Source organism: Phenylobacterium sp. P4_E10, assembly GCF_056401675.1.
In genome coordinates, this window is record NZ_JBFUIW010000011.1 from 54,204 (window position 1) to 107,561 (window position 53,358).

63 protein-coding genes (2 of these 63 running past the window's edge) are annotated in these 53,358 nt (G+C 68.5%); 35 read left to right on the forward strand and 28 right to left on the reverse strand.

The annotated features are described in order from the left end of the window. The 3 genes in view from AC1DQJ_RS13870 to AC1DQJ_RS13880 are tightly spaced (at most 50 nt apart) and all read right to left on the reverse strand, a layout consistent with a single transcriptional unit that may run on beyond the window. Positions 1-407, reverse strand: partial view of a DUF2332 domain-containing protein gene (locus AC1DQJ_RS13870; protein WP_477604231.1) — the beginning only. Its footprint begins 646 nt before the window's first position; 407 of the gene's 1,053 nt are visible here — the first part of the coding sequence; it begins with the start codon at positions 405-407; its stop codon lies beyond the left edge, outside the window. Between the two features lie 50 nt (positions 408-457). Next, a complete protein-coding gene (locus AC1DQJ_RS13875; RefSeq protein WP_477604233.1) occupies positions 458-1,084 on the reverse strand; it encodes a ribonuclease HII in 627 nt (208 codons plus the stop codon). Beyond that, positions 1,084-1,674, reverse strand: a complete 591-nt coding sequence (locus AC1DQJ_RS13880) for a DNA-3-methyladenine glycosylase I (RefSeq protein WP_477604235.1) — start codon at positions 1,672-1,674, stop codon at positions 1,084-1,086. Before AC1DQJ_RS13880 ends, AC1DQJ_RS13875 begins: the two co-directional genes overlap by 1 nt. Positions 1,675-2,009: 335 nt before the next feature. On the opposite strand from AC1DQJ_RS13880, the gene AC1DQJ_RS13885 reads away from it, so the two are divergent. Together AC1DQJ_RS13885 and AC1DQJ_RS13890 are read left to right on the forward strand one after the other, a co-directional pair. Further along, positions 2,010-4,472 (forward strand): TonB-dependent receptor, encoded by a 2,463-nt coding sequence (locus tag AC1DQJ_RS13885; RefSeq protein ID WP_477604237.1) that lies wholly within the window; start codon positions 2,010-2,012, stop codon positions 4,470-4,472. Between the two features lie 179 nt (positions 4,473-4,651). After that, a complete protein-coding gene (locus AC1DQJ_RS13890; protein WP_477604239.1) occupies positions 4,652-5,521 on the forward strand; it encodes an alpha/beta fold hydrolase in 870 nt (289 codons plus the stop codon). A gap of 123 nt (positions 5,522-5,644) precedes the next feature. Here AC1DQJ_RS13890 and ygfZ read toward each other — a convergent pair whose 3' ends face one another. Further along, positions 5,645-6,439, reverse strand: coding sequence for a CAF17-like 4Fe-4S cluster assembly/insertion protein YgfZ (gene ygfZ, locus AC1DQJ_RS13895; RefSeq protein WP_477604241.1), 795 nt, complete (start codon positions 6,437-6,439; stop codon positions 5,645-5,647). Between the two features lie 61 nt (positions 6,440-6,500). Between ygfZ and AC1DQJ_RS13900 the strand changes: the two genes are divergently transcribed. The 13 genes from AC1DQJ_RS13900 (at position 6,501) to AC1DQJ_RS13960 (ending at position 17,248) form a co-directional block, all read left to right on the forward strand. After that, complete coding sequence (locus AC1DQJ_RS13900) at positions 6,501-7,475, forward strand: glycosyltransferase family 9 protein (protein ID WP_477604243.1); 975 nt, start codon at positions 6,501-6,503, stop codon at positions 7,473-7,475. Positions 7,476-7,490: 15 nt separating this feature from the next. Then, positions 7,491-8,825 (forward strand): dihydroorotase, encoded by a 1,335-nt coding sequence (locus tag AC1DQJ_RS13905; RefSeq protein ID WP_477604245.1) that lies wholly within the window; start codon positions 7,491-7,493, stop codon positions 8,823-8,825. A gap of 92 nt (positions 8,826-8,917) precedes the next feature. Further along, entirely contained in the window at positions 8,918-9,943 is a 1,026-nt protein-coding gene (locus tag AC1DQJ_RS13910; RefSeq protein WP_477604247.1) for a DUF898 family protein, read from the forward strand. 42 nt (positions 9,944-9,985) lie between these two features. Further along, a complete protein-coding gene (locus AC1DQJ_RS13915; RefSeq protein WP_477604248.1) occupies positions 9,986-11,755 on the forward strand; it encodes a feruloyl-CoA synthase in 1,770 nt (589 codons plus the stop codon). Positions 11,756-11,757: 2 nt separating this feature from the next. Beyond that, positions 11,758-13,299, forward strand: a complete 1,542-nt coding sequence (locus AC1DQJ_RS13920) for an acetolactate synthase large subunit (protein WP_477604250.1) — start codon at positions 11,758-11,760, stop codon at positions 13,297-13,299. Between the two features lie 14 nt (positions 13,300-13,313). Then, positions 13,314-14,009 (forward strand): DUF4336 domain-containing protein, encoded by a 696-nt coding sequence (locus AC1DQJ_RS13925; protein ID WP_477604252.1) that lies wholly within the window; start codon positions 13,314-13,316, stop codon positions 14,007-14,009. 118 nt (positions 14,010-14,127) lie between these two features. Beyond that, entirely contained in the window at positions 14,128-14,256 is a 129-nt protein-coding gene (locus AC1DQJ_RS13930; protein ID WP_477604254.1) for a hypothetical protein, read from the forward strand. Positions 14,257-14,347: 91 nt separating this feature from the next. Further along, positions 14,348-15,733 carry an RNB domain-containing ribonuclease gene (locus AC1DQJ_RS13935; RefSeq protein ID WP_477604256.1) on the forward strand — a complete coding sequence of 462 codons (1,386 nt, stop codon included), beginning with the start codon at positions 14,348-14,350 and terminating at the stop codon, positions 15,731-15,733. A gap of 262 nt (positions 15,734-15,995) precedes the next feature. Beyond that, a complete protein-coding gene (locus tag AC1DQJ_RS13940) occupies positions 15,996-16,205 on the forward strand; it encodes a cold-shock protein (protein ID WP_477604258.1) in 210 nt (69 codons plus the stop codon). A 52-nt stretch (positions 16,206-16,257) separates the two neighbouring features. Next, positions 16,258-16,449: a hypothetical protein gene (locus tag AC1DQJ_RS13945; RefSeq protein WP_477604260.1), complete on the forward strand. Its 192-nt coding sequence runs from the start codon at positions 16,258-16,260 to the stop codon at positions 16,447-16,449. 15 nt (positions 16,450-16,464) lie between these two features. Then, entirely contained in the window at positions 16,465-16,824 is a 360-nt protein-coding gene (locus AC1DQJ_RS13950; protein WP_477604262.1) for a DUF6481 family protein, read from the forward strand. Between the two features lie 12 nt (positions 16,825-16,836). Beyond that, the gene (locus AC1DQJ_RS13955) at positions 16,837-16,980 is read left to right on the forward strand and encodes a hypothetical protein (protein ID WP_477604264.1); all 144 of its coding nucleotides are present in this window, start codon (positions 16,837-16,839) and stop codon (positions 16,978-16,980) included. A 7-nt stretch (positions 16,981-16,987) separates the two neighbouring features. Then, positions 16,988-17,248, forward strand: a complete 261-nt coding sequence (locus tag AC1DQJ_RS13960; protein ID WP_477604266.1) for a hypothetical protein — start codon at positions 16,988-16,990, stop codon at positions 17,246-17,248. A gap of 565 nt (positions 17,249-17,813) precedes the next feature. On the opposite strand, the gene AC1DQJ_RS13965 is transcribed toward AC1DQJ_RS13960, so the two are convergent. After that, positions 17,814-19,136 (reverse strand): hypothetical protein, encoded by a 1,323-nt coding sequence (locus AC1DQJ_RS13965; RefSeq protein WP_477604268.1) that lies wholly within the window; start codon positions 19,134-19,136, stop codon positions 17,814-17,816. A 171-nt stretch (positions 19,137-19,307) separates the two neighbouring features. Between AC1DQJ_RS13965 and AC1DQJ_RS13970 the strand changes: the two genes are divergently transcribed. The 4 genes from AC1DQJ_RS13970 (at position 19,308) to AC1DQJ_RS13985 (ending at position 23,170) form a co-directional block, all read left to right on the forward strand. Next, complete coding sequence (locus AC1DQJ_RS13970) at positions 19,308-20,372, forward strand: MBL fold metallo-hydrolase (protein ID WP_477604270.1); 1,065 nt, start codon at positions 19,308-19,310, stop codon at positions 20,370-20,372. Positions 20,373-20,573: 201 nt separating this feature from the next. After that, positions 20,574-21,353, forward strand: coding sequence for an enoyl-CoA hydratase-related protein (locus tag AC1DQJ_RS13975; protein WP_477604272.1), 780 nt, complete (start codon positions 20,574-20,576; stop codon positions 21,351-21,353). A gap of 3 nt (positions 21,354-21,356) precedes the next feature. Next, positions 21,357-22,316 carry an oxidoreductase gene (locus tag AC1DQJ_RS13980; protein WP_477604274.1) on the forward strand — a complete coding sequence of 320 codons (960 nt, stop codon included), beginning with the start codon at positions 21,357-21,359 and terminating at the stop codon, positions 22,314-22,316. Next, positions 22,313-23,170: an SDR family oxidoreductase gene (locus tag AC1DQJ_RS13985; RefSeq protein ID WP_477604276.1), complete on the forward strand. Its 858-nt coding sequence runs from the start codon at positions 22,313-22,315 to the stop codon at positions 23,168-23,170. The genes AC1DQJ_RS13980 and AC1DQJ_RS13985 overlap by 4 nt, the downstream gene beginning before the upstream one ends. Before the next feature lie 132 nt (positions 23,171-23,302). Here the strand turns inward: AC1DQJ_RS13985 and AC1DQJ_RS13990 are convergent, their stop codons facing one another. Further along, positions 23,303-23,641: a TfoX/Sxy family protein gene (locus AC1DQJ_RS13990; RefSeq protein WP_477604278.1), complete on the reverse strand. Its 339-nt coding sequence runs from the start codon at positions 23,639-23,641 to the stop codon at positions 23,303-23,305. On the opposite strand from AC1DQJ_RS13990, the gene AC1DQJ_RS13995 reads away from it, so the two are divergent. Beyond that, positions 23,640-24,146 carry an N-acetyltransferase family protein gene (locus tag AC1DQJ_RS13995; protein ID WP_477604280.1) on the forward strand — a complete coding sequence of 169 codons (507 nt, stop codon included), beginning with the start codon at positions 23,640-23,642 and terminating at the stop codon, positions 24,144-24,146. The two genes, AC1DQJ_RS13990 and AC1DQJ_RS13995, sit on opposite strands and share 2 nt — an antisense overlap. Position 24,147: 1 nt before the next feature. Here the strand turns inward: AC1DQJ_RS13995 and AC1DQJ_RS14000 are convergent, their stop codons facing one another. Both AC1DQJ_RS14000 and AC1DQJ_RS14005 read right to left on the reverse strand, forming a co-directional pair. Beyond that, the gene (locus AC1DQJ_RS14000; RefSeq protein WP_477604282.1) at positions 24,148-24,498 is read right to left on the reverse strand and encodes a DUF3147 family protein; all 351 of its coding nucleotides are present in this window, start codon (positions 24,496-24,498) and stop codon (positions 24,148-24,150) included. Between the two features lie 16 nt (positions 24,499-24,514). Next, entirely contained in the window at positions 24,515-25,201 is a 687-nt protein-coding gene (locus tag AC1DQJ_RS14005) for a cation efflux transmembrane domain-containing protein (protein WP_477604284.1), read from the reverse strand. A 43-nt stretch (positions 25,202-25,244) separates the two neighbouring features. Here AC1DQJ_RS14005 and AC1DQJ_RS14010 point away from each other — a divergent pair, with 43 nt between their 5' ends. Next, entirely contained in the window at positions 25,245-25,667 is a 423-nt protein-coding gene (locus AC1DQJ_RS14010) for a MerR family transcriptional regulator (RefSeq protein ID WP_477604285.1), read from the forward strand. A 38-nt stretch (positions 25,668-25,705) separates the two neighbouring features. Here AC1DQJ_RS14010 and AC1DQJ_RS14015 read toward each other — a convergent pair whose 3' ends face one another. Beyond that, positions 25,706-26,257, reverse strand: a complete 552-nt coding sequence (locus tag AC1DQJ_RS14015) for a TetR/AcrR family transcriptional regulator (protein WP_477604287.1) — start codon at positions 26,255-26,257, stop codon at positions 25,706-25,708. Between the two features lie 94 nt (positions 26,258-26,351). Between AC1DQJ_RS14015 and AC1DQJ_RS14020 the strand changes: the two genes are divergently transcribed. Next, positions 26,352-26,783, forward strand: coding sequence for a tautomerase family protein (locus tag AC1DQJ_RS14020; RefSeq protein WP_477604289.1), 432 nt, complete (start codon positions 26,352-26,354; stop codon positions 26,781-26,783). Here the strand turns inward: AC1DQJ_RS14020 and AC1DQJ_RS14025 are convergent. Beyond that, positions 26,780-27,199: a hypothetical protein gene (locus tag AC1DQJ_RS14025; protein ID WP_477604291.1), complete on the reverse strand. Its 420-nt coding sequence runs from the start codon at positions 27,197-27,199 to the stop codon at positions 26,780-26,782. The genes AC1DQJ_RS14020 and AC1DQJ_RS14025 overlap by 4 nt on opposite strands. A 70-nt stretch (positions 27,200-27,269) precedes the next feature. Between AC1DQJ_RS14025 and AC1DQJ_RS14030 the strand changes: the two genes are divergently transcribed. Then, positions 27,270-27,875: a GNAT family N-acetyltransferase gene (locus tag AC1DQJ_RS14030; RefSeq protein WP_477604293.1), complete on the forward strand. Its 606-nt coding sequence runs from the start codon at positions 27,270-27,272 to the stop codon at positions 27,873-27,875. A gap of 1 nt (position 27,876) precedes the next feature. Here AC1DQJ_RS14030 and AC1DQJ_RS14035 read toward each other — a convergent pair whose 3' ends face one another. From AC1DQJ_RS14035 to AC1DQJ_RS14045, 3 genes are all read right to left on the reverse strand, one after another. After that, a complete protein-coding gene (locus tag AC1DQJ_RS14035) occupies positions 27,877-28,170 on the reverse strand; it encodes a hypothetical protein (protein WP_477604295.1) in 294 nt (97 codons plus the stop codon). Positions 28,171-28,317: 147 nt separating this feature from the next. Beyond that, positions 28,318-29,250, reverse strand: coding sequence for an SDR family NAD(P)-dependent oxidoreductase (locus AC1DQJ_RS14040; RefSeq protein WP_477604297.1), 933 nt, complete (start codon positions 29,248-29,250; stop codon positions 28,318-28,320). Positions 29,251-29,282: 32 nt separating this feature from the next. Next, a complete protein-coding gene (locus AC1DQJ_RS14045; protein ID WP_477604299.1) occupies positions 29,283-30,551 on the reverse strand; it encodes an MFS transporter in 1,269 nt (422 codons plus the stop codon). 240 nt (positions 30,552-30,791) lie between these two features. On the opposite strand from AC1DQJ_RS14045, the gene AC1DQJ_RS14050 reads away from it, so the two are divergent. From AC1DQJ_RS14050 to AC1DQJ_RS14080, 7 genes are all read left to right on the forward strand, one after another. Next, positions 30,792-31,277, forward strand: a complete 486-nt coding sequence (locus AC1DQJ_RS14050) for a GNAT family N-acetyltransferase (RefSeq protein ID WP_477604301.1) — start codon at positions 30,792-30,794, stop codon at positions 31,275-31,277. 189 nt (positions 31,278-31,466) lie between these two features. Beyond that, positions 31,467-32,039, forward strand: a complete 573-nt coding sequence (locus AC1DQJ_RS14055) for a DUF1285 domain-containing protein (protein WP_477604303.1) — start codon at positions 31,467-31,469, stop codon at positions 32,037-32,039. Next, positions 32,036-32,677: a CoA pyrophosphatase gene (locus tag AC1DQJ_RS14060; RefSeq protein WP_477604305.1), complete on the forward strand. Its 642-nt coding sequence runs from the start codon at positions 32,036-32,038 to the stop codon at positions 32,675-32,677. Before AC1DQJ_RS14055 ends, AC1DQJ_RS14060 begins: the two co-directional genes overlap by 4 nt. Positions 32,678-32,699: 22 nt before the next feature. Further along, on the forward strand, positions 32,700-32,945 hold the full coding sequence (locus tag AC1DQJ_RS14065; protein WP_477604307.1) for a hypothetical protein: 246 nt from the start codon (positions 32,700-32,702) through the stop codon (positions 32,943-32,945). Positions 32,946-32,971: 26 nt separating this feature from the next. Continuing rightward, on the forward strand, positions 32,972-34,180 hold the full coding sequence (locus AC1DQJ_RS14070; RefSeq protein WP_477604477.1) for a CCA tRNA nucleotidyltransferase: 1,209 nt from the start codon (positions 32,972-32,974) through the stop codon (positions 34,178-34,180). A gap of 153 nt (positions 34,181-34,333) precedes the next feature. Further along, complete coding sequence (locus AC1DQJ_RS14075; RefSeq protein ID WP_477604309.1) at positions 34,334-35,032, forward strand: glutamine amidotransferase-related protein; 699 nt, start codon at positions 34,334-34,336, stop codon at positions 35,030-35,032. A 60-nt stretch (positions 35,033-35,092) separates the two neighbouring features. Then, on the forward strand, positions 35,093-35,890 hold the full coding sequence (locus AC1DQJ_RS14080; RefSeq protein ID WP_477604311.1) for a hypothetical protein: 798 nt from the start codon (positions 35,093-35,095) through the stop codon (positions 35,888-35,890). Between the two features lie 159 nt (positions 35,891-36,049). On the opposite strand, the gene hemF is transcribed toward AC1DQJ_RS14080, so the two are convergent. Together hemF and AC1DQJ_RS14090 are read right to left on the reverse strand one after the other, a co-directional pair. Then, positions 36,050-36,928, reverse strand: a complete 879-nt coding sequence (gene hemF / locus AC1DQJ_RS14085) for an oxygen-dependent coproporphyrinogen oxidase (RefSeq protein WP_477604313.1) — start codon at positions 36,926-36,928, stop codon at positions 36,050-36,052. Further along, positions 36,925-37,386, reverse strand: coding sequence for a tRNA (cytidine(34)-2'-O)-methyltransferase (locus tag AC1DQJ_RS14090; protein WP_477604315.1), 462 nt, complete (start codon positions 37,384-37,386; stop codon positions 36,925-36,927). Before AC1DQJ_RS14090 ends, hemF begins: the two co-directional genes overlap by 4 nt. Before the next feature lie 229 nt (positions 37,387-37,615). On the opposite strand from AC1DQJ_RS14090, the gene petA reads away from it, so the two are divergent. Genes petA through AC1DQJ_RS14105 form a run of 3 tightly spaced genes read left to right on the forward strand, consistent with a single transcriptional unit; the run spans position 37,616 to position 40,354 of the window. After that, positions 37,616-38,173, forward strand: a complete 558-nt coding sequence (petA, locus tag AC1DQJ_RS14095) for a ubiquinol-cytochrome c reductase iron-sulfur subunit (protein ID WP_477604317.1) — start codon at positions 37,616-37,618, stop codon at positions 38,171-38,173. A gap of 5 nt (positions 38,174-38,178) precedes the next feature. Next, entirely contained in the window at positions 38,179-39,498 is a 1,320-nt protein-coding gene (locus AC1DQJ_RS14100; RefSeq protein ID WP_477604319.1) for a cytochrome b, read from the forward strand. 7 nt (positions 39,499-39,505) lie between these two features. Further along, positions 39,506-40,354, forward strand: a complete 849-nt coding sequence (locus AC1DQJ_RS14105) for a cytochrome c1 (RefSeq protein WP_477604321.1) — start codon at positions 39,506-39,508, stop codon at positions 40,352-40,354. 59 nt (positions 40,355-40,413) lie between these two features. Here the strand turns inward: AC1DQJ_RS14105 and AC1DQJ_RS14110 are convergent, their stop codons facing one another. After that, entirely contained in the window at positions 40,414-41,193 is a 780-nt protein-coding gene (locus tag AC1DQJ_RS14110; protein WP_477604323.1) for a pepsin/retropepsin-like aspartic protease family protein, read from the reverse strand. 152 nt (positions 41,194-41,345) lie between these two features. On the opposite strand from AC1DQJ_RS14110, the gene AC1DQJ_RS14115 reads away from it, so the two are divergent. After that, a complete protein-coding gene (locus AC1DQJ_RS14115) occupies positions 41,346-41,819 on the forward strand; it encodes a hypothetical protein (protein WP_477604325.1) in 474 nt (157 codons plus the stop codon). Here the strand turns inward: AC1DQJ_RS14115 and AC1DQJ_RS14120 are convergent. The 9 genes from AC1DQJ_RS14120 to AC1DQJ_RS14160 form a co-directional block, all read right to left on the reverse strand. Next, complete coding sequence (locus tag AC1DQJ_RS14120) at positions 41,816-42,322, reverse strand: GNAT family N-acetyltransferase (protein WP_477604327.1); 507 nt, start codon at positions 42,320-42,322, stop codon at positions 41,816-41,818. The two genes, AC1DQJ_RS14115 and AC1DQJ_RS14120, sit on opposite strands and share 4 nt — an antisense overlap. Next, on the reverse strand, positions 42,319-42,999 hold the full coding sequence (locus AC1DQJ_RS14125; protein ID WP_477604329.1) for a dienelactone hydrolase family protein: 681 nt from the start codon (positions 42,997-42,999) through the stop codon (positions 42,319-42,321). Before AC1DQJ_RS14125 ends, AC1DQJ_RS14120 begins: the two co-directional genes overlap by 4 nt. Before the next feature lie 3 nt (positions 43,000-43,002). Next, entirely contained in the window at positions 43,003-43,671 is a 669-nt protein-coding gene (locus AC1DQJ_RS14130) for a dienelactone hydrolase family protein (protein ID WP_477604330.1), read from the reverse strand. Between the two features lie 120 nt (positions 43,672-43,791). Then, complete coding sequence (gene ychF / locus AC1DQJ_RS14135) at positions 43,792-44,889, reverse strand: redox-regulated ATPase YchF (protein ID WP_477604332.1); 1,098 nt, start codon at positions 44,887-44,889, stop codon at positions 43,792-43,794. Between the two features lie 150 nt (positions 44,890-45,039). Next, entirely contained in the window at positions 45,040-45,654 is a 615-nt protein-coding gene (gene pth / locus AC1DQJ_RS14140) for an aminoacyl-tRNA hydrolase (protein ID WP_477604334.1), read from the reverse strand. A 27-nt stretch (positions 45,655-45,681) separates the two neighbouring features. Further along, complete coding sequence (locus tag AC1DQJ_RS14145; protein ID WP_477604336.1) at positions 45,682-46,290, reverse strand: 50S ribosomal protein L25/general stress protein Ctc; 609 nt, start codon at positions 46,288-46,290, stop codon at positions 45,682-45,684. A 126-nt stretch (positions 46,291-46,416) separates the two neighbouring features. Continuing rightward, entirely contained in the window at positions 46,417-47,412 is a 996-nt protein-coding gene (locus tag AC1DQJ_RS14150; RefSeq protein WP_477604338.1) for a hypothetical protein, read from the reverse strand. A gap of 243 nt (positions 47,413-47,655) precedes the next feature. Continuing rightward, a complete protein-coding gene (locus AC1DQJ_RS14155; protein WP_477604340.1) occupies positions 47,656-49,158 on the reverse strand; it encodes an arylsulfatase in 1,503 nt (500 codons plus the stop codon). Positions 49,159-49,345: 187 nt separating this feature from the next. Continuing rightward, positions 49,346-50,281, reverse strand: a complete 936-nt coding sequence (locus tag AC1DQJ_RS14160) for a ribose-phosphate pyrophosphokinase (protein ID WP_477604342.1) — start codon at positions 50,279-50,281, stop codon at positions 49,346-49,348. 138 nt (positions 50,282-50,419) lie between these two features. Here AC1DQJ_RS14160 and AC1DQJ_RS14165 point away from each other — a divergent pair, with 138 nt between their 5' ends. After that, positions 50,420-51,499, forward strand: a complete 1,080-nt coding sequence (locus AC1DQJ_RS14165; protein ID WP_477604344.1) for a calcium:cation antiporter — start codon at positions 50,420-50,422, stop codon at positions 51,497-51,499. Here the strand turns inward: AC1DQJ_RS14165 and pgeF are convergent. The 3 genes in view from pgeF to lgt are tightly spaced (each overlapping or abutting the next) and all read right to left on the reverse strand, a layout consistent with a single transcriptional unit that may run on beyond the window. Beyond that, positions 51,496-52,269: a peptidoglycan editing factor PgeF gene (pgeF, locus tag AC1DQJ_RS14170; protein WP_477604346.1), complete on the reverse strand. Its 774-nt coding sequence runs from the start codon at positions 52,267-52,269 to the stop codon at positions 51,496-51,498. The genes AC1DQJ_RS14165 and pgeF overlap by 4 nt on opposite strands. Beyond that, positions 52,266-53,321 carry a class I SAM-dependent methyltransferase gene (locus AC1DQJ_RS14175; RefSeq protein WP_477604347.1) on the reverse strand — a complete coding sequence of 352 codons (1,056 nt, stop codon included), beginning with the start codon at positions 53,319-53,321 and terminating at the stop codon, positions 52,266-52,268. The genes pgeF and AC1DQJ_RS14175 overlap by 4 nt, the downstream gene beginning before the upstream one ends. Next, positions 53,318-53,358, reverse strand: the 3' portion of a protein-coding gene (gene lgt, locus AC1DQJ_RS14180) for a prolipoprotein diacylglyceryl transferase (protein WP_477604349.1). Its footprint extends 814 nt past the window's final position; the window shows 41 of its 855 coding nt (coding positions 815-855); its start codon lies off the right edge, out of view — the gene reads right to left on this strand; the stop codon is at positions 53,318-53,320. The genes AC1DQJ_RS14175 and lgt overlap by 4 nt, the downstream gene beginning before the upstream one ends.

Genomic DNA, 53,358 nt, shown 5'->3' on the forward strand with positions numbered 1-53,358 from the left:
AGGAAGCCGCCCAGCAGGCAGACCGAGCGGCGGACCTCGTTGGTCTGCGGTTCGTGGTCCATGAAGGCGGCGAGGCGGTCGGCCTGCTCGACCATCGCGCGGCGGGCCGGGGCCCAGGCGGCCGCGGGGTCGAAATCCTTGCCGGGCTTCGGATAGGCGGCGGCCAGAACCGGGTCATCGCCGCTCAGCACCAAGTCGTGCAAGGCCCCGAGCAGGCGAAGGGGGACCGCCGCGGCCATCTGGGCGCGCAGGTCGGCGTCGGCCCAGGGGGCCATCAGGGCCGCGGTTGGGCCACCGGCCTCCAGGTCGTCGGCGGCCAACTCCAGAAGCCTGGCGTGAAACGGCGAACCGAGGGCGGTGCAGGCCTTGGCCTGCAGGCGAAGGGATTGAGACGACGCGTTGTCCATGACCCCGCGATCAGGCCGCGGCGGTCAACGGTCAATCTTGATTCAATTGATCAATCCGCCAGCGCCGGCAACTGGCCGCGCTCGGCAAGGGCCAGGCGGATCGGCTCCCAGCCGCGGCGGTGGATCGGGCAAGGGCCAAGGCTGCGGAGGGCCTCGACGTGGACCTGGGCGTGGTAGCCCTTGTGACCGGCGAAGCCGTAGCCGGGATAGAGGGCGTCCATTTCGACCATCAGCCGGTCGCGGGCGGTCTTGGCCAGGATCGAGGCCGCGGCGATCGAGGCGCTGATGCTGTCGCCCTTGACCACGGTATTGATTTCGCAGGGTAATTTGAACTTGTAGTTGCCGTCGACGAGAGCGAAGGCGGGTGCGACCGCCAGAGCCTCGACGGCCCGGCGCATGGCCAGGCCGGTGGCGTGCAGGATGTTCAGCTCGTCGATCTCGTCGACGCTGGCGAAGCCGACACCCCAGGCGACCGCGACCGCCTTGATCTCCACCTCCAAGGCGTCGCGAGCCTTGGCGCTGAGCTTCTTTGAATCGTTGAGGCCTTCGGGGACGCGCTTGGGATCGAGGATCACGGCGCCGGCGCTGACCGGGCCGGCCCAGGGGCCGCGCCCAGCCTCGTCCACCCCGCAGACGGGGCCGGTCGGGCAGGCGAATTCGAGCATCATGTCCGGCATTAACGCACCAGCCGTTTGACTTGTTCGTGGCGGTGGCAGCAGGTCAGGTGGTCGTTGACGAAGCCGGTGGCCTGCATGAATGCGTAGACGATCACCGGGCCGACGAACTTGAAGCCCTTGGATTTCAAGGCTTTCGACATTTCCTCGGCGACCCGCGTCTGGGTCGGGACCTGGCCGATCTCGGTCCAGCTGTTCTGGATCACCCGGCCGTTGGTGAAGCTCCAGAGGAACTGGCTGAAGTCCTCGCCCGCCTCGCGCATGTCCAGATAGATCCGTGCGCCGGAGATGGCGGCGTCGATCTTGCCGTTCGAACGGACGATGCCGGCGTTGGCCATCAGGGCCTCGCGCTCGGCCTCGCCGAACCGGGCGACGACGTCCGGATCGAAGCCGGCGAAGGCCTCGCGGAAGGCGTCGCGCTTGCGCAGGATGGTGATCCAGGAAAGCCCGGCCTGGAAACCATCGAGCACCAGCTTCTCCCAGAGGGCGCGGGAATCGTACTCCGGCACCCCCCATTCGGTGTCGTGATAGGTCTCGTAGAGTGCGTCGCCGGCCATACCGCGCCAGCCGCATCGAATCAGGTCGCCGGTCATGAGGCGCAGTCTTGGCTTTCGGCAGGGAGGGCTTCAAGGGCGCCGATAGGCGGCGTTTCTTGAGGCTATCGGCAGGTTTTCGTCGGCGACCTTCCACCAACTGTCACGGTAGAGCGCCAGAACGCCGGATGTCGCAGGGGCGAGGCGGCCGGGCGCCCGGTCAAACCGGGAAGCGGCAAGGTGGCGCGCCCCTATCGGCATGTGGCAGCTTGGCCGCGTAGGGCGACAATCGTAAGGGGCCGCGACGGATTTGCGGTCATCGACCGTTCAGACGCCATGGGGCCTATGCTCCCGCTTAACCCGCCTGTCCTCCCCACAGTCCCGGATCGTATCACGTGAGTTCTTTCTTCCGCGCCGCCCGCTCCCCCGGGTTCGCCCTGCGTCTGCTGGCCGGCGCCGCCCTCGCCACAGTCATGGCGGCCCCCGCCCTCGCCCAGGACCATGAAGACACCGAAGTCGAGGAACTGGTCGTGGTGGCCGGGGTGCGGACCCTGCCGGGCGCGGTGATCGGGGACATCACGCCGGAGCTGTCGATCTCGCCGCGCGAGATCCGGGCCTATGGCGCGGCCAATGTCTCCGAACTGCTCGAGGCGCTGGCGCCGCAGACCACCAGCGGCCAGGGCTCCGGCCGGCCCGTGGTGCTGATCAACGGCGGCCGGGTCACCGGCTGGGCCGAGATCCGCGACCTGCCGACCGAGGCGATCGTGCGGGTCGACATCCTGCCCGAAGAGGTCTCGCTGAAATACGGCTATCCGGCCGAGCAGAAGGTCGTGAACTTCGTCCTGCGCCAGCGCTTCCGCGCCACCCTGGCCGAGGCGGCCGCATCGACCCCGACCGAGGACGGCGGCGGCCAGAGCGTGATGGGCCACGGCTCGGTGCTGCACATCCTGCGCGGCCAGCGGCTAATGCTCGACGCCCGGGTCACCGACACCAGCCCGATCCTCGAGAGCGACCGCGACATCGAGGGCGGCGAGGGCGACCTGCGCAGCTTGACCTCGGACACCACCAGCCTGTCGCTGAACGGCGTCTATGCGCGGCCGCTGGGCGAGGGCGTCAACGGCACGATCAACGCCGGGCTCGATTTCACCGACAGCCAGGGCAGGCTCGGCCTCTCACCATTCTCGACCGAAGCGCTGCTGCGGCGCTCCGAAACCATCGACGGGCGGCTGGCCGCGGCGGCGGCCGGCGCCTATGCCGGCTGGCAGTGGTCGTACACCGGCGAGCTGACCCAGAACGTCGCCAAGACCTCGACCGACCGCGACTTCGCCGGCGTGCCCTATACCGATCGCACCAAGGGCACGACCACCACGGCCCAGTCCGACATCGTGCTGAACCGCTCGTTCTGGGAGCTGCCGGCCGGTCAGATCAGCTCGACCTTGACCGCGCGGGTCTCGGCCACCGAATTCGAGAGCGAGGCCGACCGCCTGGCCGTGCAGACCTCGAACACGCTGGATCGCAGCATCGGCCAACTGCAGGCCAATTTCGACGTGCCGCTGACCCGCTCCGGCGAAGGCGTCGGCGAGCACGTCGGCAAGCTGTCGGCCAATGTGAATCTCGGCTACCAGCACCTGTCGGACTTCGGCGACCTGGAGACGCTGGGCGGCGGGCTGAACTGGACGCCGATCAAGCCGCTGCGGGTGCTGGCCTCGTTCACCCGCACCGACCAGGCCCCGACCATGAACCAGCTCGGCGACCCGCTGACCTCGACGCCCGGCGTGCGGGTGTTCGACTTCAGCACCGGCCAGAGCGTCGAGGTCACCCGCCTCAGCGGCGGGCTGTCGACGCTGGACGCCAGCCAGCGCGACACCTTCAAGCTGGGGGTCAGCTACAAGCCCTGGGACAAGATCAACCTGAACCTCCAGGCCAACTACGTCTCGACCCGGACGGACGATGCGATCGCGGCCTTCCCCTCGGCCTCGACCCAGGTCGAGGACGCCTTCCCCGAACGCTTCATCCGCAATGGCGCCGGCGAGCTGACCCTGATCGACGCCCGGCCTGTGAACTTCGCCCGGCAGTCGCGTGACGAGCTGCGCTACGGCTTCACCTATTCGCGGCCGGTCGGCCCGCAGCCGACTCCCGAACAGATCGCCGCCATGCGTGAGCGGGCGCGGGCCGCGCAGGCCGGCCAGCAGCAAGGGCAGCAACAGGGCCAGCAGGCTCAGCAAGGCCAGCGACCGGGCGAGGGCGAGCGGCCGCCGGAAGGCCCGCCGCCTGGCGAGGGTCCGCCGCCTCCGGGCATGGGCGGTCCCGGCGGTGGTTTTGGCGGACCGGGCGGCGGCGGTCCGAGAATGGGCGGCTTCGGCGGCGGCGGTCCGCGCGGCGGGGTGTTCCAGGTCGGCGTCTATCACACGGTGGCGTTCCGCGACGACGTGTTGATCCGGCCTGGCGTACCCGAGCTGGACCTGCTGGACGGCGGGGCGTTGGGCTCGGGCGGCGGCTCGCCGCGGCACCAGGTCGACGTGCAGGGCAACTACACCCGCGGCGGCCTCGGCGTGGCGGTGAACGCTAAGTGGCAGAGCTCGACGCGGGTGGCCGGATTGACGGCGGCCGACGACCTGGAGTTCTCCGACCTGACGACCTTGAACCTGCGGTTGTTCGCCGACCTCGGCATGCAGCCGATCGCCCGCGAGCAGAAGTGGCTGCGCGGCCTGCGCGCGACCCTGTCGGTCGACAACCTGTTCGACGAGCGCCAGGACGTGACCACCCCGCAGGGGACCACGCCGATCAGCTACCAACCGGACCTGCTGGACCCGGTCGGCCGCACGGTGAAGTTCACGGTGCGCAAGCTGTTCTTCTGAGGGAACTAGTTGCTCCCGCTGGGGGAGCTGTCAGCCGTCAGGCTGACGGAGGGGGCCCTGACTCAGCAGGCCCCCTCCGTCTCGGCGCTCCGCGCCGAGCGACCTTCGCCAAGGGGGGAGGAACTCGTTCTTTGGTGATGTTCGTGGTTCTCTAGCGCTCCGCTACCACGGAGCACGCCATGACCTTCGACGGCTTCACGCTGGAACAGATCGATGTCGGCGAGGCGAGCCTGCGGGTGCGCCGTGGCGGCTCGGGGCCGCCGCTGCTGCTGCTGCACGGCTATCCGCAGACCCACATGATGTGGAGCAAGATCGCCGGCGAGCTGGCTCGCGACTTCACGGTGGTGGCGCCCGACCTGCGCGGCTACGGCGGCTCATCGAAGCCGGCCACCACCGATGACCACGAGCCCTATTCGAAGCGGGCGATGGCGCGCGATGCGGTGGCGCTGATGGCGAGGCTGGGCTTTGCGCAGTTCGACGTCGCCGGTCATGACCGTGGCGGGCGCACGGCCTATCGGCTGGCGCTGGATCATCCGCAGGCGGTGCGGCGCCTGAGCGTCCTCGACATCATCCCGACCGCCGACGCCTGGCGGCTCGCCGACCGGCGCTTTGCGCTGGGCTACTGGCACTGGAGCTTCCTGGCCCAGGCCCATCCGTTCCCCGAGCACTTCATCGCCGCCGACCCGGTGCACTTCGCCTTCCGTATCGCCCAGGGCGCGACCTATTTCGACCCCGCCGCCTATGCCGACTACGTGCAGGCGCTGGGCGATCCGGCGACCGTGCACGCGATGTGTGAGGACTACCGGGCCGGCGCGACCTACGACGTGAAGGCCGACGAGGCCGATCGGGGGGTGCGCAAGATCACGGCCCCGACCCAGGTGCTGTGGGGGGCGAACGGGGCGGTCGGCCGCTGGTACGACGTGCTGGAGATCTGGCGGCCCTGGTGCGAGGACCTGCGCGGCCAGGCGATCGAAGGCGCGGGGCATTTCCTGGCGGAGGAGAAGCCGACCGAGACCTTGGCGGCGCTGCGGGGGTTTTTTGGAAGTTAGTTGCCCCCCACTGGGGAGCTGTCAGCCGGAAGGCTGACTGACGGGGATTGCTGAGTCCGCGTGCCCCCTCCGTCTCGTCGCCGCGCGCCGATCCACCTCCCCAGTGGGGGAGGATCTAAGCGCCTAGTTTTCCAACCACGCCGGCGTTTCCGCGCGGACGGCCGTTCCGTCGGCGGTGAGGTCGCCTTCGAGGCGGTCGAGGCGAACGAGGGCGATGGCGCGGCCAGGCTGGCCGGAGAGGACCTCGCCGGCGCGGCGGTCGCCGTTCAGCAGTTCGGCGCCGGCGGCGGGGGGCGGACCGTCGAAGGCGATGGGCAGCATGCGGTTCTTGATCTGGCCGCGGCGCTTCATGCGCGAGGTGGTCTCCTGGCCGACGAAGCAGCCCTTCTTGAAGTCGATGCCGCACAGCAGGTCGAAATTGGCTTCAATCGGATAGGTCTTCTCCACGCCCCAGTCGGCCGGGCCGGGCACGCCGAGCGCCAGGCGGTGGGCGTCATAGGCGATCTCGTCGGCGTCGGCGGTGGCGGCGATGTCGTAGCCGCGCCAGCCCAGCGCCGGCAGGCGCGGGTCGGCGAGCCACTCGGGGCCGGGTTCGTCGCCCCAGGCGGCCATGACGGGAGCCTCTTCGGCGGCGATCGTCACCTTGGCGCGCAGGCGGTACATGGTCAGGCGCATGGCCAGGGCGTCGCGGTGGGCGCGCTCGACGTCCAGCCAGGCCCCGTCTTCCCGTCCGATGACGAACAGGTCGAACAAAAGCCGGCCCTGAGGGTTCAGCAGAGCGCCGAACCGGACTTCCCCCGGGGTGAGGGTGTCGACGTCCTGGGTGATGAGGCCCTGCAGGAAACTGCGCCAATCCTCGCCCGAGACCGCGATCAGGGCTCGGTTGGTGAGGGCGGCGGTGCGGAGCGAAGTGGTCATGGGGGAGGAGTTAAGGGCTCGGCGGGTGGAGCGCCAGCGTGAGGAGCCCTATAGATGGACGATGGCGCACGGGTCCTTCCCGATTCTGTTCATCACCGCGACCCGGATCGGCGATGCGGTGCTCTCTTCCGGCCTGATCAAAAGGCTGCTGGACGAGATCCCGAACGCACGATTCACGATCGTCGCCGGCAAGGCGGCCGCGCCGCTGTTCACCGAGGTCCCGAACCTTGAGCGGCTCATCGTGCTGGAGAAGGCCAAGAACGGCGGCCACTGGTTCAAGCTGTGGCGCGAGGTGCGCCATCGTAAGTGGGGACTGATCGTCGACCTGCGCGGCTCGGCGATCTCGCAGTTCCTGCGCCGCGAGCGCCGCGCGGTGTTCAAGCGCGGTTCGGTGAGCGGCCAGCACAAGGTGGTCGAGGCCGCCCGGCTGCTGAAGATCGAGGACGCGCCGCCGGCGCCCTATCTGTTCACCTCGCCGGCGACCGAGGCCTATGCCGACGAACTGACCGCCGGCAAGGGTCCGATCCTGGCCCTGGCTCCGGCCGCCAACTGGGTCGGCAAGACCTGGCCGGCCGAACGCTTCGCGCAGGTGGCGATCCAGCTGATGGGCGGGCCGCTGGCCGGAGGACGGCTGATGCTGGTCGGCGGGCCCGACGACGGACGGGCGATCGCCGCGCTGCGCAATGTGGTCCCGCGCGAGCGGACCATCGACCTGGCCGGCAAGGTCGAGCTGCTGGCCACCTATGCCTGCCTGAAGCGCGCGCGGCTGTTCATCGGCAACGACTCCGGACTGATGCACATGGCCGCCGCGGCCGGCGCCCCGACCATCGGCCTGTTCGGTCCCTCGGACGACAAGCTCTATGGGCCCTGGGGCGAGAACACCAAGGTGGTCCGCGGAATCCGTAGCCTCGAGAGCATCCGCGAGGTTGACCCGACGCTCTCGCAAGCGCTCTGTCACATGATGGACCTGCCGGTGGACTGGGTGACCGCCGCCGCCAAGGACATGCTCGCCCAAACCAGTTCCAAAGCCAGTTAAGCCCAGAGACGACACATGCCCGAGACCTTCGACCTCATCGTGAGGGGCGGCGAGGTGGTGAACCATGCCGGCCGCGGCCAGGCTGACGTGGGCGTGCGCGCCGGCAAGATCGTCGAGATCGGCGACCTGAGCCAGGCCAGCGCCGGGCAGGTGTTCGACGCCAAGGGGCTGACCGTGCTGCCCGGCGTGATCGACACGCAGGTGCACTTCCGCGAGCCGGGCCTGGAGTGGAAGGAAGACCTGGAGACCGGATCGCGCGCCGCGGCCATGGGCGGCGTGGTCGCGGTGTTCGAAATGCCGAACACCGAGCCGACCACCACCGACCCGGACGCCCTGGCCGACAAGCTGCACCGCGCGGCCGGCCGGATGCACACCGATCACGCCTTCTATGTCGGCGGCACCCACGAGAACGCCAAGTTCCTCGGCGAGCTGGAGCGGCTGCCCGGCTGCTGCGGGATCAAGGTGTTCATGGGCGCCTCGACCGGCAGCCTGCTGGTGCAGGACGACGAGGGCATCGAGCAGGTGCTGCGGCATGTGAACCGCCGCGCGGCCTTCCACTCCGAGGACGAATACCGGCTGGCCGAGCGCCGGCCGCTGGCCCGCACCGGCGACTGGACCAGCCACGAGGAGGTGCGCGACGCCGCCTCGGCGCTTGAATCCACGCATCGGCTGGTGCGCATCGCCAAGGCGCTGGGCAAGCGCATCCACGTGCTGCACGTGACCACCCGCGAGGAGATCGAGTTCCTGGCGCTGCACAAGGACGTGGCCAGCGTCGAGGTCACGCCGCAGCACCTGACCCTGACGGCGCCGGAGGCCTATGAGCGGCTGAAGGGCTACGCCCAGATGAACCCGCCGATCCGCAACGCCTATCATCAGGCCGGGCTGTGGCACGGGATCGCGGCGGGGATCGCCGACGTGCTCGGCTCCGACCACGCGCCGCACACCAAGGACGAGAAGGCCCGGCCCTATCCGGCCTCGCCCTCGGGCATGCCCGGCGTGCAAACCCTGGTGCCGGTGATGCTGACCCACGTGAACGAGGGGCGGCTGAGCCTCGAGCGGTTCGTCGACCTGACCAGCCATGGCGCCAACCGGGTGTTCGGCATGGCCGACAAGGGCCGCCTCGCGGTCGGCTACGACGCCGACATCACCGTGGTGGACATGAAGGCCCGCCGCACGATCAAGCACGAGGACATGTCCACCCGGGTCGGCTGGACCCCGTTCGACGGCTTCGAGGCCAAGGGCTGGCCGACGGCGACGATCATCCGCGGCACGGTGGTGATGCGCGACGACGAGCTGGTCGCGCCGAGCACCGGCCAGCCGGTTCGGTTCGCCGAGACCCTCGGCGGGTAGGACTCACCCGAGCGGGGAAGCCGCAAACGGCCGCGAGGCTTCTGGGGTATGTCCGGGGGCCGGCATGAGCCGGCATGGGCGCGGGGAGTAGCGTGTCGCGATCCGACTGCAGTGAGTTGAGTATCCAGGGCCGCCTCGACGTGCGCGCTTTCCTGGCGCTCAGCCTGCGCAACGGCGCGCTGAACGTCCTGACCCTGGGCGTCCACCGGTTCTGGGGCCGCAGTGAGCTGCGCCGCTGGATCTGGGGCGCCATCGACCTGGATGACGAGCCGCTGGACTACGGCGGGGGCGGGCTGGAGCTGTTGATCGGCTTCCTGCTGCGCCTGACGCTGGTCGGCGGGGCGCTGGCGGCCGTGGTCTGGGGTTTGCGCAGCTACGGGATCTGGGGTGCGCCAATCGCCTTGGCGGGACTGGCGGCGGCGGGGTTCTTCGAAGGGTTCTCGCGGTTCGCCGGCTTCGTCTATCTGGCCGCGCGCACCGAGTGGCGCGGGGCGGTGTTCGTGGTCGACGGCTCGCCGGCGCGGTTCGCTCTGGGCGAGCTGCAGGACGCCGCGCTCAGCCTGGTCACGCTGGGCTGGCGGCGGCCGCGGGCCGACCGGACGCGGGACGCCAAGCTGTGGGGCGGGCTTCGCCATCAGGGACGCGTGCTGACCTTCGACGCCGCCGGCGCAGCGCGCCATCCGCTCTACAGCGCCTTTGCGATCGGCTGGTTCGGGACGGTGATGATCGGGCTGTTCAGCGCCGGCGTGCTGCTGGGCCTGGCCTCCGGCTTCTTCCCAACCCCCGACGTGGGGGCGGCGCCGAGCATTGGGCAGTTGGCGGCGCTGTCGGCGCTGACCGCGGGCCTGTGGCTGCTGCTGCGAGTGATATGGGCGCCGTACGGGGCCGCCCGGCGCACGGCCATTGCGGCGGGGTTCGGGTTTAGCCTGGAGCTGGGCTGGCGCGAGAGCGCGGCGCAGACCCTGACCGGCGACCTGGCGCGGCTGGTCTCGCTGGGCGCGCTCTCGCCCTGGGCGCAGGCGCGGGAGTGGGCGTTCGTGTTCGCGCGGCTGGGGCGGCGGGCGACGGGCGTGGCGCGCGCATCGGTGCAGGCAAGAGGCGAACCGCAGGCCGCCTAGGCGGCTTCCTTCTCGCGCTGACGCCCGCTAAGGCTAGCGCTCATGGACGCCAGAATCCGCCCCCTCGACGCCTCGTTCCGCGATCCGCGCTACGCGCCGGCCCAATTGGAGATCGAGACGAGGGGCGGCGGCGAGCTGATCCTCTCCAATCCGACCGCCTATTCGGGCGCTTTCACCACAATGACCCAGGCGCTGGACCGCTGGGCGCTCGAAGCGCCGGCGCGGACCTGGCTGGCCGAGCGGTCGGGCGAGGGTTGGCGGGAGGTCGCGTTCGGCGAGGCGCGCGACGCGGTGCGGGCGCTGGCCGGCGGCTTGCGCGAGCTGGGCGTGGTCGGGACGCGGCCGCTGCTGATCCTGGCGCGCAACGGCGTCGACCATGCGCTGATCAAGTACGCGGCGATGAGCCAGGGGATGCCGGTGGCGCCGGTCTCCCCGCAGTACGGTCTGCCGGGCGCGAACCTGTCGCGGCTGGCCCATGCGGTCGAGGTGCTGAGGCCGGCGGCGATCTATACCGAGGACGCGGAGCTGTTTGGCGAGGCGCTGGCCGCGCCGTTCCTGGCCGGGCTGCCGGTCGTGGCGGGCAAGAACCCGCGGCCGGGCGACGTGCCGCTGGAGCGGCTCCTGAAATCGGCCGGGGTCAACGCCACGGCGAAACCTGACGATCACGCCAAGTACCTGCTGACCTCGGGCTCCACCGGCCTGCCCAAGGTGGTGATCTGCCTGCACCGGGGGATCGCCACCAACGCGGCGCAGATCGCGGCCTGCTTCGCCGATGACGAGCCGCCGGTGATGGTCAACTCCGCGCCCTGGAGCCACAGCCTGGGGGCCAACTCGATCCTGCATATGGCGCTGCACCGCGGCGGCAGCGTCTTTATCGACGCCGGCCAGCCGGTGGCCGGGCGGTTCGGCGAGACGGTGCGGAACCTCAAGGAGGTGGCGACCACCTATCACAACATGGTCCCGGCCGGCTGGATGCTGTTCGCCGGCGAGCTGGAGCGCGACGAGGACCTGGCGCGGACCTTCTTCGAAAAGGTGCGGGTGCTGCAGTACGGCGGCGCGGCGCTGGGCCAGGACGTCTGCGACCGCATCCAGGCGGTGGCGGTGGCGACCGTGGGCGAGAAGATCAGCTTCGCGTCCGGCTATGGGGCGACGGAGACCGGGCCGACGGCCTGCAACGTCCACTGGCGCAACGAGCGCATGGGGCTGATCGGCCTGCCGGTGCCGGGCACGGCGGTGAAGCTCACCCCGGCGGCGGGCAAGCTGGAGTTCCGGGTGAAGGGACCGCAGGTCTCGCCGGGCTATCTGGGACGGCCGGAGCTGTCGGCGCAGAGCTTCGACGATGAGGGCTTCTATCTGCTGGGCGATGCGGCGCGGTTCGCCGACGAGGCCGATCCCAGCCAGGGCCTGGCCTTCGATGGCCGCATTTCCGAGAACTTCAAGCTAGCCAGCGGCACCTTCGTGACGGTCGGCGACCTGCGGGTGAAGGCGGTCTCGGCGGTGGGCGACGCGGTCACTGACGCGGTGGTCTGCGGCGAGGGCCGCGAGGCGGTGGGCCTGCTGTTCTATCCCAATCCGAACCTGCCGCGCGGCGAGGTCGAGGCGGCGGTGCGGGCCGGGATCGAGCGGTTCAACGCGGCGGCCAAGGGCTCCGGCGGCAAGGTCGCCCGGGCGCTGGTGCTGGAGACCGCGCCGGACCCGCACGCCGGCGAAATCACCGACAAGGGCTATATCGCCCAGCCGATCGCCCGGACCCTGAGGGCTGCGGCGGCCGAGCGACTGTTTTCCGATGCTTCTGATGTGATGGTGTTCTGAACATGAACGGCGCCGACGCCCTGATCGAGACCCTGGTGGCCAACGAGGTCACCGCCTGCTTCGCCAATCCGGGCACCAGCGAGATGCAGTTCGTCGCAGCGCTGGACCGCCAGCCGAAGATGCGACCGGTGCTGTGCCTGTTCGAAGGCGTGGCGACCGGCGCGGCCGACGGCTATGGACGGATCGCCGAGACCCCGGCCTGCACCTTGCTGCACCTGGGGCCGGGCTACGGCAACGGCCTGGCCAACCTGCACAATGCACGGCGCGCCTTCACCCCGATCGTCAACGTGATCGGCGACCACGCCACCTATCACCGCCAGTACGACGCGCCGCTGAACTCCGACATCCCGACCATCGTCGGGCCCAACTCGCTGTGGGTGAAGTCGGCCGACACGCCCGACAGCGTGGCGCAGATCACCGCCGAGGCGGTCGAGGCCAGCTATGGGCCGCCCGGCGGTCCGGTCAGCCTGATCCTGCCGGCCGATTCCGCCTGGCTGGAGACCAAGAACGGCGTGGCCAAAGCGACCAAGCCGGTGCGCGCCGCGCCCGCGGGCGCTGTGGTCGACGAGGTCGCCAAGAAGATCCGCGCCGCCGCCAAGCCGGTGATTCTGCTGGGCGGGCAGGCGACCAGCGCCAAGGCCCTGGAGCAGGCCGCGCGCCTGCAGGCGGCCGGGGTGCGGGTGATGGCCGACACCTTCGTCGCACGCCAGCCGCGCGGGGCCGGAGTCTTCCAGCCGGCGCGCATGCAGTATTTCGGCGAGGCGGCGCTGGCCGACCTGGCCGGCACGGACCTGCTGGTGTTCGTCGGCACGGTGACGCCGGTGGCGTTCTTCGCCTATCCGGATCGTCCGAGCGTGCTGGTCCCCGAAGGCTGCGAGACCACGACCCTGGCGCAGCGTTCGGAAGACGCGGTGGCCGGGCTGGCGGCCTTGGCCGACGCGCTCGGCGCCCCGGCCAGCGGCCCTTCGCAGCCGTTCAAGGTGGCCGACGGCGCGCCGAGCGGCCCGTTGACCCCGCAGGCGGCGGGCCAGTCGGTGGCGCGCCACCTGCCGGAAGGCGCGATCATCTGCGACGACTCGGTCACCTCGGGCGGCGGCATCGCCGTGCCCTGCGCTACGGCCCGGCCGCATGACGTGCTGGCCCTGACCGGCGGGGCGATCGGGATTGGCGGTCCGCTGGCGATCGGGGCCGCGACCGCCGCGCCGGATCGCAAGGTGATCTCGCTGAACGGCGACGGCTCGGCGATGTACACGGTGCAGAGCCTGTGGACGATGGCGCGCGAGAAGCAGGACGTGACGGTGGTGGTGTTCGCCAACCACTCGTACCGGATTCTCAACATCGAGATGGGCCGCACCGGCTCGGGCAATCCGGGACCGTCGGCCAGCAAGCTGCTGGACCTGGGCGATCCGAAGATCGACTGGGTGTCGGTGGCCAAGGGCCTGGGCGTCTCGGCAGTGCGCTGCGAAACCGCCGAGGACTTCGACGCCGCCTTCGCCCGCGCCATGGCCGAGCCGGGCCCGCACTTCATCGAAGCAGCGATCTAGGCGGCGAGGGGCGCTTGGCGGCCGCGCTCGAGGAATTCGGTCCCGAGATCTGGATCGGGAGCGGGCCGACCGTCACGGCGGCCGGCGGCTTTCACTATCCGACGCGCATGGCCGTCATCCGCCTCGCGGGCGGGTCGCTGTTCATCTGGTCGCCGGTGGCGCTTTCGGACGATCTGCGGGCGGCGGTCGATGCGTTGGGCGAGGTGCGATACCTGATCGCGCCTAACTCGCTGCACGACTCATTCCTGGCTGAATGGCGAGGCGCCTATCCGGCCGCCCGGCTGTTCGCCGCGCCGGGGCTGCGCCGGCGGCGCAAGGACCTCGCGTTCGACGGCGATCTGACGGACACGCCTGACGCGGCGTGGGCGCAAGAGATCGACCAGGTCCTGATGCGCGGCAACCTGATCACGACGGAGGCGGTGTTCTTCCACCGCCAGAGCAGCACGGCGATCTTCACCGACCTGATCCAGCACTTCAGCCCGACCTGGTTCAGCGGCTGGCGGGCTGTGATCGCCAGGCTCGACCTGATGGCAGGACCCGAGCCGGAAGTCCCCCGGAAGTTCCGCAACGCCTTCGTCTATCGCCGCGCCGCCCGCGCCGGGCTTCAGCGGATCCTTGTGTGGCCCTCGCAGCGTGTGCTGATGGCCCATGCCGAGCCGGTAGAGCGCGACGGCCAGGCGTTCATACGGCGGGCCTTCCGATGGCTCTAAGCGGAATCTGATCGCTGCGGTAGAGCTCACTTTTTTCATCACAATCTGAAATATTGCGTCGCACCATTGATTTTGTGTGCATTGCAGCATAGGTAGCATTCAGCAACTGGAGGCGATCATGCTGTTTGCAGAATACGAAAACATCGAGGGTCAGCTGGCCTTCTACCGCGCGGTCAACGCGTTCGTGGGCAACGTCCTGGCGCGCCTGCGTGGCGACGAGGGCTCGCACCTGCCGTCGGCCGCCTAAGGGCCCGACCCCAATCTACGGCAAAGGCCCGCGGAGCGATCCGCGGGCCTTTTCGTTTGAGCGGCGCAATATTCCCTGACAGACCTTGGGCATGAAGGCGCTGACCGATCCCAACAGGGCGCTGAGCCTGGGCCTGGCCCAGCTGCGCGCCCGCTTTCAGGTTCCTGAGGGCTTTCCACCGGAAGTCCTGGCCGCGGCCGAGCTGGCCGCGCAGCGCGCGCCCAGCGAGCACGTCGACCGCACGGAGCGGCCGTTCGTCACCCTGGATCCGGCCGCCTCCACCGATCTCGACCAGGCGTTCGCCATCGAGCGCAGCGGCGGCGACCTGCTGCTGCACTACGCCATCGCCGACGTGTCGTGGTTCGTGCAGGACGGCGGGCCGCTCGACCTTGAGGCGTGGCGGCGCGGGGCGACGCTGTATCTGCCGGACGGCAAGGCGGGGCTCTATCCGCCGGCGCTGAGCGAGGGTGCGGCCAGCCTGCTGCCAAGCGGGCCGCGGCCGGCGGTGATCTTCACCGTGCGCATCGGCCCGGACGGCGACGTGCAGCTGGAGGGCGCCGAGCGGGCGATCATTCGCAGCGTAGCCAAGCTGGCCTATGACCGGGTCACGCCCGCCGAGCTGCCCGAGGGCTTCGCCGAGCTGGCCGACCGAATCCGCGAAGCCGAGGCGCGGCGGGGCGCGGTGCGCGTCGATCCGCCCGAACAGGAGGTGGCGGACCTGGGCGAGGGGCGTCTGCAGCTGCGGTTCCGACCCCGCGCCGAGTCGGAGGAGCAGAATGCGGCCCTGTCGCTGGCGACCAACCTGGCGGTGGCCAAGTTGCTGCAGGCCCATCGCACCGGCCTGTTCCGGGTGATGCCCGAGCCTGATGCGCGGGCGGTGAAGCGGCTGCGGCAGACCGCCCGGGCGTTCGGCCTGGTCTGGCCGGAGATGGCCAGCCTGGCGCAGTTCGAGCTGACCCTGGATCCTCACGACGCGAAGCAGGCGGCGTTCATGCTGGCCGTGCGGCGGGCCGGTTTGCCGGCCAGCTATGTGCCCTTCCAGGAAGGCGACGCGCCCTGGCACGCGGCGATGGCGGCGACCTACGCCCACGCCACCGCGCCGCTGCGCCGCCTGGCCGACCGCTATGTGGTCGATACGACCCTGGCCATCGCCAACGGCCGGCCGGTTCCGCCAGCCGCGACGCAGGCGTTCGAGAAGCTGCCGCAGGTCATGGCCAAGGCGGCGGCCAAGGCCGGGCAGGTGGACCGGGCGGTGGTCGACCTGGCCGAAACCGTGATGTTGCGCGGCCGGGAGGGCGAGACCTTCCGGGCGGTGGTCACCGACATCGACGAGCGCGGCGCTCGCATGCAGCTTTGCGAGTTGCCGGTGGTGGCGCGGATCACCGCCCACAGCGTCGAAATCGGCGATGAGCTGATCGTGCGATTGGAGAGCGCCGACCCGGAGCAACCACCGGCGACCTTCCGGCGAACCGCCTGAACGGGCGTGCGCCAGGCTCGAACTTGCGATAAAATCGGCCGAAGGAAACGGGCGGCGGCGCATGAAATTGCGCGCGGGCAATTGGCGCTGGTAATTCCACGATATTTCTGGTATCACTGAAAAATCGAATGTCGTTTCCGGTTCAGTTGCTCTTCACGCTTGTTCTTTGAATCGAGCCCGAGCCCCTCTAGACCTTTTCCGAAATTTTGATCAACCGCTCCGACCGGGGCGCGCGAAAACTTGCAAACGAGAGATGAAAACTATGACGACTGGTGTTGTGAAGTGGTTCAACCCCACCAAGGGCTTCGGCTTCATCCAACCTGACGACGGCGGCGCGGACGTGTTCGTCCATATCAGCGCCGTGGAGCGCGCCGGCCTCGGCTCGCTGCAAGAAGGCCAAAAGATCGGCTTCGAGCTGGAGCGCGACCAGCGCAGCGGCAAGATGTCGGCCGGCCAACTGCAATCCGTCTAAGAGACTGACCCCTCCGCTGGACGCGCGTCCGGCGGAGGGGACTTCAAAAATCATGACAGTTCCTACGATTGAACGCGCGTTCCAGATCGCGCGATCGGGCCAGGCCCGTGACATCGCCTCGCTCAAGCGCCAGCTTGAGGCCGACGGCTGCCGTGCGGTGGACGCCCTGCTGGCGCCACGCGCCCTGCGTGGCCATCTTGAAGCCATCTGCCTCGCCGCCGGCGATCGCAAACCAGCCGACTGACAACCGAAAGTACAAATGAACGAACTTCAACGCACTGGCTTCTCCGAACGCCTCAAGGCAGCGGCGGAAGCCCGTAGCGCGCTGCTCGCCAATTTCCGTCCCAAGCCGACGGTCACGGCGGGCGCAATCCCCGACCGCAGCGCGGCGCGGGCTGCCGAACTTGAACAGGTGCGCGAAGCGCGCCGCCAAGCCAAGGCTGCGAAGCTGCAAGCCGCCGCCGAGGCCGCCGAGGCGGTCAAGCTGGCCGAAGACGCCGCCGCTGCCGCGTCGCTGGACGCGATCCGCGGTGAGCGCAAGGAGCGCAAGGCGCTCACCAAGGCCGAGCAGAAGGCCAAGCGGGACGCCCGCTACGCCGCACGCAAGGCCCGGCAATAGGGAGGAGCGCCGATGGCGAGAAAGCCCAACTACCAGTTCGAGCGCATGGAGCGCGAGCGCCTGAAGGCGCTCAAGACGGCGGCCAAGGCCGCCGAAAAGCGCGAAGAGCGCGAACGCGCGCGGCCTCCCGAGGCGCCGCAAACCGATCAGGAATGAGCCGACTATGTCGACCAGTGTCGTTTACAGCCATGAGACCGTCAGCCTGGACGGGCAGGTCTTCTCGGACTGCGAGTTCATGAAGTCCCGCCTGATCTACGCCGGCGGCGAGCCGCCGATCTTCGACAACTGCCGCTTCACCAACTGCGAGTGGCGCTACGACGGCGCGGCCGGCAATACGCTGGCCTTCCTGAAGTCGGTGTGGGCCGCGGGCGAGAAGGCCTCGGTGCAGGCCGCGATCAAGGAAATCACCGGCGTCGCGCGCTAAGCGGGCCACCGGTACTGACGAAAAAGGCCCGGAGGCGACTCCGGGCCTTTTTGTTTGCGGCCCGAAGCCTTGTTGCTGAGCGTCAGATTACCGGGTGTCAGAACCACGGCGTCGTAGAAGTCTGAACCAGGACCAGATCGTCCAGGCGGCGATCGGCACCACGGTGCCGATGATCACGACCACCGTTGGGAGCCCGAAGACATTGGACAGCATGACAGTCGCTATGACGACGCAGGCACCCAGCACCGTAAGGTCAAGCCATCCTGTTCGGGCGAGGTCGTCTGGCGGTCCGATCCGACAGAATTTGCACAAGGCGACGCCTAGAATGAATGAGCTCATCCCGGCCGTCGCACGCCACACGGTATCGCCGACGCAGATGTATGCCGTGATGCAAAGGGCGAACGTAAGCGCCGCCTGAGTGATCCGGCTGGATCTAATTCTTGAGAAGTTCAACTGACACCCGCCGCCGCTTCTATGGTCAGGTTTAGGCGGATGGGCTCGATCGCCCAACGAAAAAGGCCCGGGGTCACCCCCGGGCCTTCGTTCGTAGTGCAGGCCGTAGCGCTTAGACGTTGCCCGGCAGCTTGCAGTCCTTCGAGAAGGCGCAGCCGGTGACGTTCAGCGGGTTCATGTCCGCGGCGTACTCGATGATGTAGCCCTTCAGACCGTCGGCGCAGGCGACTTCCATATAGGTCGTGCCCTTGGCGGTCTTGCCGATCACGCGGGCGTTGGAGACCGCGCACTCGTTCTTGCCGAGCTTCTTCAGGTCGGCGGTCACCGGGCCGAGGCTGCCGGCGTCCAGCTTGGTGAACGAGCACTTGTAGCCGGCGATCGGGGCGCGAGCGCAGTCGTAGACGATCGGCTTGTCGTTCGGGCCGCCGAAGACGCCGACGCCGCCGTCAGGACGGTTGGTGCAGGCGAGCTCGACGACGTCCTTGCCGGCGGGGCCGGGGAACGGCGCGTACTTGGCGACGTCGCAGTTGAAGCCGGCGGCCTTGGCCAGACGGGTGTAGAGCCCGTTCTGCTCGGTCACGGCTTCCTTGGCGTCGGTCAGGGTGCAGCCGCCCATGACCATCTGCGCCTTGGCGCACTCGTAGGTCTGGGCCAGCTTGCCGGCGTCGACGCGGTACATGTAGCCCTTGCCGTCGGCGCAGGCGGCTTCGAAGAAGGTCGAACCCGTCTGCGACTGGCCGACGTACTTCTTGTCCTTCACGGCGCAGCCGTTGTTGGCCGAGGCGGCCAGGCTGTCGACCAGCGCCAGGCGCTGTTCCTTGGTGCGCAGGGTGCAGGAGATGTTCGAACCGCCGCCGTCGTACAGCATGCAGTCGGTGGCTTCGACCGGCTTGGTCGGATCCATCGGGGCGCTGGTCTTCAGGACGTAGCCCTGGGCCGAGCCCTGGCAGGCGACTTCGAGATAGGTGGCGGTGGCGCTTTGGCCGATGCCGCGAACGGCTTCGGGGGTGCACGACACCTTGGCGGCGGCGAGCATCGGGCCGAGGTCCGACTTCGGGTCGGCGTTGCCGGGCAGCTTACAGGCCAGGCTGCCGGGCTTGCCGTCGGGGCCCGGGGTGCCGGCCTCGATGCAGGTGAAGGAGGTGGTCGCGCCGCCTTCGAGGGCGGCGAGCACGAAGCCCACGCCCTGTTCGCAGTCGATCTCGTAGTAGTTGGTGTTGGTCTTGGCCTTCTTGTCGGCGACCTTGCCGACGAAGCGGGCGTCGACGATCTTGCAGTTGATGCCGGCGGCTTGGGCGACGGCCGGAGCCTCGGCCATCCCCTGGGTGCGAGCCTTTTCCGTGATCTCCTCGGCTTTCTTGGCCTGGGAGACGGCGGCCGGCGCCATGGCCAGCACGGCCAAGGTGGCGGCAAGCCCCGTGATGAATGACCTCATTTTCCAATAACTCCTGGGTGGTTCCCTTGCGGCGGACATAAGCCTCCACTGCGTCAATGGGTCAAGTTTGTCGTGAACGGCGGCTGAACCGAAACGGCGCCTGAACAAACTCGCATTTGCCCCCGCCGCTGGCGCAGCCGACAATGCGGGGGGCGAGAAGAGGATCAGGCTTTGCGGGACGGTTTCGAGGAAGTTCAGGATCAGGCGCCGCGAGCCCGGCTCAGCTATCCATTCGAGCAGGGCCCCGGCCCCGGCGAGGCGGTCGAGGTGGCGCCAGGCGTCCTGTGGCTGCGCATGCCGCTGGGCGGGTCGCTGGCCTACATCAATGTCTGGGCGATCGAGGAAGAGGGCGGCTGGGCCATAGTCGACACAGGCATGGGTGGTTCGGCCACCCAGCAGGCTTGGCGCCAGGCCTTCGCCGGGGCGCTCGGCGGCAAGCCGGTGACCCGGGTTTTTGTGACGCACATGCACCCCGACCACATCGGCATGGCCGGCTGGCTGACCCGCAAGTTCCAGTGCCGGCTGTGGATCAGCCGCCTGGAGTTCCTGATGTGCCGTTCGCTGGCGGCCGACACTGGCCGCGAGGCGCCGGCCGACGCCCTGGAGTTCTACAAGGCGGCCGGCTGGGACGATGAGGCGCTGGAGAACTACCGCGCCCGCTTCGGCGGCTTCGGCAAAGGCCTGCACGCCCTGCCCGACTCGTTCCGGCGCCTGAGCGACGGCGACGAGGTGGAGATCGGCGGGCGGACCTGGAAGGTGGTGGTCGGATCGGGCCACAGCCCCGAGCATGTCTGCCTCTGGTGCCCAGAGCTCAAGCTGTTCATTTCCGGCGACCAGGTGCTGCCGAAGATCTCGTCGAACGTCTCGGTGTTCCCGACAGAGCCGGACGGCGATCCGCTGACCGAGTGGCTGACCACCCTGGCGCAGATCAAATCCAGGGTGCCGAACGAGGTGCTGGTGCTGCCGGCGCACAACGACCCGTTCCACGGCCTGCACGCGCGGATCGACCACCTGATCGGCGGGCACGAGCGCGGCCTCTCGCGGCTGCACAACCTGATCGCCGAGCCGAAACGGGCGGTGGACGTGTTCCCGGTGCTGTTCCGCCGCAAAATCGACCAGTGGGTGCTGGGCATGGCCACCGGCGAGAGCCTGGCGCACCTCAACTGCCTGATGGCCCGCGGCCTGGCGACCGCGAGCGCCGACGAGGCCGGGGTGGTCTGGTACCGGGCGGCTTAGGGCTTAGATCCTCCCCTTATGGGGAGGTGGCGAGCGAAGCGCGGCGGAGGGGGCTTGTGCCCCTCCCGTAAAGTCAAAGTCCCCCTCGATCAGCCATCCGGCTGACAGCTCCCCCAGCGGGGGAGCATCCTGCTAACTTTCCGCTTCGATCCATACCCGCCGCCGCGTTAGCATACGGCGTAAGTTAAGGAGCGCATTTCAATGTCCGAACACATTCTGATCGAGAAATCCGGCGGCGTGCTGACGCTGACCATGAACCGTCCGGACAAGAAGAACGCGCTGACGCGGGAGATGTACCAGGCGCTCGGCGACGCCATCGATCAGGCCGAGTTCGACAAGGACGTCCGTTGCGTCCTGATCCAGGCCAACGGCGACATGTTCACCGCCGGCAACGACATCTCCGACTTCGCGGCGGTCAACGCCGGCGATTCCTCGGCCAATGAGGCGCGGCGCGGCGGCAATCCGCTGCTGGCGGCGCTGGCCCGGGCCAAGACCCCGCTGATCGCCGCCGTGAACGGCCGCGCGGTGGGGGTGGGCACCACCATGCTGCTGCACTGCGACCTGGTCTATGTGGCCGACAACGCGCTGCTGACCACGCCGTTCGTCAACCTGGCCCTGGTGCCGGAAGCGGCCTCGAGCATTACCCTGCCGAGCCGCATCGGCCATGCGCGGGCGTTCGCGATGTTCGTGCTGGGCGAGGCCGTCGACGCCCGGAAGGCGGTCGAGTGGGGCATCGCCAACGAGGTCGTGCCGCTGGACCAGGTGCGCGCCAAGGCCCGCGCCGCCGCCGAGGCGGTGGCCGCGCGTCCGCCGGCCGCGGTGGTGATCACCAAGGCGCTGATGCGCGACGAGGTCCGCCTCTCCCAGCGCATGGACGAGGAGGGCGCGCATTTCGCCGCCCAGCTCAAGTCCGCCGAAGCCAAGGAGGCTTTCGCCGCCTTCGCCGAGAAGCGCGCGCCCGACTTCAGCAAGGTGGCCTGACCTATGATCCGCTCGCGCTTCGGCGCCTTCACGCCCGCCCGCATCGTGGCCGGCGACCATGACCTCTCCGGCCGCAACGTGATCGTCACCGGCGGCGCCAGCGGGATCGGCTACGAGACCGCCAAGGCGCTCGCCGCGGCCGGCGCGGACGTCATGCTGGCGGTGCGCGACCGCTCGGCCGGCGAGAAGGCGGCGGTGGCGATGAACGAGGCCATCGGGGCCGACCGAGTGGTGGCCGGGACGCTGGATCTGGCCAGCCTTGGCTCGGTGGGGTCGTTCGTCGACGCCTGGGGCGACCAGCCGCTGGACATCCTGATCAACAACGCCGGGGTGATGGCCACGCCGCTGTTGCGCACCGCCGAGGACCTTGAGCTGCAGATCGGCACCAACCACTTCGGCCACTTCGTGCTGGCCCTGGGCCTGACCCGGGCGCTGTTGAACGCGGCCGAGGAAGACCGCACGGCGCGGGTGGTGGCGCTGTCGTCGATCGGCCACCGGCGCAGCGGCATCAACTGGGACGACCCCAACTACCTGACTCGGCCCTACGACAAGTGGGAGGCCTACGGTCAGTCGAAGACCGCCAACTCGCTGTTCGCGGTGGGCTACAGCACCCGCTTCGAGGAGCATGGGATCACTGCCAACGCCGTGATGCCGGGCGGCATCATGACTCCGCTGCAGCGCTACCTGCCCCAGGAGGAGATGGTGGCGATGGGCTGGATGGACGCCGAGGGCAATGTCCGCGAGGGCTTCAAGACGCCCGAGCAGGGCGCCTCGACCAGCGTCTGGGCCGCGGTCGGCGAGGAACTGGAAGGGATCGGCGGGCTCTATCTGGAGGACTGCGCGGAAGCCGGTCCCTGGAGCGCTGACAACCCGGTGAAAGGGGTCATGCCGCACGCGCTGGATCCGGACGATGCGGACCGCCTGTGGGCGATGTCGGAAGAAATCACGGGAGTGAGAATATGAGCCTGCAAGGCAAGACGCTCTTCGTCACCGGCGCGAGCCGGGGCATCGGCCTGGCCATCGCGTTGAGGGCGGCCAAGGACGGCGCCAATATCGCCATCGCCGCCAAGACCGCCGAGCCGCACAAGCACCTGCCCGGCACCATCTACTCGGCGGCCGAGGAGATCGAGAAGGCGGGCGGCAAGGCGCTGCCGCTGGTGGTCGACGTGCGCGACGAGGCCAGCGTCTACGAGGCGGTCGAGAAGACCGTCGCTGCGTTCGGCGGCATCGACATCTGCGTGAACAACGCCTCGGCCATCCAACTGACACCCACCCTGGCCACCGACATGAAGCGCTACGACCTGATGAACCAGGTCAACGCGCGGGGCACCTACCTGACTTCGAAGGCCTGCATCCCCCACCTGAAGAAGGCGGCCAACCCGCATGTGCTGATGCTGTCGCCGCCGCTGGACATGAGCCCCAAGTGGTTCCAGGGGCATGTGGCCTACACCATGGCCAAGTTCGGCATGAGCATGTGCGTGCTGGGCATGGCCGAGGAGTTCCGCGAGGACGGCATCGCCTTCAACGCCCTGTGGCCGCGCACCGGCATCGCCACCGCGGCGATCAAGTTCGCCCTGGCTGGCGAGGAGGGCATGAAGGCCTGCCGCACGCCGGAGATCATGGCCGACGCGGCGCACGCGATCTTCGAGAAGCCCAGCCGGGAGTTCACCGGCAACTTCCTGATCGACGACAGCTTCCTCTACGACGAGGGCGAGCGGGATTTCGACAAGTACCGGGTCGATCCGACGACCAAGCTGATGCCGGACTTCTTCGTGCCGGAGGACAGCGTTCCGCCGCCTGGCGTGGTGATCGGCTGAACCGTCTCAGATGCTCCCCCGCTGGGGGAGCTGTCACCCGGATGGCTGACTGAGGGGGCTGGCTGAGTCAGCAGGCCCCCTCCGTCTCGGCGCTGTGCGCCGATCAACCTCCCCCAGAAAGGGAGGAATTGGTCAGCGCCGCTTGCCCGCCTTCGCCCGCAGGGCCGAGTCGAGGGCTCGGGTGGTCCAGGCGGCCATTTCGTCTGGGTCTTCGAGGGCTTCCAGCGGGACCGTCCAGTAGCTCATCGGCTTGTCGCCGCCGAACGGCTTGAACGGCTCGCAGCCGGCGTCCTCGAACGCGGGCCGGCTCACGTCGTCGGCCTTGAAGTAGAGCACGTCGTCGGCGATGAGGGCGAAGAACAGCTCATGCCGCGAGAGGCCGACGCCGCTGAACATTCTGCGATGGGTGACGCCGCCCAGCGGCTGCAGCTGTTCGAGCACGTAGTCGAGGAAGTCGGGAGAGACGGGCATGGGCCAGGAGAAGATCGCGCCGGCGGCGCAGGTGCAAGTTCGCCCGGCGGTCCCGGCCGACGGCGCGCTGATCTATGGCTTCATCCGCGCGCTGGCCGAGTACGAAAAGCTGCTGGACGAGGTGGAGGCGACGCAGGACGACATCGCCGGCCACCTGTTCGGCGACAACCCGCGGGCGTTCTGCGACATCGCCGAGGCGGACGGCCAGCCGGTCGGCTTTGCGCTGTGGTTCTACAACTACTCGACCTTCCGGGGCCGGCACGGGATCTATCTGGAGGATCTGTTCGTGGTTCCGGAGGCGCGCGGCCTGGGGGCCGGCAAGGCGCTGCTGCGGCGGCTGGCTCAGCGCTGCGAGGCCGAGGGGCTGGCGCGGCTGGAATGGTCGGTACTGGACTGGAACGCGCCGTCGATCGCCTTCTACGATTCGCTGGGGGCGAGCGCGCAGACCGAATGGATCGTGCGGCGGCTGACAGGCGAGCCACTGAAGGCGCTGGCGGCGGGTTAGGCTAGAGCTTCAGACCAAGCCGCGGACCGAGCCAGACCATGGCGAGGTAGAGGCCGATGGTCAGGGCGCAGCCCATGGCCAGGGCCGGCCAGAAGCCGACTCCGCGGCGCAGCAGGGCCGGAATCAGCAGGAACATCGGCAGCGAGGGCAGCACGAACCAGAAGGTGCCCTCGGCGTGGGCGGCCATCCGCTGGGCGTCGTGGGTGTCGCGCCACAGCCACATCATGCCCAGGATCGAGACCAGCGGCAGGGAGGCGACCAGAGCGCCGAAGCCCGGGCTGCGCTTGGCGATCTCCGACACCGCCGCGATGATGACGCCCGACAGCAGCGCCTTGATGATCAAATAGGCCATACGCCCCCCGCAGACTTCAGGCCGCCAGCAGCCTCAGTTCGCCGCGAGCTTGCCGGGTGATCTGCCAGGCGGTCGAGAGGAAAAGGCCGGCCATGATGCCGGCGACAGCGAGGTCGGCCCACTTCGCGCCGGTGAAGGCGACGACGCCTGCCGCGCAGAGCACCGCGACGTTGCCGATGGCGTCGTTGCGCGAGCAGAGCCAGACCGAGCGGACATTGGCGTCGCCATCGCGGAAGCGCAGCAGGAGCAGAGCGGCGGTGACGTTGGTCGCCAGGGCCAGGGCGCCGACCCAGCCCATGGTCAGGGCGTCCGGCGCGCCCTCGACGAAGGTGCGCCAGAGCGAGGCGGCCAGGACGTAGACGCCCATCAGGCCGAGGCTGACGCCCTTCACCAGTGCGGCCTTGGAGCGGAAGGCGGCGCCCTGGCCCAGCGCGAACAGCGACAGGCCGTAGGTGGCGCTGTCGCCCGCGAAGTCGAGGGCGTCGGCCTGCAGCGCCATGGAGCCGGCGAGTTGCCCCTGGACGACCTCGAGCCCGAACATGCCGGCGTTCAAGGCCAGGACGATCCACACGGCGCGGCGGAAGGCGGGAGAGCCGGTCTCCACGGCGCGGGCGGTGGTCTCGCAACCACAGCCGGCGATCTCGCAGGAGGCCTCGGCCGGGGCCGGCGGGGGCGCTTTGCGGTGGACGATCTCGAAGGTCATGCCTAGATCTTGCATCCTACAGCGACTGTAGGAGCAAGCGGCGATGACAAGCGAACTTTCCATCGGCGGGCTGTCGCGCCGGGCTGGCGTGAAGGTGACCACGATCCGCTTCTATGAGGGCGCCGGGCTGATGCCCAAGCCGGTGCGCAGCGAGGGCGACCGGCGGCTCTACGGCGAGCGCGATGTGCGGCGGCTGAGCTTCATCCGCCATGCCCGGGAACTTGGCTTCGAGATGGACGACGTGCGCGCGCTGCTGGAGATCAGCGACCGGCCCGAGGGCTCGTGCGAACCGGTGGACGAGATCGCCGGACGGCACCTGACCACCATCGAGCAGAAGATCGCCAAGCTGACCGCGCTGAAAGGCGAACTGACGCGGATGCTGGACTGCTGTGGGCATGGGATGGTGGCCGAGTGCCGGGTGATCGAGGCGCTGGCCGATCATGGGCGGTGCGAGACGGAGCACTAGTTCGCCGGCTGACGCGTTTCTGAAGGGGGGAAGTACCCCTACGCCAGATCCTCCAGCATCAGGCGCAGGTTGGTCTCCAGCAGTTCGTCGGCCAGCGGTCCGTCAGGGGCGGCGCGGGCGAGCATCAAGGCGCCGACCATGCGGGTCACCAGGTCGACGGCGCGGGCGCGGCGGTTCTCGCCGGCGGGCAGGCGCTCCTCGACAGAAGCGATCATCTGCTCGACGCCGCCGGCGAACACCGCCTTCAGGTCTTCGGACTGGCGGCCGACATCGCCGCCGAGGGCGGCGGCGGGGCAGCTCTTGCCCGGGGCCTTGCGGGCCGCCTGCGACAGATAGTGGGCGAGGAGTTCGGGCAGGCCGCGGGCGCGGGCGCGCTGCTGCGCCATCACCTGAAAGGCGCTGTCCACCGCCTCGACCGCCAGGGCGTCCTTTGACTTGAAGTGATTGTAGAAGCCGCCGTGGGTGAAGCCGGCGGCCTTGGTGACGTCGCCGACCGCCACGCCGTCGAAGCCGCGTTCGCGGAACAACTGGGAAGCCGCCAGGACAATGCGTTCGCGGTTCTCGCCCGCCTGGGCCTTGCTGATCTTCACGACTTTCGACCCTTGACGATCTCGATGTCCGCAATAATGATGATAATCATCATTAAAGTCAAGGCGGCCCGGGCGCCGCTGCAGGGAGCCAACCATGCCGCTTTGGAAGATCTATCACCCGGTCGGGGCGTTCACGCCGCAGGACAAGCAGGGGCTGTCGCAGGCGATCACGGCGCTCTACAGCCGACTGCCGAAATTCTATGTCGGGGTGGTGTTCCAGGAAGTCGCCGCGGACTCGTTCTATGTGGGCGGCGAGCCGGCCGGGAACTTCGTGCGCATCTGGGTCGACCACATCGCCCGGACCTTGCCGACGGCCGAGGCGCGGACCTGGTGGATCGGGCAGTGCGACGAGGCGCTGGCCCCGTTTATCCGCGACCGCGGCTTCGATTGGGAATTCCACATCGACGAGACCTCGTTCGAGCTTTGGTCGATCCAGGGGACGCGACCGCCGCTACCCAATTCCGAGGACGAGAAGCGCTGGATCAGCGAGAACAAGCCGAGCCCGCTGAGTGAGCCGGCGCTCTAGACGCTGATATCGATGATCATCGGCTTGGGCGGCTCGCCGCGCCTGGCGGCCGCTGAGGCCTCGTCCTTCAGCGCCTGCTCGATGGCCTCGCGGATCTGGCGGGTGATCTCCGACTCGATCTCCGCGGGGTCGGCGTCGGGGTTGGCCGAGGTGACCTGCTCGCGGATCCTGGCCTTCAGCTTCTCGAAGCGCTGTTCCTGCGCCCAGGCGTAGATGCCTTTCTTGCGGACCTCGTCGAGCTGGGCGCGCTGGGAAGCCTTGGCCGCATCCGAGCGCTCCTTGGCCTTGTCGGAGGCGCTGGGCGCCGACAGCCCCTCGGTCAGATTGACCGAGTCGATTTTGCCGGGCTTGCCGGTTCCGGCGACCTGACTGATGGCCAAAAGGTCCTTGGCGAGGCTGTCGTCTCGGACTTGCATGCAGACGCTCCCTGACTTCGCTAGACTTCAGCAAAGGCCGGGCCAACCGGCGGTAGTGGAGGAACCCGCCATGAGCGCGCCGCCGAAGACGGAGCTGCAGGCTTCGCCGCAGGAAGATGCCGCGATTCGACAGGCGGTCCGGGAGGCAGGCGCCCAATTTGGGTTAACCATAGCCGCCGCCGAGCATGTGCCGGGACTGGTCGCCCTGTTGTCGGACGCCAAGGTGTCGGACCCGATCTACGATTTGCCGCGGCCGATCACCGAAGAGAACGTGGCTCGCTGGGTCGCCGATAGCGAAGCTCTCCGCCAGAACGGCGAGTGCATCCTGAGCGTTAGCCTGGACGAGGATGGGCAGGTGGCCGGCTATTCGCGCTTCACGATCTGGCCGGACCGCTCCTCGGCCGAGCTGGCCGGAGCGCGGCGGGCCGATCTGCAGAACTCCCATAGCGGCAAGGCGGGCGTGGCGCGTTCGATCGCCTTCATGTTCGAGCACCTGGGCGTGCGGCTGATCTGCCTGACCGCGGCGCTGGACAATGTTCGCTCGGCCGCCTCCATCGATACGGCGGGCTTCCGGCGGATGGGGGAGGTGGAAAGCCGGCGGCCCGACGGGAGCGCGCGTCGTTCGATCTATTGGGAGCTTGGCCGTGAGGAGTGGGTGCGAACCCACCGCCTCTAGCTCAGGCGCGGATGTCGATCACGGCGCCGGCCGGGTCGCGGCCCTCATCGGCGCGCCTGTCGGCTTCGCGGGCGGCGTCCTCCTCGAGGATCTTGCGGAAGTCGGCGACGGCCTGGCCGGCCAGCGTCTTCTTCAGCTTCTCCTCCTCTTCGGGCGAGAGCGGGCGATGGGGTTTTTCCTGCTGATCGACCGACTTGGCCGGACCGGCCTCCTCGTTCTGCTTGGCCTTGGCGGCGGGGCTGGCGTACTGCGGCTGGGCGTACCAGCTGGCGGGGCCGACGCTACTCACGGACATGGGGCGCTCCACATGGAAATCGTCCCCGTCGTTAAGCAAGTTTCGGGCCAAAAACCCTTGCTGCGTAAGCGATTGCGAGCGCGCAAGCAAACGGCGGCGGTCCTTTCGAACCGCCGCCGCGCTGTCGTTCAGCCTAGTCTAGAGCGATCAGCCCGCCTTGGCCGGGGCCGCGGCGCCCTGGCTGGCCAGCGGCGGACGCGAGAGCGGGGTGAACTTGCCCTCCATCTTCGGCACGGCTTCCGACAGGATGGTCTCGATCGTCCAGCCTTCTTCCTTCGTCACGGTCTCGACCGGACGCGGCTGGCTGTAGAGGATGATGTTGTCGCCCGAGGCGCCGAAGATCTGGCCCGAGACGTTGGCCGCGGCCGGGGTGATCATGGCCACGGAGAAGCGGGCCGGTTGGTCGGCGCGGATCTTTTCAGCCATCACCGCACGACGGGCGGCGGCGGCTTCGTCCTTCACCGGCACCGACTGGGTCATGCGGGTCCAGGCGACCGGCGCCAGGCAGTTGGAGCGCACGTTGTTGCGCGCGCCTTCCATGGCGATGATCCGCGACAGGCCGGCGATGCCCATCTTGGCCGCGCCGTAGTTGGCCTGACCGATGTTGCCCAGCAGGCCCGAGGTCGAGGTGAAGAACATGTAGGCGCCGTCGTTCTGTTCGCGGAACAGCTCGATGGTGGCGCGGGCGACGTTGAACGAACCGCGCATGTGGACGGCGATGACCGCGTCCCACTCGGCTTCGGTCATCTTGTGGAACATGACGTCACGCAGGATGCCGGCCGGATTGATCACCGCGTGCAGGCCGCCGAATTCCTTCTTGGCCTGCTCGACCATGCCGTAGACGGCGTCCAGGTCGGTGACGCTATCCGAATTGGAAACCGCTTCGCCGCCCGCGGCGCGGATTTCCTGGGCGACCTGTTCGGCCGGACCCGCCGAGCCTTCGTCGCCGCCGGCCAGACCGCCGCCGAGGTCGTTGACCACGACCTTCGCGCCTTCGGCCGCCGCGATCAGCGCGCAATCACGGCCAATGCCGTTGCCGCCGCCGGTGACCAGAACAACTTTCCCTGAAAGTGAACCCATCGATCAATCTCCCTAAAATAATAGCGTCGTTGTTATTCGAGCCTGTCGGCCTTGCGCAAGGCGGGAAACAGTTTGGCCCAGAGGCCGGTGACGATCAACGCGCCGACGCCGCCGAAGATCGCCGCCCCGACAGGGCCGAGGAATCGGGCCACGACCCCGCTTTCGAACTCGCCCAACTCATTGGAGGCCCCGATGAACAGCGAGGAGACCGCCGCCACCCGGCCGCGCATCTGGTCGGGCGTGACGATCTGAACCAGGGTCTGGCGGACGTAGACGCTCAGCATGTCCGCGCCGCCCAGCACCGCCAGGGCGCCGACCGAGAGCGGCAGCGACTTGGAGAGGCCAAAGACGATGGTGGCCGCGCCGAACACCGCGACCCCGGCGAACATGATCAGGCCGGCGTGACGGCGGATCGGGTAGCTGGCCAGCACGACGGCCACCAGGGTGGCGCCGATGGCCGGACCCGCGCGCAGCAGGCCAAAGCCCTCTGGCCCGACATGCAGCACGTCGCGGGCGAAGACCGGGAGCAGGGCGGTGGCCCCGCCCAGCAGCACCGCGAACAGGTCGAGCGATATGGCCCCGAACACGATCTTGTTGGTCCAGGTGTAGGCCAGGCCTTCCTTCATCAGCTCCCAGCGTGAGCCTGGATTGACCACCGGCTGGGTGTTCATGCCGATCAGGCCGATGCAGCCGACGGCGACCAGATAGAGCACGACGGTGACGCTGTAGGAGAGGCCGGCGGAAATGCCGACCAGCAGGCCGCCCAGCGCCGGGCCGAGGATCGAGCCGCCCTGCCAGGCCAGCGAGTTCCAGGCGATGGCCCTCGGCAGCAGGCTGCGCGGCACCAGCATCGGGCCAAGCGCGGTGGAAGCAGGACCCATGAAGGCGCGGCTGGCCCCAAACAGAGCCGAGAGCGCCAGCAGCAGCGGGATCGAGGCGAAGTGGAAGATGGCCGCGGCGGCCAGGATCACCGCGGTGGTGATCTCGCCGGCGTAGCAGATCAGCAGGATCTTCTTGCGCTCGTAGCGGTCGGCCGCCTCGCCGGCCGGCAGGGCCAGCAGGAAGACCGGGATGAAGGCGGCCAGGCCGATCATGCCGACATAGAAGGCCGACTGCGCGACGCTCATGGTCTCGCGGGCCACGGCGTACATCTGCCAGCCGAGCGCCACGCTCTGGATCTGCACCCCGAGGGTGGACGCCACACGGGCGGTCCAGAACAGCATGAAGTCCCGCCGCTTGAGCAACTCCCGGATGGTGGCGGGCGGCTCGGCGGGGACGGCGGCTTCGGTCAGGTCGGACATGCGCACTCAAAGGTCGGGAAGGCGCGCAACTTGCGGCGCCCCGACCTGCGCCGCAACGCGCGATTGACGCGCGGTCGTCATGGCCTTATGCGCCCGCCTTCTTGTGTGAACTGTCGGGGACAGGGTCCATGCGACGCCAGCGACGAACCGAGCGCGCCCGACGCGCCCGTTAGAGCCCCGTCGTCGGCCATGCGCCTGACGGCGGAGAAGTCCCCGTTCCTCGCAAGGCTTTCCGCTTAAATGATCGTTCCCGCCGAACAGGCCCTTACCTACACCTACGAACAATCCACCGACGCAGACGCCATCGAGGCGCTGCTCGATCACGCCTTCGGCCCCGGCCGTTTCGTGAAGGTGTCCGAGCGCGTGCGCGAGATCGCCGAGTTCCAACCGGACATGTCGTTCTGCGCCTGGCACAGCGGTCGGCTGGTCGGCTCGGTGCGGATGTGGAAGGTGCACGTCGGCGGCGCGCCCGCGATCTTCCTGGGGCCGCTTGCGGTCCGCGCCGAGGGCCGCAAGTTCGGCACCGGCGGCGAGCTCGTGCGGCTGGCCTGTGCGGCGGCGGAAGCGGCGGGCTATCCGGTGCTGCTGGTCGGGGACGAGCCCTATTTCGGCCGCTTCGGGTTCTCGTCGGCGCCGGCTAAGGCGGCGCGGCTGCCTGGCCCCGTGGACCAGCGCCGGGTGCTGGCGCGAGGGACCGAGCGGCTCCAAGGGCCGGTGACAGCGTAGCGACCTGGAGTTCCTCCCGCGCTGGGGGAGGTGGATCGGCGCGCAGCGCCGGAGGGGGCGCTGCAGCGCGTCCAAGTCCCCCTCAGTCGGCCATCTGGCCGACAGCTCCCCCAGCGGGGGAGCAACTTGCTTGGCGGTTGACCTCGCGTCGCCATTGAGGCGCGGCCTCCGGAGCCTTACCCTCACCGCATGGGAGAAACGAAGAATCCTGGCCTGGAAGGCGTGATCGCCGCGGCCAAGCAGGCGCCTGGGCGCGGATTGCCGCCGGTGCACCTGTGGAATCCGGCGCATTGCGGCGAAATCGACATCGTCATCCGCAAGGACGGGACCTGGTTCCACGAGGGCTCGCCGATCGGCCGCGAGGCGCTGGTGCGGCTGTTCTCCACCGTGCTGCGCAAGGACCCCGACGGTTTCCACTTGGTGACCCCGGTGGAGAAGATGAAGATCACCGTCGAGGACGCGCCGTTCATCGCCACGCGGGTCGACCGCGAGGGCGGGGCGCTGAAGTTCCTGACCAATGTCGGCGACCAGGTCGAGGCCGGGCCGGAAAACGAGATCCGCGTAGAGATGGACGCCGTGACCGGTGAGCCGCGGCCCTATCTGCATGTGCGCCGCGGGCTGGACGCGCTGATCGCCCGGCCGGTGTTCTACGAGCTGGTCGAGATGGCGCAGGAGCGCGACACCGCCGAGGGGCCGCGCCTGGGGGTGGAGTCGAACGGGGCCTGGTTCCCGGTCGGCCCCGCCGGATCGCACCAGCTGTGAGCCCCCACGCGCCGCCAGGTGAACTGCGGGCCTGGATTGAACGCCACCTCGATCCGCTGGACGCCGGCGAGCCGGGCCGCACAGCGTCGGACTTCGATCTCGGGCCCAACGCCTTTCCCAACGAGCCGGTGGAGCTGACCCCAGCGGCGGTGCTGGTCGGGCTGATCGAGCGGCCGACCGGCTATTCGGTGCTGCTGACCCGTCGCGCCGACACCCTGCGCCGCCACACCGGCCAGATCGCGCTGCCGGGCGGCCGCTGCGATCCCGGCGAGACCGTCGCTACCACCGCCCTGCGCGAGGCGCACGAGGAGGTTGGCCTGGAGCCGGACTATGTGTCGGTGGTGGGGCTGTCCTCGCCCTATCGTACCGGCACCGGTTTCCTGGTGACGCCGGTGGTGGGGTTCATCCGGCCGGGCTTCAGCCTGCAGCCGAACCCGGCCGAGGTGGCCGACATCTTCGAGACCCCGTTCGGGTTCCTGATGGATCCGACCAATCACGAAGAGCACGAGCGCGAGGGGCCTGGCGGCGAGATCAGGCGTTTCTACGCCATGACCCACGAGGATCGCTTCATCTGGGGCGCGACGGCGGGCATGCTGCGGGCGCTCTACGACCGGCTCTATGGTGCGGCCATTGCTTAGGGAGCTGGCGCCAAGACTGGTCTTGATCGCCATCCCCTTCGTCGTCTGGTTCGTCTGGCGGGAGGTGGCGCTGCGGACCGGACGGCCGATGGGCGCGACGCCCTGGACCTGGCTGACGGCGATCGCCGGGGTGCTGTTCGGGCTGTCCCTGATGGCCACGGCGCTTTTCCATAGCGACAATCGCGGGGAGACCTATGTTCCAGGCGAAGTGGAGGCCGGGGGCCATGTCGCGCCCGGACATTTCGAGAAGAAGGCGCCCGTAAAGTGACGCAGAGCATCGGCCAGAAGCCCTGGATGAAACCCGCCGCCCCGGTGATGGCGGCCCTGGAGGGCGCAGGCGGGCAGGCCCGGTTCGTCGGCGGATGCGTGCGCAACGCCTTGCTGGGCGCAGATATTGACGATGTGGACATCGCCACCACCCTGACCCCTGACGCCGTCACCAAGGCGCTGGAAGCTGCCGGGATCAAGGCCGTGCCGACCGGCATCGACCATGGGACGGTCACGGCGGTGGTCGGCGGTCGCCCCTTCGAGGTGACGACCCTGCGCCGCGACGTGGAGACCGATGGCCGCCGGGCGGTGGTCGCCTTCACACAGGACTGGGCCGAGGACGCCCAGCGCCGGGATTTCACGCTGAACGCGGTCTATTCCGACACCGAGGGCGCGCTGATCGATCCGACCGGGGCGGGCGTCGCCGACGCCAAGGCCGGCCGGATCGTGTTCGTGGGCGATGCGGCGACGCGGATCGCCGAGGACTCGCTGCGCATCCTGCGGTTCTTCCGGTTCCAGGCCTGGTACGGCAAGGGCGAGCCGGACGCCGCGGCGGTGGCGGCCTGCACCGCGGGCAAGGACCTGCTGGGCAACCTTGCGGCCGAGCGGGTGGCCAAGGAGCTGCTGAAGCTGCTGGCCGCCTATGACCCGCGCGAGGCGCTGGCGCTGATGGCCAAGACCGGAGTGCTGGCCCAGGTGCTGCCGGCCGCCGGCGACCTGGCCGCTTTCAACCGCCTGGTCGAGATCGAGACCGAGCAGCTGTTCACCTGCGATCCGGTTCTGCGGCTGGCGACTCTGTTGCCCGACGACCAGATCGGCGCCGGCAAGGCGGCCGAGGCCTTGCGGCTGTCCAATGAGCAGCGCGACCGGCTGGTCCAGGCCATGGGCAAGACCCCGCGCATCACCTCGTGGATGAGCCCGCGCGAGAGCCGGCGGGCGGTCTACCAGATCGGGGTGGCGACCTTCTCCGACCGAATCAAACTGGCTTGGTCCAAGGCCGACCGTTCGGCCACCACCCACCAGTGGCGCGGGCTGCTGGCCCTGGCCGAAAGCTGGACGCCGCCGCCGTTCCCGCTGACCGGCGAGGACGTGATCAATTCGGGTGTGCCGAAGGGGCCGATGGTCGGCCAGGTGCTGCGCGAGGTCGAGGAGTGGTGGATCGACCACGACTTCATCGACGACAAGTTCTCGGCCATCGAGAAGCTGAAGGCCGTGGCGCAGGGCATGGCGTACTAGAAGTTCAGTTGCTCCCCCGCTGGGGGAGCTCCGGGCCGAATGGCCCGGTGAGGGGGACTTCGGCGTTTCCGGCAGGTCCCCTCCGTCTCGATGCTGCGCATCGATCCACCTCCCCCAGCGGGGGAGGATCCAAAAGTGGAGACCTCGTCCTCGATGAAACTCGGCATTCTCGAGACCGGCGCGCCGCCGGAGGAGATCCGCGAGCGGTACGGCAGCTATCCCTCGATGTTCCAGCGGCTGTTCGGCGAGAGCGCCTATGATTACGCCGTGTTCGACGTGGCGGCCGGCGAGATGCCGGCGACGACCGACGCCTGCGCCGCCTATGTGGTCACCGGCTCGTCGGCGGGGGTCTACGACCCGCTGCTCTGGATCGAGCCGCTGAAGGGTTTCCTGCGAGAGGCCAAGGGCAGGACGCCGCTGGTCGGGGTCTGCTTCGGCCACCAGATCATGGCCGACGCGTTCGGCGGCAAGGTGATCAAGTCGCCGAAGGGCTGGGGCGTGGGGCTGCATCGCTACCGCATCGCCGAGGGCCGACCGTGGATGGACGCGGCCGAGCCGATCGCCGTGCCGGCCTCGCACCAGGACCAGGTGGTCGAGGCGCCGCCAGGCGCCAGCGTGATCGGCGGCAGCGAATTCACGCCGTTCGGCATGCTGGACTATGGCGCCGACCGCGCGGTCTCGATCCAGCTGCATCCGGAGTTCGAGCCGGCCTACGCCAAGGCGCTGATCGAGAACCGCCGCGGGACCCGGCTGACCGAGGACGAGGCCGACAAGGCGGTGATGAGCTACGAGCAGCCCGACGACCGCCTGCGGGTCGGGGCCTGGCTGCAGCGGTTCATGTCTGTCGCCTGAATTGCCGACGCCGTCGCAATCGGCTGGCCTGGCGGGCCGCCGAGGGAGATCCGAACGCTCATGATCGAAGCTCTCATCGCCGCCGCCGCGCTTTCCACAGCTGGATGCGCGCCATTGCCCGGGTTCGAAGCCGTGCTGGAGCGGCCGGGCGTCCGCTATGTGATGTTCGGCGAGGCGCACGGTACGGCCGAGGCGCCCGCGGTATTCGGCGACGCCGTCTGCGCCGCCGCGGCCAAGGGGCCGGTGACCGCGGCGCTGGAATTCACCCCCGCCGATCAGAAGGCGCTCGCCGCCTACATGCGTTCGGACGGTGGGCCGCGAGCGATGGCGGCGCTGCTGGCCGCGCCGGCCTGGGCCGACCGGGGCGGACGCCAGAGCCGCGCGCTGGCCGAGCTGATCGAGCGACTGCGACGACTGAAGGCTGCGGGCGCGCAGGTGACCTTGCTGGCGTTCGACGCGGCTCCGACCGCCAGGGGGACCAGTCCGGCGCGGGAGGAGGGCATGGCCCGGGCGCTGATCGAGGCGGCCGAGCGCCGCCCGGGGCCGGTCCTCGTGCTGACCGGGACAGGTCACGCCGATCGGACGGGCTGGAACGGACCGCCGCCGTTCCGCTCCGCGGCCCAGGCGCTGCCGGCCAGCCAGACGCTGTCGCTGGCCTTCGCGCGACCGGGCGGAGAGTACTGGACTTGCCGGGCGCCCGAAGGCGGCGGCGCGGCGGAATGCAAGGCCTGGCCGATGCCGGTGCGCGAAGCCGTCAGCCCGCGCGGGGTGCGGCTGGACGCCTCGGCCCGCGAGGGATTCGACGGGGCGTTCTCACCTGGCAAGACCTACACGGCGTCGCCGCCGGCGAGGCCATGACGGCCGGGTGAGCGGCAGCTTCCTGCAAGTCTCGGCAGGAAACCTGCCGATCACCCCGCTATCGGCAGCGAAAATCGCCCCTTCGACAGGGTTGCCGATAATCTATCGGCAATTTCGGGGGGCATCGGCACGACCGCGCCTCACCCCGCCGATAGCAGCCTAGGGCCAGCTGACCATCGGCGGCATGGACGAGAGGATCGTGTCGATGTTGCCGCCGGCCTTGAGGCCGAAGGTGGTGCCGCGGTCGTAGAGCAGGTTGAACTCCACATACCGGCCGCGGCGGACCAACTGCTCCTGGCGGTCCTCGGCGGTCCACGGCTCGCTCATCCGGTGGCGGACGATCTTCGGATAGACGTCGAGGAACGCTTCGCCCACCGCGCGGGTGAAGCCGAAGTCCTTCTCGAAGTCGCCGCTGTTGTGGCGGTCGTAGAAGATGCCGCCGACCCCGCGGTGCTCCTTGCGGTGCGGCAGGTAGAAGTACTCGTCGCACCAGGCCTTGTATTTCGGGTGCCATTCCGGATCGAAGGCGTCGCAGGCCTCCTGCATGGCGGCGTGGAACAGCTTGGCGTCGTCGGCGTCCTGGCTGCGTTGCTCGTCCAGCATCGGCGTCAGGTCGGCCCCGCCGCCGAACCAGCTCTCGGCGGTCGACAGGAAGCGGGTGTTCATGTGCACGGTCGGCACCCGCGGCGAGCGCGGATGCACGATCAGGCTGATGCTGGCCGAAACGTAGGTCGGGTCCTTGTCGGCGCCCGGCATCTGGGCGGCCATTTCCGGCGAGAATCGAGAGAGCGCCGCGGAGGTGTGCACCGCCGCCTTTTCGAACAGCCGGCCAGCCAGGTGGCCGCCGATGCCGCCGCCGACGCCGGTGTCACGGGTCCAGGGGCGCATGTCGAACTGGCCAGGCTCGCCCGGATAGAGGTCGGCGGGCGCCTCGTCCTCAAGCCGCTCGAGCTCCGCTATGATGCGGGTCTGCAGGGCTTCGAACCATTCCTTGGCGCGGCCGCGTCGGGCTTCGATCTCGGGAGGTAGGGTGCTCATAGCGCCGGCTTAGGAAATTGGTTCGTCTGGCGCAACGCCTCCGAGAGGCCGATGGCGGCTGAGACGGTCACGTTCAGCGAACGCCGGCCCGGGGTCAGGGGAATGAAAACCCGCGCATCGGCCGAGTCGTGAACTTCGTCGGGCACGCCGAGGCTCTCGCGGCCAAACAGCAGTATGTCATCGGGGCGGAAGGCGAAGTCGTGCAGCGGCTGGGCGGCCTTGGTCGAGAACAGCACAATCCGCGAAATCCCTTTCGCAGCTTGGAAATCGGCCCATCCGGCGTGGCGAACGACATCGGCCGGCTCGCCGTAATCCATGGCTGCGCGGCGGATCGCCTTGTCGGAAAGCGGGAAACCACAAGGCTCTATGACGTGCACGGGCACCCCCATACAGGCCCCGAGACGAAGGGCCGCGCCAAGGTTTTGCGGAATGTCCGGTTGAAAAAGCGCGAGCAGCATTCTAAGCGGTCCAGCCACGGGATTAGCCGGGGCCAGGGGCGAATCGCGGGAGGTGGGTTGTGATCAATGATCCACAAGCCTTCCGAAGGTTTGCCTGGCGCCACAGCGTTTAATTTCCGCACGCCCTTACCAGAACCGCTGGCGGGGGTAGAAGGCTGGATCGCTCCGGGTTTTCCGGGAAGGTCCGACGGGTCGCAGTCCGCGGCCCCAAACGAAGGGTAGCTTTAAGGTGGCCGACACCGTCGCGGGCGCAAATCCCGATACCCATGCCGCGGGCGACGACCCGAACCGGCGTGATTTCATTCATATCGCCGCGGCGGTCGCGGCTGGCGGCGCTGTCGCTGGCCTGGCCTGGCCGTTCATCGACCAGATGAACCCGGCCGGTGACACGCTGGCTCTGGCCTCGGTCGAATTCGATCTGACCAAGGTCGAAGAAGGCCAGCAGGTCACGATCAAGTGGCGCGGCAAGCCGCTGTTCATCCGGAATCGGACGGGCGCGGAAATCGCCAAGGCGATCAAGGACGACAACGCTCCGGATCTGCGCGACCCGCAGAAGGACGAAGATCGTCACAAGCCGGGCAAGGCCCAATGGCTGGTGCTGGTCGGAACCTGCACGCACCTGGGTTGCGTGCCGACCTTCGGCGGCGGCGACTACGGCGGCTGGTTCTGCCCGTGCCACGGCTCGCACTACGACGTCTCGGGCCGCATTCGTAAGGGCCCGGCGCCGAAGAACCTGGCGGTGCCGGACTACACCTTCCTTTCCGACACCAAGGTCAAGGTGGGCTGACCCCGATGAGCGGACATTCAAATTACGAACCCAAGACCGGCATCGAGCGTTGGCTCGACACCCGTCTGCCCGTCGTGCGCCTCGCGTACGACTCGATCATCGACTTCCCGACCCCGAAGAACCTGAACTACTGGTGGACCTTCGGCGGCATCCTGGCGGTCTGCCTGGGCATCCAGCTCGTCACCGGCATCGTGCTGGCCATGCACTACGTGCCGCACGTCGACCACGCCTTCGCCTCGGTCGAGCGCATCATGCGCGACGTCAACTACGGTTGGCTGATCCGCTACATGCACGCCAACGGCGCCTCGATGTTCTTCATCGCGGTCTACATCCACATGTTCCGCGGGCTCTACTACGGCTCGTACAAGGCTCCGCGCGAAGTGCTGTGGATCCTGGGCTGCGTGATCTACCTGCTGATGATGGCCACCGCCTTCATGGGCTACGTGCTGCCCTGGGGTCAGATGTCCTTCCACGGCGCCGTCGTGATCACCAACCTGTTCGGCGCGCTGCCGGTCGTGGGTGAAGCGATCACCACCTGGCTGTGGGGCGGCTTCGCGGTCGACAACCCGACCCTGAACCGCTTCTTCTCGCTGCACTATCTGCTGCCGTTTATGATCGCGGGCGTCGTTGGCCTGCACATCTGGGCGCTGCACGTCCCGGGCAACAACAACCCGACCGGCGTGAACGTGAAGTCCAAGGAGGACACCGTTCCCTTCCATCCGTACTACACGGTGAAGGACGGCTTCGCGATCGTGGTGTTCCTGATCATGTTCGCGACCTTCGTGTTCTATAACCCGAACGCGCTGGGCCACGCCGACAACTACATCCCCGGCAACCCGCTGGTGACGCCGGCGCACATCGTGCCCGAATGGTACTTCCTGCCGTTCTACGCGATCCTGCGGGCGGTTCCGGACAAGCTCGGCGGCGTGCTGCTGATGTTCGGCGCCATCGCGGTGATGTTCGTCCTGCCCTGGCTCGACACCTCCAAGGTGCGCTCCATGCGCTACCGGCCGACGGCGAAGCTGTACTTCTTCATCTTCCTGCTGGCCTGCCTGGTGCTCGGCTATTGCGGCGGCCAGCTGCCGGACAACCACGTGATCCCGGGCCTGTCGACGTTCAAGCTGATCGACGCCGACCTGAACTCGTTCGTGTGGCTGTCGCGTGTCGCGACCATCTACTACTTCGCCTACTTCCTGGTCATCCTGCCGGTCCTGGGTCTCACCGAGACTCCGCTGCCGCAGCCGGAATCGATCAGTGAACCTGTGCTATCGCATCCTGCCAACGCGCCGGCCGGCGCCGCGGCTTCGCCTGAAAAGAGGGGTTGAGCCTAAGATGCTGCGTAAAGGTATCGCGCTCGCGGCGTTTGGGCTGGCTGTTCTGGCTGCTCCCGCCGCCCTCGCCTCGGGCGGCGCCCGCCCGGTGAAGGAAGTCGAGTTCAGCTTCGAGGGGCCGTTCGGCAAGTTCGATCAGGTCCAGCTGCAACGCGGCTACAAGGTCTATCGGGAGGTCTGCTCGGCCTGCCACTCGATGAACCTGATGTACTTCCGGAACCTCGGCCAGAAGGACGGACCGTTCTTCGACCCGAAGTACCCGAACCCGAACGACAACCCGTTCGTGAAGTCGATCGCCAAAGATTATCAGATCAAGGATATCGACTCCGAGACCGGCGACGTCATCGATCGTCCGGGCACCTCGGCCGATCGCTTCCCGTCGCCGTTCCCGAACGAACCTGCCGCGCGCGCGTCGAACGGCGGCGCCCTGCCGCCGGACCTGTCGGTCATGGCCAAGGCCCGTCACCACGGGCCGCAGTACATCTATTCGATCCTGACCGGCTACGAGAAGCCGCCGGCGGGTCTGAAGGTGGGCGTCGGCCAGCACTACAACCCGTATATGAACGGCGACGTGACCGCGGCCTGGTCGGGCGACCACGCCCATGTCCCGCAGGGCGGCTTCATCGCCATGGCCCCGCCGCTCGAGGCCGGCAAGGTGACCTTCGACGACGGCACCAAGTCGACGGTGGAGCAGCAAGCCAAGGACGTCGCGGCCTTCATCGCTTGGGCTTCCGAGCCCAAGATGCAGGAGCGCAAGTCCTTCGGCATGGCGGCGATGATCTATCTCTTAATCTTCGCCGGCCTGCTGTACGCCAGCTACCGCAAGATCTGGAAGAACGTCGCCCACTAGGGTCACGCTCTCCCGCACAGACAGAAGGCCCCGGAGCGATCCGGGGCCTTTTTCTTTGTTCAGCCTGCGGGGGCGAGGATCAGCCGGCTGCGCGGGAAATCGAAGCGCAGCCTCCAGTGCGACAGGAGCGGCCCGCCGATGACGCCGTCCGTGCCGGCGGGCGCGGTTAGCCCGCCGTCGAGGTTCTCGAACAGCAAGCCGGCGAACGAGGCGGCCCGCAACCTGGCGCGGCGCTCGCCCTGCGGCAGCACATCCTCGGGCTTGGCCGCGCCCGGCACGAAGGCGTTGTCCTGGCCGATGCGCACGGCCGTATCGGCCCCGGTGGCGATGACGAATTCGCCGCCCAGGGCGCGAGGGCCGTCGGAGATTGCGGCGCGGGCGGTGGCCACGCCATCGGCGCGGCCGAGAGCGAGGATCGTCTGAGCCGGAAAGCGCGGGGCGCGGCGGGCGGGATGGAGCGCAACTTTGCAGGGGGCGAAGCTCACATCGACCACATAGCCGGAGAGCACGTCGGCCCCGATCACCCCGGCGATCGGGGTATCAAAGGCGTAGGTCCGTGCATCCAGATCGGCGATCGCGAACGGCCGGTCGGGCAGGGTGACCCCCGCGATCCGCACCGCTCCCCGCTGGGCCGGATCGACGAGTCCGGCGGCCTGGGCCTTGGTCTCATGCAGTTGGGTGACCGCCGTGCCGGTGTCGAGGATGTAGTCGCCGGCCAGGCCCGCGATCGAGGCGGGGGCGACGATCACCCCGCGCTCGTACCAACAGGCCACCTCGCCGGCGCGAGCGGCGACGGGCGTCAGGGCGGCGAAGGCGAGGGCCAGGGCGGCGGGCTTCATGGGGACTTCGGATGAGAGTGCGGGACGCTAGCCGCCCCTTCGTCCCACACCATAGCCAAGCCGTGACCGCGCGGCGACAGAATCGCAGGTTCGGAGCATCTGAACGCGCCTCGGGCCTTACAGGCGCCCCACTGATCGCCTAAGTCGGAGACATGACCTTCATCAGGGCATGGCGAGACTTCCGGCGGATGCAGGACGTGGCAGTTGGGGCGGCCAGCCTGATCTATGCCGGCGCGGTCCTGAACGCTTTCCAGGTGCTGCCAGGCGGCATGGCGCTGATCGCCCAGCGAACGCTAATCTGGCCGGGCGTGTTTCTGTTCCTTTCACTGGCGCTGCCGCTGCTGGTGCCAGCGCTCAAGAAGATCCTCGTCCGGTATGTCTGGCTGAGTTTCCGGGCCGGCTTTGGACAGACCCCGGTTTCGGTCCTCACCGGGGTTGGGCTGTTGGCCGCCGCGGCGCTGTTCATCTACTGGCAGGTCTGGGCCGCGCAGCACGGCGGGCGCTATCCGGCGGGGGTGTTCTCGGGCTATGCGGCCGGCATCGGCATCCTGGCGGCGCAGGCGGTCCTGGTGCGGGCGCTGGAGACCGTGCCCGAGGTCCGCCAGCAGATCGAGGAACGCAGCTAGAGCTTGCTGTCTACGGGTTCGAACAGCCGCAGCCGAAGGGTCGGCAGGCCGTGCTCGTCCAGCTCCTCGCCGATGGGAACGAAGCCCAGCTTCTCCAGAATGCGCCAGGAGGCCTTGTTCGCCGGGTCGATGGTCGCGTCCACCTGACCAGGCTCCGAGGCCCCCAGCAGGGCCCTGGCGGCCTCAGTGGCGTATCCCTGGCCCCAGGAGGCGCGGGCGAAGCCGTAGATCAGTTCCAGGCAGTTTTGGATCGAGGTCGGGATCAGGCCGACCCAGCCGATCAGCAGCCCGGTCCGGCGCAGGACCACGGCGCGGCTGCCGATGCCGCTGAGGCGGACGCTGACCCCGGCGTTGGTGATCCACAGGGCGGTGGCGGCGCGGCTGAGCGGCACGCCGTCGCCGACGTGCACCATCACCCGCGGATCGGCGGCGATGGCGGCCAACGCGTCGAGATCGGTCTCCACAAGCGGGCGGAGCCGCAGCCGGGGCGTTTCGATAATCACGCCGAGCTTCTACCGCCTCCATTGTTGGCGAAGTGGGCCAGGGTGCGCAGCCGCGCCAGGCGCGCGCTGTCGGCCTCGTAGTCCGCCCGGCGGTCGGAGACGAAGCCGTGGCCGGCCTCGTAGAGATAGATCGGGATGTCAGGGTGGGCGGCGCGGATCTCCTCGACCCGCTCCGTTGGAATGGAGGCGTCGGTCTTGCCGAAATGCAGAATGGTCGGGACCTTGGGAGTCTCGCCCACCAGCTCGCTGATCCGGCGGCCGTAGAAGCTGGCCGCAGCGGAAACGCCGTCGCAGCGGCAGGCGGCCAACCAGGTCGCCGCCCCGCCCCAGCAGAAGCCGGTGACGAACACCGGGGGCTTGAGAGCGTCGATGGCGGCTTGGGCGTCGCCGGCCACCTGGTCCCAGGGCGTCGCCTGGGAATACTGCACGCCCTTGGCGATCGCCTCCTGGCCGTAGTCCGCCTTGAAGCCGCGTTCCAGCCGGTCGTAGAACGAGGGCGCGATGGTCTCGTAGCCGTCGGCCGCGAAGGCGTCGGCCAGTTCGCGGATGTGGTCGGTGACCCCGAAGATTTCCTGGATCAGCAGAAGGCCGCCGCGCCGGGCGTCGGTCGGCTTGGCGTGATAGGCGGAAAGCTCGAAGCCGTCGAAGGCGCTCTGGAGGGTGATGACCTCGCCCATGCCTCAGGCGCCCTCGAACAGCTCGCGGGTGCGGGCGCGGGCGAGGTCGGCGGCCTCCTCGTGATAGCGCTCGGGGCTCTCGTTGTTGAAGCCGTGCCCGGCGCCTTCATAGATGTAGACCGGCACATCAGGATTGTGCTCGTGCACCGCCTTCTCGACCTCATCAGCGTTGATGCCGGGATCTGTGTGGCCGAGGTGGATGATGGTCGGGCAGAGCGGTTTCAGCGCCGCGTTGGCCGCAACCAGACTGCCGTAGTAGCTGGAGGCGGCGGCGATGCCCTCCACCTTGGCGGCGCTCAGCCAGGTCAGCGAGCCGCCGTAGCAGTAGCCGACCACGAACACCTTGCCGCGCTCGGCCAGATAGTCGCGGCAGGCGGCGATGTCGGTGAGCGCCTGATCGAGGGGAGTGGCGCGCGCATGGGTGACTCCGGCGGTCAGGCCCTCGGGATCGTGCTCGGCGGTGAAGCCGCGCTCGCGGCGGTCGTAGAGGGCCGGCGCGATGGCTTCGTAGCCGGCCTTGGCCCAGCGTTCGACGTCGGCGCGGATGTGCCGGTCGATGCCGAAGATCTCCTGGATCACGATCACCCCGCCCTTGCGCGGCGTGAAGGGCTGCTCGTGATAGGCGGAAAACTCGAAGCCGTCCGCGCCCCGAAGGGTGATGGTCTCGCCCATGCGTCTCTCTCCCGTCTTGTTAGACGCGAGCTAAGCAGAGAACCGCACCTGGTGGGAGGGACGGATGTGTAAAACATCCATCCGGCCGGGATGTCCGCCGCCGCCCTGGCGGCGGGCGTCTTAGACGTTGAAGCGGAAGTTCATCACGTCGCCGTCCTGAACGACGTACTCCTTGCCTTCCTGCCGGAACTTGCCGGCTTCGCGCGCGCCGGCTTCGCCGTTGAGGCGCACATAGTCCTCGTAGGCGATGGTCTCGGCGCGGATGAAGCCCTTCTCGAAGTCCGTATGGATCACGCCGGCCGCCTGCGGAGCGGTGTCGCCCTTGTGGATGGTCCAGGCGCGAGCTTCCTTCGGCCCGACCGTGAAGTAGGTCTGCAGGCCGAGCAGGTGATAGGCCTCGCGGATCAGCTTGTTGAGGCCGGGTTCGGTGAGGCCGAGGGTCTCAAGGAACTCCGTACGCTCGGCCGCGTCGAGCATGGCGATCTCGCTCTCGATCTGGGCGGAGATGACCACGTGGTCGGCGCCGTCGCGCTTGGCGCGCTCGGCGACCAGGTTCGACAGGTCGTTGCCGGTGGCGGCGGAGGCCTCGTCGACGTTCGAGACATAGAGGGCGGGCTTGGAGGTCAGCAGCTGCAGCATCCGCCAGGCCCTGTCGTCCTCAGCCGAGACCTCGGCCTTGCGGGCGGGCCGGCCGGCGTTGAGCTCGGTCAAGGCGACCTGGACCAGGCGCAGGGTCTGGGCGCTCTCCTTGTCGCCGGTCTTGGCGCGCTTCTCGAGATTGACGACGCGCTTCTCCAGGCTCTCCAGGTCGGCCAGCATCAGCTCGGTCTCGATGGTCTCGAGGTCGGCCAGCGGGTCGATCTTGCCTTCGACGTGGGTGATGTCGTCGTCGATGAAGCAGCGGGCCACGAAGGCCACGGCGTCGCAGTCGCGGATGTTGGCCAGGAACTGGTTGCCGAGCCCTTCGCCCTTCGAGGCGCCGCGCACCAGGCCGGCGATGTCGACGAAGTTCATCCGCGCAGGAATGATCTCCTTCGAGGGGATGATCGCGGCCAGGGCGTTCAGGCGCGGCTCGGGAACCGCCACGTCGCCGGTGTTGGGCTCGATGGTGCAGAACGGATAGTTGGCGGCCTGGGCCGCAGCCGTCTGGGTGAGCGCGTTGAAGAGGGTCGACTTGCCGACGTTGGGCAGGCCGACGATCGCGACTTTGAGAGCCATGGGAAGTGCGGTTCCTGAATTTCGAGCGCGCGACCTAGCACGTTAGGGAGCAAGGCCCAAGTCGGGGCCGCCGGCGGACCGTGCGGGCCGGGAAATAGCGGTACATGAGGGAGAAGCAGGGGGATTCCGGAGGTCGCTATGACACCGGTGTCAGGCCTGGCGGCCACGGGGAACGTCGCCCTTGTCGGCGGGAGCCAGGCGCATGACTTCGGTCTGGTACTTCTCGTCTTCGCCGGCCGCCAGCAGGGGTGCGGCGTCGGCGACGGCGTTCAGCAGGGCCTCGACCCAGGCCTGGTCGACCTTGTGGAAGTCGGAGAGCACGTGGCCCTGGACGCGGTCCTTGTGACCAGGATGGCCCACGCCCAGGCGGGCGCGGCGGAAGTCGGGGCCGATATGGGCGGTGACCGAGCGCACGCCGTTGTTGCCGGCCGCGCCGCCGCCGGTCTTCATCCGAAAGCGGCCGGGGGCCATGTCGATCTCGTCGTAGAACAGCACGAGGTCGGCGGGGTTGAGCTTGTAGAACTTCAGCGCCTCGGACACGGAGCGGCCGCTCTCGTTGTAGTAGGTCTGAGGCTTGAGGATCAGGGTGCGGACCGGGCCGCTGGGCGTCTCGATCTCCCCCTCGCGGACGAGGGAGGAGAAACGAGAGCGTTCGGGACCGAAGCGCCAACGGCGCGCGATCTCGTCGACGGCCATGAAGCCGACATTGTGCCGGTTGCCCGCGTGGCGGGCGCCCGGATTGCCCTGGCCGGCAAGGACGAGCATGCGCTGCCCGAGCCGGCCTGAACTTTCTTAGGCTTCGCCTTCGCCGGCGGCTTCTTCAGCGGCTTCCGACGCCGAGGCCGACGAACCGGCGACGGTGGCGACCACGAAGTCGCGGTCGACGGCCGGGGTCACGCCCTTGGGCAGGTCGAAGGCGGCGATGCGGATGGTGTCGCCGATTTCCAGGCCGGTCAGGTCGAAGACCAGCTCTTCCGGAATGGCGTCGGCCGGGCACTGCAGTTCGACGTCGTGACGCACGACGTTGAGAGTGCCGCCCTTCTTGAGACCCGGCGAGGCTTCGTGGTTCTTGAAGTGAACCGGCACCGCGATCTTGATCGTCTGGTGCTCACCGACGCGGTACAGGTCGAAGTGGATCGGCTCATCCGTCACCGGATGCATGTCGATCACCTTGGCGATGACCGGCTGGGTGTCGTTGCCGTGCTTCAGGGTCACCAGGTGGCCCAGCAGCTTGCCGGTGTAGAGCGCCTTGCGGAACTCGTTCGACTTCACGGCGATGGCCACGGGATCCTTGTCGCCGCCGTACAGCACGCCGGGGACCAGGCCCGCGCGGCGGGTTTCGCGCGCGCCACCGGTGCCGGTGCGTTCGCGGAGTTCAACGTTCAGGATGATATCGGCCATGGCCTCGCCTCAAAACGAAGCCGCCGCGCGAAGACCCGCGCGGCGACGGAACGACCCGGTAGGGCCGAAAGGTGCGCGTAGATACACAAAACCCCCGCCCGTGGCAACGGGCCAAGGAGAGGATTCCTAACCCTTTTTCGCGGGCTTCTTCGCCGGCTTCTTCGCCGGGGTCGGAGTGTAGCCGGCGTTCTCGCGAATCTTGGGGACGAACCTGGGTTCGAAGGGCTCAGGGTGGCCTGACGCCTTGATGATGCAGCTGGCCGTGTCCTTCATCGCGTGCTGGCCGAGGCAGAAGACATCCTCGTAGTGCGGCTTGGAGACGGCCAGGCACTGATAGAGGTTCAGCTTGGCCATGTTGGCGCAGGAGGCGGCGTTGGGATCGACCATGATCGCCTCGAGCGTCGCCAGATTGGCGTCGCTGGCCTGGCCGAGAACGGCGAGGGCGGCGACCGCCATGCTGCGAATCACCATCGACGTGTAGGGCGGCGCTCCGGGCGTAGCGGCGGGCAGGGTCAGGGGCTGGCCGCCGGTGACGGCGGCCTGGAGCTGCGATATCTGGGACACGTCTCCGACGACGCGAGTCGCGCTCAGCGATTTTGCCTGAGACAGGCGCGCCTCACGGGCCGCAACGTCGGCCTTGGACCACGGCTGCTTCTGGACGTCGTAGGCGGCCTGCTTCACCGCCACGCCGGCTGCATAGAACTTCTGGCCGTCCTGATTGAGCGCCGCCTTGACCAGGGCCGCGGCGCTGTCGGCGCCCGCGATCCCGACCACATAGGCCGGGTCCTTCATGATCTCGTAGGCGATTTCCTGCCGCTGCTGGGGATCGCTGGCGTAGCGCTTCACCCCGGCGACGAAGGCCGGGTCTTGCAGCGCGACGATCGCGCCGTAGGCCATGGCCCCCTGCAGGAACTGCTTGGGTTCGTAGGATGAACCGATCCGCACGCCCTCGGCGACCATCTGGCCGTCGATGAAGGCCGGCGAAATCGCCGCAGCGCGGTCCATGTAGTAGCGGAAGGCGGCAGCCTGCTCGACCAGCCTGGGCGCCAGGGCGATGGGCGGCGGAGGAGGCGGCGGAGGCGGCGGCGGCGGCGGCGCGGCCGTGCAAGAAGCCAAAAGCATGGCGAATGCGATTGCGGAGGCCGCCAGGCCAACGCGAGGAGCCGTGTTCATTCGAGCCTTCCCCAGGTCATCAGGCGCCGGAAGATAGCACCTGCCAGCAGGCGAGAATGTGACCGCCGCTGGTTAATCAGGTTTAACCAAGCTTGACTGTAAGGGGCCGGGAGCTCGCCCGAAACGAGCCGGGCCGAGAGCGCCGTGGAGGCGTTCCTGACCCGGCTGTGACCATAGCGGCGTCGATAAGTCTCAGCCGCCGCCGGTCGGTTTGTCCAGCTGAGCCATGGCCTTCTCGAGCGCCACGTGCATCGACAAGGTGTCTGCGGCTTGGCGTGGCGGGTACTTCTTCAGGCTTTCCAAGTGCTCGGCGATGAACGGTGAGCCCGCATGGGGCGCCCAGAGCTTCGAGGCGAAGAACTTGCGGCCGATGTAGCCCCACTCCTCGCTCTCGGGATCCATCTTCTCCATCGGGTCCATACGCAGATGGAAGAGATAGGGAATGGACGGATACGCCTTTTCGGTGAACCAGCTGCCGTTCTTCTTGACCCCGATGTGCATCTTCCAATTGTCGACGCGGACGGCCATCAGGTCGGTCTCGTCGTAGTAGAAGAGCGATCGCCGGGCCGATTTCTCGGTCTTGCCGCTCCACATCTCGATTTGGTCGAAGCCGTCGAGATGGCAGGTGTACTTGATGCCGTTCATCGTGTGGCCGTTCAGGAGCTTTTCCTTCACGCCCTTGGCTCCGCCGGCCTCGGCGAGGGTCAAATACAGATCCTCGTGGTTCTGGACGCCGTTGGAGCTCGACCCCGCCGGGATCACGCCCGGCCACTTGATCAGGCACGGCACGCGGACGCCGCCTTCCCAGGTCGTGCCCTTCTCGCCGCGGAACGGAGCGTAGCCGCCGTCCGGCCACAGCATCAGTTCATTGCCGTTGTCAGTCGAGTAGATGACGATGGTGTCGTCCTCGAGGCCTAGCTCCTTCAGCTTGGCCAGCAGAGCGCCGACGTGCTCGTCGTGCTCCAGCATCTTGGCGCGGACGACGTCTTCCTCGGCCCTGCCCTCGTCCACCGCCTGCTGGACGTACTTCTTTTGCGGGTGGCTGAAGATGTGGATGGCGGTGGTGTTGAACCAGCAGAACCAGGGCTTGTCGTCCTTGCCCACGCGATCCAGCCAGTCGAGCGTCTTGTCGAGCACCTCCTTGTCGAAGGTCTCCATCCGCTTGCGGGTCAGCAGGCCGGTGTTCTCGATCTTCTGCTTGCCACGCAGCCCGAAAATGCCGTCGTCGGTGTTGTCGAACTCGTCCGTCGCCCAGGCGTGCAGCACGCCGCGCGGGCCGAACTGCTTCTGATATTCGGGGCTCTTTTGACCCGGATAGTCGAGCTCCTCCGGCTCCTCCTCGGCGTTGAGGTGGTAGAGGTTGCCGAACCACTCGTCGAAACCGTGGCTGGTCGGCAGGAACTCGTTGCGGTCGCCCAGGTGGTTCTTGCCGAACTGGGCGGTCGCGTAGCCCTGGTCCTTGAGCACCTCGGCCAGGGTCGGGTCTTCCTTCTGGATGCCGCGCGTGGAGCCTGGAATGCCGATGGTGGTCATGCCGGTGCGGATCGGGAGCTGCCCGGTGATGAAGGCGGCGCGCCCGGCGGTGCAACTCGGCTGACCATAGTGGTCGGTGAACAGGCAACCGTCCTTGGCGATGCTGTCGATGTTGGGGGTCCGTCCCATCATCCCATGGGTGTAGGCGCCGACATTCCACATTCGATGTCGTCGCCCCAGATGACGAGGATATTCGGCTTGCCCTTGGGCATGGCTCCGCTCCGCTCCATAAACTATGGGGCGGAACAGTGATCGGCGGCGGCCAAGAAGGGCCATCGGGCATAACCCTGCGACGGGCGCACGGAACGCCCGGCAGGGTCTCAGGAAGTGATGGGCGATCCCGTCGGGATCAGTCGAACAGCTTGGAGACCGACTCTTCGTTGGCGATGCGGCGGATAGCCTCGCCGAGCAGTTTGTCGCAGCTGACGTAGCGGATCTTGCCGCCCTCGCCGGCGCGCTCCGGGGCCGGGATGGAATCGGTCATCACCAGTTCCTTGAGCACCGAGCTGTTGACCCGCTCGACAGCCGCGCCGGACATCACGCCGTGGGTGACGTAGGCCGAGACCGCGGTGGCGCCGGCGTCGATCAGGGCCTGGGCGGCGTTGCAGAGCGTGCCGCCGCCATCGATCATGTCGTCGAACAGGATGCAGCGGCGGCCGGAGACGTCGCCGATGACGTTGGCGACTTCACTCTTGCCGGGTCCCGAGCGGCGCTTGTCGACGATGGCCAGCTCGGCGTTGAGGCGCGAGGCCACCGCCAGGGCGCGGACCACGCCGCCGACGTCCGGCGACACGATCATGATGTCGGACGGCTTTTCGTAGTTTTCCTTGATGTCAGTCGCCAGCAGCGGCGCCGACAGCAGGTTGTCGGTGGGGATGTCGAAGAAGCCCTGAATCTGGCCCGAGTGCAGGTCCATGGTCAGCACCCGGTCGGCGCCGGCGCGCTCGATCAGGTTGGCGACCAGCTTGGCCGAGATCGGCGTGCGGCCGCCGGTCTTGCGGTCCTGACGGGCGTAGCCGAAGTAGGGCATCACTGCGGTGATCCGCTTGGCCGAGGCGCGCTTGAGCGCATCGATGCAGACCAGCAACTCCATCAGGTTGTCGTTGGCGGGGTAGTTGGTCGACTGGAGGATGAAGACGTCCTCGCCGCGGACGTTCTCGTCGATGGTGACCCAGACTTCGTTGTCGGCGAAGCGCTTTACCTGTGCGCGGGTCAGGGGGAGATCCAGGTGCGAGGCCACGGCCTCAGCTAGAGCGCGGTTGGAGTTGCCAGCCAGCAGCTTCATTGGTCCCCCAGGGGCAGGTGTCGGTATTTGCGCGGCTTTTATCAGGCGCTGGCCGCTGAGCAAGGGCCAGAAGATGATGAACGCCACATAGATCGCGCCGGGTCGTCGCATGGCCAGGCTTCGTTTAGGGTGCTGGACATGCCCAAGATCGGACTGCCAGCCTGGACCTGGCTCTCGCCACTCATCGGATCGTTGCTGCTGTTTGGCGCCAAGAAGCTGGGCGGCCCGTTCGATTTCGTGCTCGCCGCGGGGCTCATCGCCTGCGTGCTGGCGGCGGTGCACCACGCCGAGGTGGTGGCCCACAAGGTGGGGGAACCCTATGGCACCCTGGTGCTGGCGGTGGCGGTGACGGTCATCGAGGTGTCGCTGATCGTCTCGCTGATGCTGTCCGGCGGAATGGCGGCGGCGGGGCTGGCGCGCGACACGGTGTTCGCGGCGATCATGATCATCCTCAACGGCCTGGTTGGGCTCTGCCTGTTGCTGGGCGGGGCGAGGCACCTGGAGCAACGATACGGCCAGGCGGGGGTGAGCGCGGCGCTGGCCACGCTGGCGGCGCTGGTCGTCCTCACCCTGGTGCTGCCGAACTACACGACCAGCACGCCAGGGCCGGCATATTCCTACAGCCAGCTGGCCTTCGTCGGCCTGGTCTCCCTGGTGCTCTACTGCACCTTCGTGCTGGTGCAGACGGTGCGCCATCGCGACTACTTCCTGCCCACCGGCCCCGCCGCCCACGACGCCGAGGCGCACGCCGCGCCGCCGACGGCCGTGGCCGCTTGGGTGAGCCTGGGCTTGCTGGTCGTAGCGCTGGTGGCCGTGGTGCTGCTGGCCAAGTCGCTGGCGCCGACCATCGAGGCCGCGGTGGCCGCGGCCGGCGCGCCCAAGGCGGTGGTCGGGGTGATCATCGCCGCGGTGGTGCTGGCGCCGGAAAGCCTGGCGGCGGTCCGCGCGGCGCGGGCCGACCGCCTGCAGACCAGCCTCAACCTGGCGCTTGGCTCCGCTTTGGCCTCGATCGGCCTGACCATCCCGGTGGTGGCGGTGGTCTCGCTGCTGATGAGCTGGCCGCTGTCGCTGGGCCTCGACGCCAAAGCGACAGTGCTGCTGATGCTGACCCTGTTGGTCACCACCCTGTCGCTGGGGACGGGGCGTACGACCGTGCTGCAGGGCGTGGTGCACCTGGTGATCTTCGCCGTCTACCTATTTACGACGGTGGTGCCCTAGTCGAGCCTGATCGCCGAGAGCAGGCGGCCGAAGTCCGGCTCGCCGCGCTTGAAGGCCCGGCGGTTGGAGAAGAACAGCTCCTCCTCGGCGCAGGTGTCGCGGCCGATCCACTCGCAGGTCTCGACCCCTGCGATGTTCAGGCGCGAGAGCACGAAGGCCGGCAGGTCGAACATGCGCTTGTCGGGGCTCTGGCCAGACGTGAAAAAGCGCGCGTTGTCGGGATCCTTGGCCGAGAAGGCGTCGAGGAACTCCAGCCCGACCTCGTAGGACTCCGGCCCGATGCAGGGGCCGACTACGGCGACCATCTGCGAGGGGCGGGCGCCCAGCTCCTTCATGAGCTCGACGGTGGCTTCGGCGATGCCGCCTAGCGCACCCTTCCAGCCGGCGTGGGCGGCGGCGACCACGCCGGCCTTCGGATCAGCGAACAGGATCGGCGCGCAGTCGGCGGCCAGGGCTCCGCAGGCCAGGCCGCGGCGCGCGGTGACCACGCCGTCCGCCTCGGGCCGGGTGTCGCCCCAGGGCTGGTCGGCGACCAGGGCGAGCGCCGAGTGGACTTGGTAGCAGGTGTTGAGCGCCGCCGGGGCCAGGCCGAAGTGGGCCGCCGCCCGGCGACGGTTCTCGACCACATCGTCGGCGGCGTCCTTCGAGCCGCGGCCGACATTGAGGCTTTCATAGATGCCGGTGGAGACGCCGCCCTGGCGGGTGAAGAAGGCGTGGCGGATTCCCCGCAGCTCGAGCAGCGGGGAGGTCAGTACGGGCAGGTCGGTCACGTCATGGTCTCGAAGGCGGGCGGCTGGAATCCGCGCGAATGAATGACGGCGGCCTTGAAGAGGTCGCCCATCTGGTCGGGGGAGACGAGCCGCTCCAACTGGCGCTCGATCTGGTCGGCATGGTCGGGGCGGGCGTTGGCCAGCGCCTCGGCCCGGGCCCCGACGCCAAGCCGCACGAGCAGTTCGCCCTGGGTCAGGATCTGCGGCGTCTCGGCCCCCTGGCGCGAGGCGGCGGCCAGCACGGCGGGAAAATCGGCGTGGACGGTGAGGTCGGCCTCGCCGGGATTGGCGAGCGGGTTTTCCTTGCGATGTCGGCGCAGGGCCTGGAGCGTGTCGCCGAACCCCGGCACCGCGCGGCCGTAGTCGATCAGCAGCGCGGCGCCGGCGTCGGCGACGATACGCGCGCCCAGCTCATCGCCCAAGGCGGCCTGTGCGGGGGCGTGCTCGAGGATCGCTCCGACCGGCGCCAACTGGTCCAGGCCAGGCGCGCCGGCCAGGCCGAAGGCCAAGGCCCCGCCCTCGTCGAGGCCGACCATGCGCTCGGCCCAACCCTTCTCAGTGCGCACGTACTGGCGGGCCGGCAGGCAGTCGAGCAATTCGTTGGCGACCAGAATCAGCGGCGCGCCGTCCGGCACCTCGGCGAGGGAGGCGGCCCAGGAGATGTGATCGCCCAGGATCTGGCGCTGGCGATCGCGCAGGGGTTGGGAGACTTCCACCAGCCACACGTCGGCCGCCTCGGTGAACGGCGGCGACAGGCGCGCGGCCCGCAGCAGATCGCTCATCAAGGTGCCGTCGCCGGGACCCATCTCGACCAACCGGAACGGCGTCGGCCGGCCCATGCGGGTCCAGGTCTCAACCGCCCAGAGGCCGATCAGCTCGCCGAACATCTGGCTGACCAGCGGAGCGGTGATGAAGTCGCCTTGCTCGCCCAGAGCCGGTCGGGTGGCGTAGTAGCCGAAGTCCGGATCGTGCAGGCAGGCGCTCATGTACTGGGCGACGCTCATCGGCCCGCTGGCCCGGATCTGGGCCGTCAGGCGGTCGCGCAGGCTCATGGGCTCTTGGTCTTGGCGTTGGGCGGCGGGACGGCGG

Coding starts and splice junctions, on each gene's coding strand:
- ygfZ (WP_477604241.1), bottom strand. CDS start 6,439: ATGACCACTTCGCTCCGCACCGCCGCCCTCACCAACCGAGCCCTGATC.
- AC1DQJ_RS13900 (WP_477604243.1), top strand. CDS start 6,501: ATGGCGCACGGGTCCTTCCCGATTCTGTTCATCACCGCGACCCGGATC.
- AC1DQJ_RS13960 (WP_477604266.1), top strand. CDS start 16,988: ATGTCGACCAGTGTCGTTTACAGCCATGAGACCGTCAGCCTGGACGGG.
- AC1DQJ_RS14025 (WP_477604291.1), bottom strand. CDS start 27,199: ATGCAAGTCCGAGACGACAGCCTCGCCAAGGACCTTTTGGCCATCAGT.
- AC1DQJ_RS13945 (WP_477604260.1), top strand. CDS start 16,258: ATGACAGTTCCTACGATTGAACGCGCGTTCCAGATCGCGCGATCGGGC.
- AC1DQJ_RS13930 (WP_477604254.1), top strand. CDS start 14,128: ATGCTGTTTGCAGAATACGAAAACATCGAGGGTCAGCTGGCCTTCTAC.
- AC1DQJ_RS13975 (WP_477604272.1), top strand. CDS start 20,574: ATGTCCGAACACATTCTGATCGAGAAATCCGGCGGCGTGCTGACGCTG.
- AC1DQJ_RS13965 (WP_477604268.1), bottom strand. CDS start 19,136: ATGAGGTCATTCATCACGGGGCTTGCCGCCACCTTGGCCGTGCTGGCC.
- AC1DQJ_RS14165 (WP_477604344.1), top strand. CDS start 50,420: ATGCCCAAGATCGGACTGCCAGCCTGGACCTGGCTCTCGCCACTCATC.
- AC1DQJ_RS14130 (WP_477604330.1), bottom strand. CDS start 43,671: ATGGGCGAGACCATCACCCTTCGGGGCGCGGACGGCTTCGAGTTTTCC.
- AC1DQJ_RS13950 (WP_477604262.1), top strand. CDS start 16,465: ATGAACGAACTTCAACGCACTGGCTTCTCCGAACGCCTCAAGGCAGCG.
- hemF (WP_477604313.1), bottom strand. CDS start 36,928: ATGAGCACCCTACCTCCCGAGATCGAAGCCCGACGCGGCCGCGCCAAG.
- AC1DQJ_RS14070 (WP_477604477.1), top strand. CDS start 32,972: ATGAAACCCGCCGCCCCGGTGATGGCGGCCCTGGAGGGCGCAGGCGGG.
- ychF (WP_477604332.1), bottom strand. CDS start 44,889: ATGGCTCTCAAAGTCGCGATCGTCGGCCTGCCCAACGTCGGCAAGTCG.
- AC1DQJ_RS14175 (WP_477604347.1), bottom strand. CDS start 53,321: ATGAGCCTGCGCGACCGCCTGACGGCCCAGATCCGGGCCAGCGGGCCG.
- AC1DQJ_RS13915 (WP_477604248.1), top strand. CDS start 9,986: ATGGACGCCAGAATCCGCCCCCTCGACGCCTCGTTCCGCGATCCGCGC.
- AC1DQJ_RS14050 (WP_477604301.1), top strand. CDS start 30,792: ATGATCGTTCCCGCCGAACAGGCCCTTACCTACACCTACGAACAATCC.
- AC1DQJ_RS13880 (WP_477604235.1), bottom strand. CDS start 1,674: ATGACCGGCGACCTGATTCGATGCGGCTGGCGCGGTATGGCCGGCGAC.
- AC1DQJ_RS14030 (WP_477604293.1), top strand. CDS start 27,270: ATGAGCGCGCCGCCGAAGACGGAGCTGCAGGCTTCGCCGCAGGAAGAT.
- AC1DQJ_RS13985 (WP_477604276.1), top strand. CDS start 22,313: ATGAGCCTGCAAGGCAAGACGCTCTTCGTCACCGGCGCGAGCCGGGGC.
- pth (WP_477604334.1), bottom strand. CDS start 45,654: ATGCTCGTCCTTGCCGGCCAGGGCAATCCGGGCGCCCGCCACGCGGGC.
- AC1DQJ_RS14160 (WP_477604342.1), bottom strand. CDS start 50,281: ATGAAGCTGCTGGCTGGCAACTCCAACCGCGCTCTAGCTGAGGCCGTG.
- AC1DQJ_RS14010 (WP_477604285.1), top strand. CDS start 25,245: ATGACAAGCGAACTTTCCATCGGCGGGCTGTCGCGCCGGGCTGGCGTG.
- AC1DQJ_RS13935 (WP_477604256.1), top strand. CDS start 14,348: ATGAAGGCGCTGACCGATCCCAACAGGGCGCTGAGCCTGGGCCTGGCC.
- AC1DQJ_RS14125 (WP_477604329.1), bottom strand. CDS start 42,999: ATGGGCGAGGTCATCACCCTCCAGAGCGCCTTCGACGGCTTCGAGCTT.
- AC1DQJ_RS14020 (WP_477604289.1), top strand. CDS start 26,352: ATGCCGCTTTGGAAGATCTATCACCCGGTCGGGGCGTTCACGCCGCAG.
- AC1DQJ_RS14000 (WP_477604282.1), bottom strand. CDS start 24,498: ATGGCCTATTTGATCATCAAGGCGCTGCTGTCGGGCGTCATCATCGCG.
- AC1DQJ_RS14045 (WP_477604299.1), bottom strand. CDS start 30,551: ATGTCCGACCTGACCGAAGCCGCCGTCCCCGCCGAGCCGCCCGCCACC.
- AC1DQJ_RS14115 (WP_477604325.1), top strand. CDS start 41,346: ATGACCTTCATCAGGGCATGGCGAGACTTCCGGCGGATGCAGGACGTG.
- AC1DQJ_RS14075 (WP_477604309.1), top strand. CDS start 34,334: ATGAAACTCGGCATTCTCGAGACCGGCGCGCCGCCGGAGGAGATCCGC.
- AC1DQJ_RS13875 (WP_477604233.1), bottom strand. CDS start 1,084: ATGCCGGACATGATGCTCGAATTCGCCTGCCCGACCGGCCCCGTCTGC.
- AC1DQJ_RS13955 (WP_477604264.1), top strand. CDS start 16,837: ATGGCGAGAAAGCCCAACTACCAGTTCGAGCGCATGGAGCGCGAGCGC.
- AC1DQJ_RS14145 (WP_477604336.1), bottom strand. CDS start 46,290: ATGGCCGATATCATCCTGAACGTTGAACTCCGCGAACGCACCGGCACC.
- AC1DQJ_RS13905 (WP_477604245.1), top strand. CDS start 7,491: ATGCCCGAGACCTTCGACCTCATCGTGAGGGGCGGCGAGGTGGTGAAC.
- AC1DQJ_RS14155 (WP_477604340.1), bottom strand. CDS start 49,158: ATGTGGAATGTCGGCGCCTACACCCATGGGATGATGGGACGGACCCCC.
- AC1DQJ_RS14055 (WP_477604303.1), top strand. CDS start 31,467: ATGGGAGAAACGAAGAATCCTGGCCTGGAAGGCGTGATCGCCGCGGCC.
- AC1DQJ_RS13995 (WP_477604280.1), top strand. CDS start 23,640: ATGGGCCAGGAGAAGATCGCGCCGGCGGCGCAGGTGCAAGTTCGCCCG.
- AC1DQJ_RS13980 (WP_477604274.1), top strand. CDS start 21,357: ATGATCCGCTCGCGCTTCGGCGCCTTCACGCCCGCCCGCATCGTGGCC.
- AC1DQJ_RS14100 (WP_477604319.1), top strand. CDS start 38,179: ATGAGCGGACATTCAAATTACGAACCCAAGACCGGCATCGAGCGTTGG.
- AC1DQJ_RS14080 (WP_477604311.1), top strand. CDS start 35,093: ATGATCGAAGCTCTCATCGCCGCCGCCGCGCTTTCCACAGCTGGATGC.
- AC1DQJ_RS13920 (WP_477604250.1), top strand. CDS start 11,758: ATGAACGGCGCCGACGCCCTGATCGAGACCCTGGTGGCCAACGAGGTC.
- AC1DQJ_RS14005 (WP_477604284.1), bottom strand. CDS start 25,201: ATGACCTTCGAGATCGTCCACCGCAAAGCGCCCCCGCCGGCCCCGGCC.
- AC1DQJ_RS14040 (WP_477604297.1), bottom strand. CDS start 29,250: ATGGGTTCACTTTCAGGGAAAGTTGTTCTGGTCACCGGCGGCGGCAAC.
- AC1DQJ_RS13990 (WP_477604278.1), bottom strand. CDS start 23,641: ATGCCCGTCTCTCCCGACTTCCTCGACTACGTGCTCGAACAGCTGCAG.
- AC1DQJ_RS14105 (WP_477604321.1), top strand. CDS start 39,506: ATGCTGCGTAAAGGTATCGCGCTCGCGGCGTTTGGGCTGGCTGTTCTG.
- AC1DQJ_RS14110 (WP_477604323.1), bottom strand. CDS start 41,193: ATGAAGCCCGCCGCCCTGGCCCTCGCCTTCGCCGCCCTGACGCCCGTC.
- AC1DQJ_RS14090 (WP_477604315.1), bottom strand. CDS start 37,386: ATGCTGCTCGCGCTTTTTCAACCGGACATTCCGCAAAACCTTGGCGCG.
- AC1DQJ_RS14035 (WP_477604295.1), bottom strand. CDS start 28,170: ATGTCCGTGAGTAGCGTCGGCCCCGCCAGCTGGTACGCCCAGCCGCAG.
- AC1DQJ_RS13940 (WP_477604258.1), top strand. CDS start 15,996: ATGACGACTGGTGTTGTGAAGTGGTTCAACCCCACCAAGGGCTTCGGC.
- AC1DQJ_RS14150 (WP_477604338.1), bottom strand. CDS start 47,412: ATGCTTTTGGCTTCTTGCACGGCCGCGCCGCCGCCGCCGCCGCCTCCG.
- AC1DQJ_RS13890 (WP_477604239.1), top strand. CDS start 4,652: ATGACCTTCGACGGCTTCACGCTGGAACAGATCGATGTCGGCGAGGCG.